Genomic DNA, 57,671 nt, shown 5'->3' with positions numbered 1-57,671 from the left:
CCGGTGTCGACGATCCGGTCCCGGTAGGCGTCCAGCAGCGACTGCCACATCGGCGGGTGCGTCCTCCTCGTCCGGGGTCCGATCCGGTCCGTGCCATCTGATGCCAGGTCAACGCCCGGACGGCGGTGCCGCACCGGCCCGGTGCGCCGAACAGGTGAGCCTTCCGGCACGGCGTCCCCCGGTCATCCGTACCCCGGGCCGTGCTTCCCGGCACGGGGTGGCGGCCCGTGCGATGCTGGGGCCGACTCCCCCGGACGACGCACCGTTCATTCCATCCGACGGACCGCACCTCCGGCCGGTGCCTTCCCCTTACTCCCTGGTGAACGGATGTGAGACATGGACGCCTTCTCCCGCAGGACGCTGCTGGCCGCCGGTGCGGCGACCGCCGCCACCCTCGCGGCCGGCTGCGCGAGCACCTCCGGGAGCGGGGGCGGATCCGACGGTCCGGCCCGGGCCGACGGCCTCGCCGCGAACGGGACCCCCAGCGCCGTCCCCAAGCCCCCCGCCACCCTGATCGGCGACGGCTCCACCTCCGACACCGGCCCCCAGCCGGGCCAGCCCACCCCCGAACCGCTGGAACCCGGCCAGAAGCCCCCGCAGTTCGTGGTGTTCTCCTGGGACGGCGCGGGCGAGCTCGACGACCGCCTGTTCAGCCGGTTCCGGCAGCTCGCCAAGGACCACGACGCCACCATGACGTTCTTCCTCTCCGGCATCTACACCCTGCCCGAGTCGAAGAAGTCCATGTACCACCCGCCGCAGCACCAGGTCGGCGCCTCCGACATCGGCTACCTGAGCGACGCCCACATCCGCGCCACCATCGAGCAGATCAGCGCGGCCTGGCTGGACGGACACGAGATCGGCACCCACTTCAACGGGCACTTCTGCGGCGCCAACGGCGGCGGCCGCTGGTCCCCCGAGGACTGGGACAGCGAGATCCAGCAGGCGATGGACTTCGTCATGAACTGGAGGACCAACACCGGCAACACCGATCTGCCCGCGCTGCCCTTCGACTACCGCAAGGAACTGATCGGCGGCCGCACCCCCTGTCTGGAGGGCCAGCGCGGCCTGCTGCCCACCGCCGTCAAGCGCGGCTGGAAGTACGACAGTTCCGGCCCCGGCGGGCTGCAGATGTGGCCGCAGAAGTTCGCCGGCGGCGCGCTGTGGGACATGCCGCTGCAGTCCATCCCGTTCCCCGGGCACACCTTCCAGGTGCTCTCGATGGACTACAACATCATGTACAACCAGTCCGGCGACAACACCAAGGGCGACCCCGGCCGCCGCGCCTTCTGGCAGACCCAGGCCCGCGACGCCTACCTGGCCGGCTTCGACCGCGCCTACCGCGGCAACCGGGCGCCGTTCATCATCGGCAACCACTTCGAGGGCTGGAACGGCGGCATCTACATGAACGCCGTCGAGGAGGTCCTGAAGGCGATCGCCGACAAGCCCGAGGTCCGGATGGTGTCCTTCCGGCAGCTGGTCGAGTGGCTGGAGGTGCAGGACCCGGCCGTGCTCAAGAAGCTCCAGGCCCTCACCCCCGGCCAGAGCCCCGAGGGCGGCTGGAGCAGCTACCTCGGCGGGGCGGGCACCCCCGGCACCGCCCGCCCGTCCGTGCCGCCGGTGGCCGGCGGCAAGTAGTCCGCCGTCAGGTCATCAGGCCTTCGGCCGGGCCGGCACGGCCCGGCCGGAGAGCGCCGCACCGGCCAGCGCCACCACCGGCATCGTCAGGAACACCGCGGCGAACGCCCCCGCCGGCAGCGCCGCGTCGCGGGCCACGGCGCTGACCGCCCCGCCGCCCAACGCCGCGAACAGCACACCCGCGAGACCGGTCAGCAGCACGTTGCCCAGCGCGTCGCTCAGCTGCAGCGCCGCCGAGTTCTCGCCGGTCTCCTCCGGCGCCGACAGCTTCATCATCAGCACGCTGATGCTGGCGATCGCCAGGCCCATGCCGGCGCCGCCGACCGCCCAGGCCGCCGCCGTCACCCAGACCGGCACCGACGAGAACAGCACCAGCGCCGCCGCGCCGATCGCCACCGCGGTCAGCACGAACCCGTACCGGATCATCGCCTCCCGGTGGCGCTCCGCACCCGGCCGGCCCTGCAGCCACGACCCCAGCGCCCAGGACAGTCCGCCCGGCGCCAGCGTCAGGCCCGCCATGGTCACCGACAGGCCGCGCTGGGTCTGCATCATCAGCGGGATGAACAGCTCGGACGCGAAGAACGCGCCCGCCGCCAGCCCGCGCAGCAGGATCACCGTCGGCAGACCGCGGGCCGCCCGCAGCGTCCCCTTCGGCAGCAGTCGCAGCACCGCCGGGCCGATCAGCGCCACCCCGGCGGCCGCCGGCAGCAGCGACCAGCCGTCCAGCCGCTGGCCCGCGTACTGCAGCAGCGCCGCGCCGACCGCGACCATCGCCGCGTCCCGGGTCCGCCGCCAGTCGTACGGCTGCACCTGCAGCGGCGGCTGGCGCCGCTCGGAACGGCGCAGCGCCGGGCCCATCACCGCGAGCGGCAGCAGCACCAGCACCGGCACCGCGAGGAACACCCAGCGCCAGCCCAGGTGCTGGGTGACCGCGCCGGAGATCACCGGGCCGAGGATCGACGGCAGCACCCAGGCCGCCGAGAACGCGGCGAACACCGCCGGGCGCAGCCGCTCCGGGAACGCCCGGCCGACCACCACGTACAGCGCCACGATCACCAGGCCGCCGCCCAGGCCCTGCACCGCCCGGCCCGCGACGAACATCCACATGTTCACGGCGGTGCCGGCGATCACCAGCCCGGCCGCGAACACCGCGATCCCGCTGAACAGCGGCGCCAGCGGCCCGCGCCGGTCGCACAGCTGCCCCGACACCACCATCGCCAGCAGCGTGGTGGTGAAGTACGCGGAGAACGCGAACGCGTACAGGCCGATGCCGTCGAGCTGCTGCGCCGCCGTCGGCATCGCGGTGTTCACCGCCGTCGCCTCGAACGCCAGCAGCAGCACCACCGAGACGATGCCCAGCGTCAGCGCCCGCCAGGGGCCGCTGAGCACACCTCCCGTGCCGTCGTCGTCGGGTATCTGCCGCGATGCTGCCGTTTCGGCCGGGGAGGTGGTGGTCACCACGACATGGTAAGTGCCGTCATCGCCTCTTGGTCCTGACCCTTCGGCCGACGGCGACCTCCGCCGCCGGTCCTGGGCCCCTGCCTCCGCCGGTTCCGCCGGTTCCGCTAGTGCAGCACCTTCAGCCCCACCACCCCGGCCAGGATCAGCACCAGGCAGGTGATCCGGGCCGCACTCACCGCGTCCCCCATCGCCACCATCCCGTACAGCGCCGTCCCCACCGCGCCGATGCCGACCCACACCGCGTACCCGGTCCCCAGCGGAATCGACCGCATCGCGTACGCCAGCCCGCCCATCGACAGGACCAGACCCACCGCGAACACCAGACTCGGCACCAGCCGCGAGAACCCCTTGCTGGCCTCCAGGGCCACCGCCCAGACGGTCTCCAGCACACCGGCGACGATCAGAACCACCCACGCCATGACGACGGACTCCTCGCAGTAGTCGAACCACCTACCGCGCCGTCTTGTCATACCGGGTACGACGCACCTCGTCCGGGACGGGCCACCAGCACCCGCCTCGCTCCCGACCGTAGCACAGCGCCGACCCGCGGAATTCATCGACGAATTACCGCTTTCCATTGACGCCGCCCCGATCCCGCCCGCTATAGTGAATTCACCGGAACGAACCGGAGCAGCCCACGACGGCAGGAGAAGGCGATGAACAGGAAGCTGGTGGCCCTCGCAGCGCCCCGCACCTGTGCCTCCTGTCCCGGCTGCCGGTGTTCCCTCTCCTGTTGCGCCTGACCGCAACTCCCCCGCGCCGACAGGCCTCTTGACGCCTGCGCGCACCCCTTCCCGACCGTGTGCCCGAGTGGTTCAGGGAACCGTCTGCAAAACGGTTTACACGGGTTCGATTCCCGTCACGGTCTCTTCCGGAATTCACCGGGCGCCATTCACGCACCACCGCGCCCGGTGAATTCCGCTGCCCTTTTCCTTTTCCTCGGCGAGTTTCCCGGCAAAATGCGGCGGGCGCCGGCGGTGATCCCCCAGGACCACCACCGGCGCCCGCCGCGCGCTGCCTACTGCCCGCCTGCTACTCGATGACCGGCGGGTTCGCCGTGCCACCGCGCCAGGTCTCCTCGTCCTCGATCAGGTAGTCGGGACGGTGGCCCTCGCCCTTCTTCTTCCGGTTGGCACTGCCGGACCCGGGCGCGCCGTGCATACCGGCCGCACCGCCCTGACCGGCGCCGCGGCCCTTGCCGATGCCCGAACCGCCCTCGGTGAACGCCCGGCCACCGGCACCGCCGGCCTTGGCGCCGCCGATCGTGCCGCCGGCCTTGCGCACCAGGCCGCTGCCCTTCCCGCCGGCACCGCCCTTCGCGCCACCGGCGCCACCCATGCCGCCGCCGTGCATACCGCCGCCCATGCCACCGGCGCCGGCCGCACCACGACCACCCGCAGCACCGGCGCCCGCAGCCCCGGCGCCACCGGCACCGCCGGCCTTGCCCGCACCACCGGCCCCGGCACCGCCGGCCCCGCCGACCTTGCCGCCGCCACTGCCGCCGGTCCCGAGGCCGCCGGTCCCGACGCCACCGGTACGACCGCCACCGGACCCGCCACCGGGGTACCCGCCGCCGCCGACCCCGGGCACGTAACCACCGCCACCGGGGAACCCGCCACCACCGGTACCACCACCACCCGTACCGGGCCCCGGCAGAGTCCCCACCCCACCGGGCAACCCACCCCCGGGCCCCGTGGGCAACCCGGGCCCCGTCTCAGGCGGAGTCCACCCGTCCAACCCGGTGGACGGCGGCTTCCACGGCTGCCCCGGAGTAATCGGCGGCACCCCGTGCGTCGGAGGCATCGGCTCCACCTGCCCGGGAGCCCACGGCGAAGGCTGCCCGGGATCCTTGGGCGGCACGTACCCGGGCGGGGGCTGGTCCTTGGGGTGCCCCTCGGGGTACTTCGGCATCGGCATGGTGGGCGGGGTGTGCCCGGGAGGCGGAGAGACCGCAGGCTGGGGCGGATAGGCCTCGTGAGTCCCGCCATCACCGGAATCCCGCTTCGGCGGCTCGTCGATGTAGCTGGCCGCCTCGGTGTATTGGGGACCGAGGTGCTCCATGACACCGATCGCGTACTGGTGGGCGACCTCGGTCGCCGACAGTTCATGGGCGTTCTTGTTCACCGCGTCGATGCGGTTCATCCCCGAGGCAAGGTCCCGCTTGAGGCCTTCGTCGGATGAGGCGAAGCCGTCGTTGAGAGTCTTGCCGACCCGGTCCCAGAAGCCGGGAACCTTGATCTGCGACATCGTCGACTTGGTCTGCTGTAGCGCGGTCGCTGCGTAGTCCATGGCGACCGAGGTGTTCGACGCATGTGCAGCGGTGTTGGTCAGGCTCTGCTGGATCTGACCGCCCTTCTGCGCGAAGCCCTGGGCCGCAGCACCCTGCCAGTTCGCGGTGGCGTGCTGCACGGCCTCCTGCAGCTTCGCGGCGACGTCGTTCAACTCCTGGTGAACGCTCTTCCAGTGCTCGCCGACCTGGCGGATCTGGTCCGGGCTGGAGTGCCCGACCATGTCCTTGAGCGGGATGAGGGCGTAGGAGTCGAACGGAGTCTTGTGTGACGCCATGTCAGACCGTCCTCGGAGTCAGCTGGTTCATCGTCGCCTGCTTGTCGAGCTCACCGCCGGTGTACCTGGCATGAGCGGTCTGGGTCTTGTCGCCGTACTCGTTGATCAGGGCGTCAAGATCCGCGATCGTCTGGGTCAGGAACGCCTGCATCTTGCCGTGCGCCTCGTACAGCGCCTGCGCCTCGACGAAGTTGCCGCCGAAGGCATCCCGAGAGATGTCGGTCTTGTACTTCGTGTTGGTGCCGCACGTACTGATGTTCTGTTGGAGGGCCCGCAGTCGCTTGACCACTGCCTCCAGCTCATCCGGGTTTACGCTGAATCCGTCGGACACGAGGCCCTCTCCCCCTGGAGTGTCGAAACTTCCCCGTGGTAGCGCTCTGGTGGGTGGGCTGACGTTTACTCAGAGCGTTCGATCGTATCGCGTTCAGGGCATGTCTTGACACGTCCTGAACGCGACTGGTTACTGCCCCTGGTAAGGGTTCTGATAGCCCGTCGGCGGCTGCTGCGGGTAGCCGGGCGGCGGCTGCTGGCCGTACTGCGGGGCCCCGGGCTGCTGACCGTACGGTGGCTGCTGAGCGGGCGGCCAGCCCTGCGGGGCACCGTACGGAACAGGACCACCCGGCTGACCAGGCACGCTCTGCGACCGGTTGCGCCTCCGGCTGTTCGCCACCACGATCGCGATGATCACGATGAGCAGCACCACCGCTCCGCCGATCGCACCGAGGATCAGCGGCATGGTCGAGGTGGACGACTGCTTCAGCTCCGGTGCCGCCCCAGGATCTCCCAGTCCGGACCCGGGATCAGTGGAACTCCCACCACCGGTGGTCGCCCCTTGGCTGGCCGCAGGACTTGAGCCGCCATCGTCCACGCCCTCCGGGAGCGCCAGCGGTCCCTGGGCGGAGCCGGCCGGAATGTTCATGGTCAGCGCCTCGTACGGGCTGACGATTCCGTAACCGTAGTGCTGGTCGGGAAGCTTGCTCACCCCATCAGGCCGTGCCGCCGACTTGACCAGCCGCTCCGCGACCTGTCCGGCCGTCAACTTCGGGAACTTCGCTCGTACCAGCGCCGCGGCAGCGGCGACATAGGGCGTCGCGAACGAGGTTCCGTCGTCCATGCAGTACTGGCTGGTGCCACAGTCACCCGCGGAGACGATTCGCACGCCCGGAGCCGAAAGGAGCACCTCAGGACCGAAGTTGGACTTCGGCCAGATCTTCAGGTCCTTGGCGACCGCGCCGACCGCGAGAACCCCTGGGGCCTTGGCGGGATAATCCACCCCAGCCCCGACATTGCCCGCTGCGGCCACGATCAGAACGTCGTGCTGATAGGCGTAGGCGATCGCGTCCTTCTCACGCGCGCTGAGGTCCGGACCGCCCTGCGAAATGTTGATCACCTTCGCGTCGTGGTCCACCGCCCACTTGATGCCTTCGCCAATCCCGCCCGCGCCCCCGGGGCCGAGCTTGTAGATAGGCAGGATCTTGACGCCGGGAGCCAGCCCCACCACACCGTCACCGCTGCCGTGGCCCTGGCCGGCGATCAGGCTCGCCACCCCGGTGCCGTGCGGATTGGCAGTTCCTACCTCGTTGCCGCCACCGCTCGGGTCGTACCCGGGCAGCACGTGCCCTGCGAGGTCCGGATGGTTGGGGTTCACTCCGCTGTCGATGACCGCGACGGTGACGCCCTCACCCCTGGTGATCGACCACACCTTGCTGAGGTTGAAGTACTGGTTCGCCCATTGCCCGTCGCGCACCTGGTCCGCGGACGCCGCCGGCAGGCCGGTCAGCAGGAACCCTGCGGTCAGCGTGGTCGCGCCGAGCACGCGTGTGAGTCTCGTCAGCCTCATCAGTACCCCGTCAGTCGAGTGACAGCCCGTTCGTTCTCGCAACGCCCCCGGAACGCAGGACCGTCCGATCGTATCGCCCGGCCCGGGCCCTGCGCAGACCTCCAGTGACGAGTTCGCTACGTTTCGCCTCACCGCGACCCCGACTGTCGGTCAGGTCCGGACGTGCGAACGGGATTCGATCGCCGAATCGGCCGGCCTACTGCCAACTGCCGCTCTGGTGGGGGCTGCTGCAGGTAGCCGGCGCCTGTCGGGATGTCCTTGGCCAGGGCCTCGGTCGGCGCGGGGATGTCACAGCCGTTTGCAGCGCCGGGCGTCCACGCCGGCACACCGGGGGCTCGTTCGCCCGGTGCCGGCGGTCCGGGTGGCCGGTCAGGCGAGGGTGGCGTCCTCCGGGAGGATCGGGAGGCGGCCTACCGGGAGGCCGGTGGCGGCGCGGACGGCGGCGGCCACGGCGGCGGGGGCGACGACGGCGGGGGCGGCGCTGACGGCCTTCGCGCCGAAGGGGGCGACGACGTCGCGTTCTTCGAGGAGGGCGGCGATCCGGATGTCGGGGGTGTCGAGGGCGGTGGGGAGGCGGTAGCCGGTGAGGGAGGCGTTGAGGGGGACGCCGTGTTCGGTGCGGAGGTTCTCCAGCAGGGCGAGTCCGACGCCCTGGGCGACGGCTCCCTCGATGCGGTTCTCGATCTGGCGGGGGTTCAGGGCGCGGCCGACGTCCTGGGCGACGGTCACGTCGACGACCCGGACGGCGCCGAGTTCGATGTCGACGTCGACGACGGCGCGCATCGCGCAGAAGGCGATGGAGACGAAGGCGTCGCCCTGCCCGGTCTCGGGGTCGAGGGGTTCGGTGGGGTGGGGGCGGCACTGGGCGGTGGCCCAGAGCTCGCGGCCTTCGAGGGCCTGGCTGACCGGCATGCCGAGCACGCCGTCGTACGAGGTGATCTTCCCGTCGCTGATGGTGAGCAGTTCGACGGACATCCCGAAGTCCGCGGCGATCGGCTGCAGCATCTGGTGGCGGACCATCAGCGCGGCGCGTTCGACCGCGCCGCCGGACACCCAGGTGTGCCGGCCGCGGGCGGCGGGGCCGGCCGCGGACTGGTCGGAGTCGACGGGCGCGATGTACACCTCGCTGACGCCGAGGACGGACTGGACGATCTGCCGGGCGAGGGTGGCGAAGCCCTGTCCGGAGTCGACGGCCGCGCAGATCACGGTGGCGTGGTCGCCGGAGACCCGGACGGTCGCGGTGGCGACCTCGTCCTCGCCCTCCGCGCCGAGCATGTGCACCATGCCGACCGCGTAGCCGATGCCGCGGCGCACCGCGGCGGGGTCGCCGGCGCCGCCCGGGCCGCCGGGCAGCAGCCAGTCGGCCTCGGGGTCGTCGAGCGGCAGGGCGGGCAGCGGGGAGTCGGCGAGCGCGTCGAGCAGCGCGGTGACGGGGGCGGGGCAGGTGACGGCCTGTCCGGTGGGCAGCGGGTCGCCGGTGGACATCGCGTTGCGGCGGCGGATCTCCAGCGGGTCGACGCCGAGCTGCTTGGCGAGCTGGTCGAGCTGCGACTCGTACGCGAAGCAGGTCTGCAGCGCGCCCTCGCCGCGCATCCGGCCGGCCGGCGGGTTGTTGGTGCGCACCGCCCAGGCGTCGACGAAGACGTTGGGGCAGGTGTAGGGGCCGACCGAGAACGCGACGGCGGCGGCCAGCGCCTCCGCGGAGACGTCGGCGTAGGCGCCGCCGTCCAGCAGGATCTGCGCCTCGACCTTGACCAGCGTGCCGTCGGCGTCGGCGTGGTGCCGGTAGCGCAGGAGCGCGGGGTGCCGGGTGGTGTGCGCCTGGAAGGACTCGGCGCGGGTGAGGGTCATCTTGACGGGGCGTCCGGTGCGCAGCGCGAGCAGCGCCAGGGTGACCTGGAAGGACAGGTCCTCGCGGTCGGCGGTGGCGCCGGGCACGCCGGTGACGACCAGCCGGACCCGGTCGGGGTCGAGGCCGAGGCAGGCGGCGGTGCGGTCGCGGTCGCCGTGCGGGTCGGTGGAGGACAGGTGCAGTTCGACGCCGCCGTCGGGGCGGGGCACGGCGAGGCCGGCCTCGGCGCCGATCGGGGCGGGGTCCTGCCGGCCGACCTGGTAGAGGCCCTCGACGACGATCTCGCCGACGGCGTCGGGGTCGCCGGCGCGCAGCGGCAGGTGGCGCAGCAGGTTGCCGTCGGGGTGCAGCGGCGGGGCGTGGAAGGCGGCCTCGGGGTCGGTGACGGGTTCCAGGACCTCGTACTCGACCAGGATCGCGGCGGCGGCGAGCCGGGCGGTGTCGGGGTGGTCGGCGGCGACGGCGGCGACGGGTTCGCCGTGGTGGCGCACCACGCCGGAGGCGAGCACCGGCCGGTCGGCGACGACGGGTCCGAGGGCCGCGCCGTCGGCGCCGCCGTCGCTGCCGCCGGGCAGGTCGGCGGCGGTGACCACGGCGTGCACGCCGGGGACGGCGAGTGCCGCGGAGGTGTCGACGGAGACGATCCGGGCGTGCGGGTGCGGGGAGCGCAGCACGGCGCCCCAGAGCAGCCCTTCGGCCCACAGGTCGGCGGCGTACGGGTAGATGCCGAGGGCCTTGGGGAGGGCGTCGGTGCGCAGCGGGGAGCTGCCGAGGCCGGTGGAGCCGGTCTCGTCGTCCGCGGGGGCGGCCGCCGGGAGCTCGGTGGCGGAGGTCATGCGTTCTCGTCCTCGGGGAGCCTGATGCCGTGGGCGGGGGTGGCGTCGTAGCCGGGGTACTGGTGTCCGTAGCCGTCGGTGGCGTAGACGGTGCCGTCGTAGCCGCCCGCGTCCTGCTGCGGGGCGCCGTGCGGCGGAGCGCCTTCGTAGACGCCCGGGTCCTGGTGCGGGGTGCCGTGCGGCGGGGTGGGCAGGTACGGGGTGCCGTGCGCGGGGGTGCCGTAGGCCGCGGCGTCGGCGGCGGTGCCGTGCGCGGGGGTGGGTTCCCAGCCGACGGGGACGGCGGTGCCGTGCGCGGGGGTGCCGGACCAGGCCGGCTCGACGGGCCGGGGCGGCTGGGCCTGCGCCTGCTGGGGGATCAACTGGTCGGCCTCGTGCCAGAGTTCGGAGTCGGCGTAGAGCGGGAGCTCGCCGGCCAGCGCGAGGTCGGCGAAGGACTGCTCGGTGGCCTGTGCCGGCACCACCGGTTCAGCGGTGGCCGCGGCCTGTTCGGCGGCGTCGAGTTCCGCTTCGAGGGCGGCTTCGCGGGCCTCGGCGACGGTCTGGACCGCGGCCAGCGCGCCCCGGTAGCCGGTGCAGCGGCACAGGTTGCCGCACAGCGCCTGGCGGGCCTCGATCTCGCTGGGGCGGTGGTTGCGCTGCAGCAGGTCGTGGACGGCCATCGCGAGGCCGGGGGTGCAGTAGCCGCACTGGACGGCGCCGGAGTCGGCGAGCGCCTGCTGGACGTCGCTGGCGCCGCCGGCGCCGGACAGGCCCTCGACGGTGTTGATCTCGCTGTCGGCGGCGAGCGCGGCGGGCACCAGGCAGCCGTTCACCAGCTGTCCGTCGACCTGCACCGAGCAGGCCCCGCACTCGCCCTGCTCGCAGCCGTCCTTGGCGCCGGCCAGGCCGAGGCGTTCGCGCAGCACGTACAGCAGGCTCTCGCCGATCCAGGCGTCGCTGACGGGTCGTTCGACGCCGTTGACGCGCAGCGTGTACGAGGCGGTGGGGCGCACGTCGCCGGTGAGCGCCCCGGGGTGGTTCAGCAGTTCGTCGGTCACTTCAGCGCCCTTCCCAACGCCCGGCGGGCCAGCACGGCTACGGTACGCCGCAGGCGGGCGCCCGCCGGGCCCGCCCCCTCGCCGCCGGCGGCGCCCTCGGGGACGCAGGCGGCGGCCACGTATTCGCCGAACGCGGCGAGCGCGGCGGGGTCGATCAGGACCGCGCCGTCCTGGCCGCGGGCGTCCCAGTCGATGCAGCCGGCCACCCAGCTCTCGGCCTCCAGCGGCCGCAGCGGGACGGGGGCGACGGCGCCGACGGCGCAGCGCACGCCGCGCCGGGCGGGGTCGAGGACCAGGGCGACGGAGGCGGCGGCGCGGGACGGGCCGCTGCGGCCGGTGGACTTCAGGAACACCTGCGGGGCGTGCAGCAGCGGGACCCGCACCCAGGTGAGCAGTTCGCCGGGTCGCAGCGGGTCGAGTCCGGTGAGCAGGTGGCTGATCGGCACCTCGCGGACGGTGCCGGGCCGGGCGAGGGTGGCGGTGGCTTCGAGGGCGGCGAGCACCGGGAGGGTGTCGCCGGCGGGGGCGCCGGTGGCGATGTTGCCGCCGAGGGTGCCGACGTTGCGCACCTGCGGGGGGCCCGCGGTGCGGGCGGCGTCGGCGAGGGCCGGGATCAGGGCGGCGAAGTCGGGGCGGTCCATCCGGGCGTGGGTGAGGCCGGCGCCGAGGACGGCGGTGCCGCCGTCCTCGTAGCGCCAGCCGCGCAGTTCGGTGATCCGGCCGAGTCCGATCAGGGCGGCGGGCCGCAGCCGCCCGCCGTTGACGGCCTCCATCAGGTCGGTGGCGCCCGCCACCGGCACCGCCCCGGGGGTGGCGGCCAGCGCTTCGACCGCCTCGTCCACCGAGGCCGGCATCATGATCGTCCGGTTCACCAGGTTCCCACCGTGCTCCATTTGCAGTGCGGCCTGCCGCCCGTAGGGTACGGGCGATCGGTGCGGGTTGGGCAACTCTGGCACACAAAGACCGCTGATCATTTCCGAGGTCGCGGACAGGTCCGAACAACTCGGGACAACTCCGGGCGCGAACGCGCACGAACGCGACCGGGCCGATGTCCAGGTGATCGGTTGTTCACTTGATCTTGACGAGGCGGCCGCGCCCGGAGTTCCGGCAGGTCCTACCCGACGGCCGGCCCGGCGCCGGGGCGCCCCTCGATCGGCCGGCCGACGATGCCGGGCTTGCGCTGCCACGGGCGCGGGCCCTCGGGGCGGCGGTACTCGATGCCGAGGGCGTCGAGGCGCGGGTAGTGGCCGGCCATCCGGGCCTCGAAACCGGCCCAGTCGCGCGCCTCGGGGTCGCGCGGCAGGTCGGACCAGGCGACCTCGGCGAACGCGGCGAGCCGCGGGAACACCTTGTAGTCGACGTCCCGGCCGTCGAACATGAACTCGGTCCAGATGTTCGCCTGGGTGCCGATGACGTGCCGGGCGGCCCGCTCGTCGAGCTGCGGCGGCACCGGCTCGAAGCGGTAGACGTCCTCCAGCGAGCGCACCCAGCCGACCGGGATCGGCTCGTCCTCGCCGCCGTCCTGCCGGTGGTCGAGGTAGACGTGCTGCTCGGGGCACATCACCACGTCGTGCCCGGCCTGCGCGGCGGCGATGCCGCCCTCGTAGCCGCGCCAGGAGGAGACCGCCGCGCCGGGGGCGAGGCCGCCCTCCAGGATCTCGTCCCAGCCGATCAGCCGGCGGCCGCGCTCGGCCAGCCAGCCGTCGAAGTGCCGGATGACGTGGCTCTGCAGCTCGAACTCGTCGCTCAGCCCGAGTTCGGCGATCCGGGCCTGCGCGGCGGGGCTGGTCTTCCACTGGTCCTTGGGGCACTCGTCGCCGCCGAGGTGGACGAAGGTGGAGGGGAAGATCTCCAGCACCTCCTCCAGCACGTGCTCGTAGAACCGCAGGGTGGCCTCGGAGGCGTTCAGGATGTTCTCGCTGACGCCCCAGTCGGTCCAGGTGCCGAGCGCGGCGGTGTCTACCACGTCGGTGTTGCCGAGCTCGGGGTAGGCGGCGATGGCGGCCTGGTTGTGGCCGGGCAGGTCGACCTCGGGGACGACGGTGATGTGCCGGGCGGCGGCGTAGGCGACGATCTCGCGCAGGTCGTCCTGGGTGTAGTAGCCGCCGTGCGGCTGGTCGTCGTGCCGCTTGCCGGCCCGGAAGCCGACCATCGACCGCTCCCGCCAGGCGGCGGTCCCGGTGAGCTCCGGGTAGCGCTTGACCTCGATCCGCCAGCCCTGATCGTCGGTCAGGTGGAAGTGGAGGACGTTCAGCTTGTGCGCGGCCAGCTGGTCGATGAACCGCAGCACCCCGGCCTTCGGCATGAAGTGCCGGGAGACGTCCAGCAGCGCGCCGCGCCAGCCGAACCGGGGCGCGTCGTGGATCTCCACCGCGGGAACCGTCCAGCGCGCGCCGGGCAGCGGGGCGGTGCGGTACACGGCGGGGCCGAGCAGCTGGCGCAGGGTCTGGGCGGCGTACGACAGGCCCGCGGCGGCGCCGCCGGTGAGCCGCACCGCGTCCGGGCCGACGGTCAGCCGGTACTCCTCGGCGGCGAGGGCGTCGTCCAGTGCGAGCACCAGGCCGCCGTCCTGCCCCGCCGGGGCCGGGTCCAGGTCGAAGCCGGTGGTGGCGGACAGCTCGGCGCGCAGCCGACGGGCCACGCCCTCGGCGCCGGGGGCGGCGGCGATCCGGGTGCCGGCGTGCAGCTCGAACGGGGCGGCGTCGACGGGGGTGTGGACGTGCAACGGGGCAGGGATGAGGTCCATGCGCCTCATCCTGCCCCGGTTCACCCCGATTGGCATAGACCACTCGGGGGCTTCGCTCCGGCCGGACGGTCAGTCCTTCTTGTCGTCCCCGCCCGGGTTGTTCAGCCCGTCGAAGATCTCCTTGCACATCGGGCAGACCGGGTACTTCTTCGGGTCGCGGCCGGGCACCCAGACCTTGCCGCACAGCGCCACCACGGGGGACCCGGAGAGCGCGCTCTCCATGATCTTGTCCTTCTGGACGTAGTGGGCGAAGCGCTCGTGGTCGCCGTCCCCGTGCGAAGTCTGCGGGACGGGCTCGACCAGGGTGCCGGTGCCGAGGCCGCGCTCGGGCTCAAGAGTGCTCATGGGTGCCAAGTCTATGGGGGCCGCCCGGAACCCGGCCACCATGCGGAACCGGCCCGCCGGTCAGTTCAGCGTCGGGTCGTCCGGGTAGGTGGCGAGCATCGCCAGCGGCCCGCGCTGGCGGCGCAGCACGGCCCGCCACATCCGGTCCGGCTCGACGCAGGAGACGTCGCCGGCCTCGCACTCCACCGGGTACCAGGCGCCCTCGGCGATCTCCTGCTCCAGCTGGCCGGGCGACCAGCCCGCGTAGCCGGCGAACACCCGCATGCCGCCGAGCACCCCGGCCAGCACCTCCGGCGGGGCCTCCAGGTCGACCAGGCCGATCGCCCCGTGCACCCGCCGCCAGCCGAGCGGCCCCGGGTGGGTCTCCTCGCCGGGCACCACGGCGATCGCCAGCGCCGAGTCCAGTCCGACCGGCCCGCCCTGGAACACCACCGCGGGGTCGCCGGCCAGCGCGGCCCAGCCGTCCAGCACGGCGGCCACGTCCACCGGGGTGGGCCGGTTGAGCACCACCCCGAGCGCCCCCTGGGAGTCGTGGTCGAGCAGCAGGACGACCGACCTGGCGAAGTTCGGGTCCGTCAGCACGGGCGTGGCCACGAGCAGTCGGCCGGTGAGCACGGGGGCCGCTTCCATGCCTGCCATGATGCCTCCCGACGGGCCCTGCGGGACACCCGGCAGGCCGTGCGCAGGGCCACCCGTCCGGCCCAATGGCGGTGCCGGTCGGCACACCTCACAGCATGATCACCAATAGGGCACACGGGAACCAATCGCCCACCCTCTACCATCTATGAGGTGGCGAAGGGCCGTTCCCTCAGCTCCGCAGCCGAAAACCTCCCCTGCGCACCCGGATTGCGAGAACGATGACCGACGACGTCCTGCTGGTCCACGGCGGAAACCCGCTCGAAGGCGAGATCCAGATCCGCGGCGCCAAGAACCTGGTCCCCAAGGCCATGGTCGCCGCGCTGCTCGGCCAGGGCCCCAGCAGACTGCGCAGCGTGCCGGACATCCGGGACGTCAAGGTCGTCCGCGGCCTGCTGCAGCTGCACGGGGTCACCGTCCGCACCGGCGACGAGGAGGGCGAGCTGATCCTCGACCCGTCGCACGTCGAGAGCGCCAACGTGGCGGACATCGACGCGCACGCCGGCTCCTCGCGGATCCCGATCCTGTTCTGCGGCCCGCTGCTGCACCGCCTCGGCCACGCCTTCATCCCGGGCCTGGGCGGCTGCGACATCGGCGGCCGGCCGGTGGACTTCCACTTCGAGGTGCTGCGCCAGTTCGGCGCCACCATCGAGAAGCACCCGCAGGGCACCTACCTGGTGGCCACCCAGCGGCTGCGCGGCACCAAGATCGAGCTGCCGTACCCGTCGGTCGGCGCCACCGAGCAGGTGCTGCTGACCGCGGTGCTCGCCGAGGGCGTCACCGAGCTGCGCAACGCCGCGATCGAGCCGGAGATCGTCGACCTGATCTGCGTGCTGCAGAAGATGGGCGCGATCATCTCGCTGGGCACCGACCGCACCATCCTGATCACCGGTGTGGACGAGCTGGACGGCTACACCCACCGGGCGCTGCCGGACCGCCTGGAGGCCGCCTCGTGGGCCTGCGCGGCGCTGGCCACCAAGGGCGACATCTACGTCCGCGGCGCCGAGCAGATCCCGATGATGACCTTCCTGAACACCTTCCGGAAGGTCGGCGGCGCCTACGAGATCGACGACGCGGGCATCCGGTTCTGGCACCCGGGCGGCGAGCTCAAGGCGATCGCCCTGGAGACCGACGTGCACCCGGGCTTCCAGACCGACTGGCAGCAGCCGCTGGTGGTGGCGCTGACCCAGGCCACCGGCCTGTCGATCGTGCACGAGACGGTGTACGAGTCCCGGCTGGGCTTCACCGGCGCGCTGAACCAGATGGGCGCCCACATCCAGCTGTACCGCGAGTGCCTGGGCGGCACCCCGTGCCGGTTCGGGGCCCGCAACTTCAAGCACTCCGCGGTGGTCTCCGGCCCGTCCAAGCTGATGGGCGGCGAGCTGGTCATCCCCGACCTGCGCGGCGGCTTCTCGTACCTGATCGCGGCGCTGGCCGCCGAGGGCACCTCCACGGTGCACGGCATCGACCTGATCAACCGCGGCTACGAGAACTTCATGGACAAGCTGCGCGACCTGGGCGCGCACATCGAGCTGCCGTCGGAGGTCGAGCCGGCCGAGGTCCAGCTGACCGCCTGACCGCGCAGGGCCCGCACAAGCCGGTGGCCGGCCTCCCCCGAGGGGAGACCGGCCACCGGTGCGTTCAGCGGAGGGTCACTTGCCCTTCGCGGCTTCCTTCAGCTTCGAGCCGGCGCTCACCTTGACGCTGAAGCCCTCGGCGATCTGGATCGGCTCGCCGGTCTGCGGGTTGCGGGCGGTGCGGGCGGCGCGCAGGGTGCGCTCGAAGGTCAGGAAACCGGGGATGGTGACCTTCTCGTCGCCCTTGGCGACGACCTCGCCGGTGATCTCGGCGAAGGCGGCCAGCACGGCGTCGGCGTCCTTGCGGGTCACCTCGGCGCGCTCGGCCAGCGCGGCCACCAGCTCACTGCGGTTCATGTGTACTCCTGTGGTCTGTTGCTCTGCCGTGCGCGGAGGCGTGGCCGGTCCGCGCGACGGTGCTCGTTCAGGCGAGGGGTGGTCAGGGGCCGGGCTCGCACCGCGAAGCGCCGCAAACTGCCCGCCTGGGTACGAATCCTGCCCCGACCGGCACTGAGAAAGCCAATCGGGCACCGGCGTGGTTGACCCGAACAGCGCCCACCGGACAGAGGTGTGACGCTCCGTCGGCTCCGGGGTGGCCGGGGCGGGCGGCGGCCGGGACGACACGCCGTTGCGCAACAAGGGACGTTCCGTACTTGTCGGACACGCCACCCCGTCGCAGGGCTACCGTACGCCCTGGCACCGACAAGCCCAAACACGCCCCTTTCCCTTGTGTCGCAAGGGATCCGGCACGTTCGCCGCAATCGGGGTGCGACGAACGCGCCGGGCGCTCGCCGACTCAGAGCTGAACGGCCGGGAACGCGGCGGTGTCGAGCGTTCCGACGATGCCCGGGGTGGGCTTCGACGGGGCCGTCTCCGCGTCGCCACGGGCCGCCACGGCGGCGTCCCGGACGGCCGAGGCGACGGTCTTGGCGACGCCCGGGTGGAAGACGCTGGGGATGATGTAGTTCGGGTTCAGCTCGTCGTCGGTGACGGTGGTGGCCAGCGCACGGGCGGCGGCCAGCATCATCTCGGTGTCGACGCTGCTGGACTGGGCGTCCAGCAGGCCGCGGAAGACACCCGGGAAGACCAGCACGTTGTTGATCTGGTTGGGGAAGTCGCTGCGGCCGGTGGCGACCACCGCGGCGGTCTGCCGGGCAACCGCCGGGTCGACCTCCGGGTCGGGGTTGGCCAGCGCGAAGACGATCGCGTCCTTGGCCATGGTGGCCAGGTCGTCGCCGTCCAGCACGTTCGGGGCGGAGACGCCGATGAACACGTCGGCGTCGGCCACCGCCTCCTTGAGGGTGCCGGTGCGGCCGGAGCGGTTGGTGTTCTCGGCGATCCAGCGCAGGTTGTCGTTCAGGTCCTCGCGGCCCAGGTGGACCACGCCCTGCACGTCCGCCACGGTGGCGTGCGAGACGCCCGCGGCCATCAGCAGCTTGAGGATCGCGGTGCCCGCGGCGCCGGCGCCGCTCATCACGACCCGGATCTCGCCGATCTCCTTGCCGACCACCTTCAGCGCGTTGGTCAGCGCGGCCAGCACCACGATCGCGGTGCCGTGCTGGTCGTCGTGGAAGACCGGGATGTCCAGCGCCTCGCGCAGCCGGGCCTCGATCTCGAAGCAGCGCGGCGCGGAGATGTCCTCCAGGTTGATGCCGGCGAAGCCCGGGGCGATGGCCTTGACGATCGCCACGATCTCGTCGGCGTCCTGGGTGTCCAGGCAGAGCGGCCACGCGTCGATGCCGGCGAAGCGCTTGAACAGCGCCGCCTTGCCCTCCATCACCGGCAGCGCGGCCTTCGGGCCGATGTTGCCCAGGCCCAGCACCGCCGAGCCGTCGGTGACCACCGCGACCGAGTTGCGCTTGATGGTCAGGCGGCGGGCGTCCTCCGGGTTCTCCGCGATCGCCATGCACACCCGGGCCACGCCCGGGGTGTAGATCATGCTGAGGTCGTCACGGTTGCGGATCGGCAGCTTGGAGGACATCTCGATCTTGCCGCCGAGGTGCATCAGGAACGTGCGGTCGGAGACCTTCCCGATGGTGACGCCGTCGATCGCGCGGAGCTTCTCGACGATCTCCTGGCCGTGCGCCACCGAGGACGCCGCCACGGTGACGTCGATGCGCAGCGCCTCCAGGCCGGAGGCGGTGACGTCGAGGCCGGTGACCGAGCCGCCGGAGGACTCGACCGCGGTGGTGATGGAGCTCACCGCGTTGCCGGTGGCCGGCACCTCCAACCGGACCGTGATCGAGTTCGAGACACTGGGCACCGTCGCCATCGACGTCCTTCTTCCTAGAATCAGCAGACCGTGTACGGCCTGGTAATCGCGCAGCATGCTAGGTATCGATCGTCGCACCTACCGGCGGTCAGCCAGAAATAACGTTCATTGAGTGTGCGGATCCGACAAACCGGCCCGGCCCCGACCGGCGGCCTCCTTGCCCGTGGGCCCGGATGCGTTACATTGGAACGGCACCGGCTCGATCCAAGCCCCCGGGCCCAACCTTCGTCCCTTCGAGGGACCACTTGCCGCGAGGCGAGCATGGCGGGTCGGTGTTCTGCTTGACGAAGGCCCCCCACCTCCAGGTGGGGGGCCTTCGCGCTTGCCCCTACTTCAGCAGGGCGGGGACTCCGGCGGCATCCGGCAGGTCGTCCGGGCCGGACAGCACCGTCAGCCGCTGGGTGGCGCGGGTCAGCGCCACGTACAGCACCCGCAGGCCCGCCTCCGACTCGCCCGCGATGCCGGTCGGGTCGGCGACCACGGTGGCGTCGTACTCCAGGCCCTTCGCCTCCAGGCTGCCCAGCGCCACCACCCGCTCGCCCAGGCCCTCGGCCCAGCCCGCGGCCTCCGCCCGGCGGTCCATCGGGACGACGATCGCGACGGTGCCGTCGACCTCGGCCAGCAGCCGCTCCAGCTCGGCCCGGGCGGCCTTGCCGAAGGACGCCGCGTCGGTGTCCCGGACCGCCGCGAACCGCGGGTGCGCGCCGGTCGCCCGGACCGCGCTCGGCGACGGGGTGCCGGGCGCGGCCAGCGCCAGCACCTTCGCCGCCACCTCGGCGATCTCCGCCGGGTTGCGGTAGTTGACCGTCAGCGTGTGCCGGCGGCGCGGCTTGCCCGCCAGCACCTCGTCCATCGCCGCCTGGGCCTCCTCGGGGAACGGCCAGGACGACTGCGCGGGGTCGCCGACGATCGTCCAGGTCGCCATCCGGGAGCGGCGGCCGATCATCCGCCACTGCATCGGCGTGAGGTCCTGCGCCTCGTCGACGATGACGTGCGCGTACTCGCGGCGCTCCTCCGGGACCCGCTCACGCTCGCGCCGCCCGTAGGCCCGCTCGCCGTAGGTGGTGACTTCGTCCAGGCCGGTCAGCAGGTCCATCGCGTCGACCTCGCGGACCTTCGGACGGGCCGGCTCGCCGAGCAGCACCTGCAGTTCGTCGACCAGCGCCACGTCGTGCGCCGACAGGTCGCCGGCGCCCCGGTCGTCCAGGTGCCGCCAGGACGCCGCGAGCAGCCGGGACTCCTCCGGGGTGACGGCCCGGCGGGCGATCCGGTTGGTGTGCCGGTGCTGGCGCAGCGTGGCCAGCACCCGGCGCGGGGTGACGGCCGGCCACCAGGCGTCCAGGAAGTCCAGGAACACCGCCTCGTCGGACACGTACTCGTCGAAGGACTCGCGCTCCTCCTGGCGCTGCTCGCGCTCGCCGTGGCTGACCGGCTTCGGCAGGTCGCGGACCGCCTCCGACCAGAGCGCGTCCAGCAGCAGGCGGCGGGCGCGCGGGCGCAGCAGGTTCAGCGGGGTGCCGCCGCCGCCGACCACGTTGCCGCGCACGGTCTTCAGCCGGCCGGCGTCCAGCCGCAGCGCCCGGCCGCGGGCGAACACCTTCAGCTCGGTCGGCGCGCCCAGTTCCAGGGCCGCGCGGGCGGCCCGGCGCAGCAGCTGCACCATCCGCGAGGAGCCCTTGATCCGGGCCGTCTCGGGGGTGTCGTAGCGGCCGGCCTCGATGCCGTCGACCAGGCTGCCGACCGCGCGGATCGCCACCTGGCCCTCCTCGCCCAGCGAGGGCAGCACGCCCTCGGTGTAGGAGACCAGCAGCGCCGTCGGGCTGACCACCAGGATGCCGCCCGCGTAGCGCCGGCGATCCTGGTAGAGCAGGAACGCGGCGCGGTGCAGGGCGACGGCGGTCTTGCCGGTGCCGGGGCCGCCGGTGACCAGGGTGGCGCCGGCCGCGGCGGCCCGGATCACCTCGTCCTGCTCCTTCTGGATGGACGAGACGATGTCCCGCATCGTGTGGCCGCGGGCCCGGCCCAGCGTCGCCATCAGCGCGCCGTCGCCGACCACGGCGAGTTCCTCGCCGTCCAGCGTCGGGGTCAGGTCGGGACGCAGCAGGTCGTCCTCGACGCCGATGACCTTGCGGCCCTTGGACCGGATCACCCGGCGGCGGATCACCCGGCCCGGCTCCAGCGGTGTGGCCCGGTAGAACGGCGCGGCCGCGGGGGCCCGCCAGTCGATCACCAGCGGGCCGAACTCTGCGTCGAGCACGCCGAGCCGGCCGATGTGCAGGCTCTCGGCGACCGCCGGGTCGGCCGGGTCCATCGGTGTCTGCGAGGGGATCCCGTGTTCCTCGGGCGCGTCGGCCTGCTGGAGGTCGATGCGCCCGAAGAGGAAGTCCTCGAACTCGTTGTTGAGTCGCTGCAGGTGCGCGCCGGCGCGGTACACCTGGGCGTCACGCTCGGCGAGCGCGCCGGGTGTGCCCACCTGCACGCGCTTCGCGGCGTCCTCCAGGATGTACTCCGCCTCGGCGAGCTTCTCCTCGAGCCGTTGGTAGACGGTGTCGAGATGCTGCTGCTCCCCCGCGATCTCGCGGTCGCGGACAGTGTCGGTGTGGTGCTCGGCAGAGCCGTGCGCGCCCAAGGAGCCCCCAGAGGTGCGGAGAAAAAGGCGGACGGACGATCTTAAGGGATGAACTGTTCCGCCGACGAGGTCCCCCGCCCCGGAACGTGCGGGCGGCCGGGGCCGGACCGCGCGTTCCGGAACGCACGAGAGCCGCCCTCCGGGCGGAGGACGGCTCTGCGATGCACATGGGGTGGTGGAGATGCCGGGAATCGAACCCGGGTCCAGTGGAGCGGATTCAGGACTTCTCCGAGCGCAGTCCGCTGTGAGTTTCTCGGCCCTGGCGGTCACGCGGACAAGCCGCCAACAGGCCCAGCCACTGTTTGGTTTCCCCGCCACCCCCGCGGCCGGGGTGGAAGGTTGAGTTCCCTAGATTATGCCAGGATCCGGGTCGGGAACGCCCCGGGCTGACACCCATTCACTTTCGCTGATCAGGCAGCGAGAGCGAACTGCTGGGAATCGCGCTTAGAGTTGGCGATTATTTTTTTGCGACAGATGGTTAACGAGATCATTGCCGCGTTCCTCGGCTCGCTTCTCCTGTTTCGACTACCACTGTCGAAACCGATCATCCCCATGTTGATTTGACAAACAGCACCGACGGGACGAGCCCTCCGGGTGATGCGCTGCCATAGTACTCGGGCAGCGCGTCAAGGGTCCAGCGCATTAACCGGCGGCGGCCGGCGGGTTCTTCCCGACCGTCCCCGGGGTGCCCAACTGCTGGGCCAGCCACGGCAGCTGGCGTTCGAACGCGCCCGCGGCGAACTGCCAGGCGTGGCGTCCGGGCTCGACGCTCAGGTGGGTGGCCAGCCCGGCCTTCCCGGCCGCCGCCTCCAGCTGCTTGGCGTGCGCGAGCTGCCCGCTCTCCTGGTCGCCGACGTCGAACATCCCGGTCACGCCCCGGTACTTGCCGCGGTGCGCGGCCAGCACGGTCTGCGGGTCGTAGGCGGCCCAGGCGGCGGCGTCGCCGCCGTACAGCTTCGCGATGGTCTGCTGCTTGTCGCCGATGTACGGGCCGAGGTCGCCGGAGATGTCCAGGAAGTGGCCGAACACCTCGGGGTGCGCGGCGGTCAGGGTGATCGCGCAGGTGCCGCCCATCGACCACCCGGCCATCGCCCACTTCTTCGGGTCGGCGGACGCGTTGAAGGTCTTCTCGACGTACTTCGGCAGGTCCTTGACCAGGTGGTCGGCGGCGTTCCCGGCGGGGCCGTCCACGCACTCGGTGTCGACCTTGAAGCCGCCGGTGGCGTCCGCGAACACCAGCACCGGGGAGAAGCCGTTGTGCTTGGCCGCGTACTGGTCGGCGGTCTTCACCGCGTTGCCGGCCCGCACCCAGTTGTCGGGGGCGGCGAACTCGCCGCCGACCATCTCCACCACCGGCAGCTTGGGCCGGGTCTTGCTGCGGAACCAGGCCGGCGGCAGGTACACCAGCTCCTGCCGGTGCGCGAAGCCGCTCGGGTCGGCGGGGACGTCCACCGCGACCACCCGGCCGGTGCCGGTGCGGCCGGTGGTGCGCAGGGCCTGGTCCAGGCTCATCTGGTCGGGCACCGGGGAGCCGGAGAGCTCGCCGACCGCGTCGCCCAGCGTCGGGTAGTAGCCGGTCTCCGCGTTCAGCGTGTTCGCGCCGGCCAGCACCGCCAGCAGCACCGCGACGGGCGCCGCCGCCCAGTGCCACCAGCGGGCCCCGCGGCGGCCCAGCGCCACGGCCAGGACGGCCAGCAGCGCCACGCCCAGCCAGATCCACAGCGCGGTCGGCAGCGGGTCGGTGATCCCGGACAGTTCCAGCACCCCGACCGCCAGCAGCGCCGCCGTGCCGGCCGCCGCGGCGACCGCCACCGGCAGCCGCCGCTGCCACCAGGTGCGCTCACGGCGGCCGATCACGGCCAGCAGCGCGGCGACGGCGAGCGCCCGCACCGTCCACGGGAACCAGCCGTCCAGAAGCGAGATGTCCACTCCGGGATGGTAGGCGTCCGGGCGGCCCCGGTGCGGACCGCCCGGCGGACGGTGACGAAGCTGCGACAGTGCCGCCGGTCAGCCGGTGACGCCCGGCAGGCCGAACTCCTTGGCCAGCCAGGGCAGCGACTCCTTGAAGGCCAGGGAGCCGAGCTGCCAGTCGTGCTTGCCGGGGCGGACCCGCACCTCGGTGGTCAGGCCGGCGGCCTTCGCGGCCTTGTCGAGGTTCTGCGCGGCCGTGAGGTGCTTCTCGGTCTCCTGGTCGCCGACCACGAACAGGCCGCTGGAGTTCTGGTAGACGCCCTTCTTGGCCTTGCCGAGCACCGTCGCCGGGTCGTGCGCCTCCCAGGCGGCCGTGTCGCCGCCGTACAGCTGGGCGATGGTGACCTGCTTGCTGCCGACGTTGGGGCCGTCGTCGCCGGAGATGTCGACGAACCGGCCGAACACGTCGGGGTGGACCACGGCCAGGTCGACGGCGCAGGTGCCGCCCATCGACCAGCCGATCACGCCCCAGGAACGCGGCCCGGTGGCGGTGTCGAAGGTCTTCTCCATGTACTGCGGGATGTCCTTGACCAGGTGGTCCTCGGCCTTGCCGTGGGCGCCGTTGACGCACTCGGTGTCGGTCTTGAAGCTTCCGGTGGCGTCGACCATCACCAGGATCGGGGCGAAGCCGTTGTGCGCGGCGGCGAACTCGTCGGCGGTCTTGATCGCCTCGCCGGCCCGGATCCAGTTGTCGGGGGCGGCGTACTGGCCGCCGATCATCTCCAGCACCGGCAGCTTGGGCCGCACCTTGCTGCGGAACCAGGCCGGCGGCAGGTAGACCAGCTCGCGGCGGTGCTTGAAGCCGCTCGGCTCGGCGGGGATGTCGACCTGGACGACCCGGCCCTCGGTCGCCTTGCCGACGGTGTTGCGGGCCTCGTCCAGGCTCATCTGCTGGGGCACCGGGGCGCCCGACAGGTCGCCCACGGCGGCGTCCACGCTCGGGTAGTAACCGGTGGAGATGTTCAGCGAGTTGGCGGCGCACAGCAGCGACAGCCCGGCCGCCACCGGCACCGCGGCCAGGTTCCACCAGCTGGAGTTGCGGATGCCCGCCGCCAGGCCGCCGAGCCCGAGCAGGGCGCAGCACAGCCAGAACCACAGGCCGAACGGCAGCGGGTCGTCGACGCCGCCGACCAGGGCGACCAGCAGCGCGGTCAGCGCCGTCAGGCCGATCGAACCGCCGACCACCCAGGGCAGTCTGCGGCGCAGCCAGAACGGGCTGATGCGGGCCAGCGCCGCCGCGACCGCCACCAGGGCCAGTATCCGCAAGGTCCAGGGCAACCAGCCGCTGAGCAGTGAGATCTCCACGCACAGATCGTACGGTCGCGCCAACTGTCCGCGTACAACCGGGAGGTACTGTTTACCTGACTCCGGTTCAGCCGTTCCCCGGCGGCGGGGTCAGCCCTGCCGCCGGCGGGCCGCGGCCACCGCGCGGTCGGACTCGCGGCGGTCCTGGCGCTCGCGCAGGGTCTGCCGCTTGTCGTAGAGCTTCTTGCCGACGGCGAGGGCGATTTCGAGCTTGGCGCGGCCGTCCTTGAAGTACAGGGACAGCGGGACCAGCGTGTGGCCGGTGTCCTTGGCCTTGGACTCGAGCTTGCGGATCTCCATCTTGTGCAGCAGCAGCTTTCGCTTGCGGCGGGCCGAGTGGTTGGTCCAGGTGCCCTGGGTGTACTCGGGGATGAAGACGTTGTCGATCCAGGCCTCGCCGCCCTGGATGTACGCGTAGCCGTCGACCAGGTTGGCCCGGCCCTCGCGGAGCGACTTGACCTCGGTTCCGGTGAGCACCATGCCGCACTCGTAGGTGTCGAGGATGGTGTACTCGTGCCGCGCCTTCTTGTTCTGCGCGACCAGCTTCTTGCCCGTTTCCTTTGCCATAGCTCCGTCATTCTCGCACCTCGGGGGCGGCCTCGGCAGCCCCTTTACGGCGCGCCGGTCGGACTCAGTCCCTCCAGCACCCTCAGCGCCAGGGCGTCCGTCCCGTCGTCGTCGCCGGCGGGGGCGGGAACGTCGGGCTGGACGCCGGTGCCGTCCGGGGAGCGGCCGGCCGGGGTCTGGTAGCGGCCGACGGTGAGCTCGACCACCGAACCGTCGGCGAGCCGGCTGGGCTGCTGGACGGTGCCCTTGCCGAAGGTGCGCCCGCCGACCAGGACGGCCCGGGAGCGGTCCTGCAGGGCGCCGGCCAGCAGCTCGGCGGCGCTCATGGTGCCGCCGTCGACGAGCACCACCAGCGGGACCGCGGTGTCGCCGCCCGGGGCGGCGGTCAGTTCGCGGCGCTCGCCGTGCGCCTGGTAGCTGGCCACCGGGCCGCCGTCGAGGAACGCCGAGGCGACGCCGACGGCCTCCTCGACCAGGCCGCCGGAGTTGCCGCGCAGGTCCAGCACCACGCCGCGGGCGCCGGCCGCGGCGGCGCGCACCTGGTCGGCCACGCCCTCGGTGAAGGCGTGCACGGCGATCCGGGCCACCCCGGGGCGGGGACGGTCGGACTCGACCTCACGGGCGGCCAGTTCGGCCCGGGTCAGGCTGAGTTCGCGGACCGGCCCGTCGCCGCCCTGCACGCCGACCGCGACCGCGCTGCCGGCCGGGCCGCCGCGCAGCCGGGACACCACCTCGGTCACGGGCAGCCGGTCGGCCGGGACGCCGTCCACGCTGACCAGCTTCTCGCCGGCGGTGATCCCGGCCCGGGCGGCGGGCGAGCCGGGCAGCACCTCGGCCACCTCGGTGGGGCCGTCGGCGGCGCGGTCCAGGGACAGGCCGATGCCCGGGTAGCGGCCGCCGGTGAAGTCCCGGTACTGCTGCGGGCTGAGGTAGGCCGCCCACCGGTCGCCGCTGGCGCCGACCAACTGCCGGGCCTCCTGCGGGCTCAGGTCGACCCCGGACAGGTCGGCGCCGCGGGCCCCGTCGGACGACGACGGGGCCCGGGGCGAACCGATCGGCTCGCCCCAGGCCCCGGAAGCGGCTCCGGCGAACAGCACGGCGCCGAACACCAGGCCGAGGGTCATCCCCTGGCGTACACGCGGTCCTGTCGGCATACCGGCGAGTGTAGGGCCACCCGCCGGGTCCGCCGACGGACCGTCAGACCTTCAGGTACTTGCGGAGGGTGAAGAACGCCGCGATGCCGGCCATCGCCATGCCGACCACCACCAGCAGCGGAATGACCGCCAACACCGAGGACAGGCCGATGAAGTTGATGAACAGCACCTTCTTCGCCAGCCACCCGTGGATGAAGAAGTGCCCGCCCACCAGCAGCAGCGAGGCCAGCCCCGCGCCGAGCAGCGCCGCGAACGCGGCCTCCGCGATGAACGGCATCTGCACGTAGAAGTTGGACGCGCCGACCAGTCGCATGATGCCGGTCTCACGCCGTCGGCTGAACGCCGAGACGCGGACGGTGTTGACGATCAGCAGCAGCGCCACGCAGAGCATCAGCGCCATGATCACGAACGCCGCGGTCTGCAGGCCGCGCAGCAGGCCGAACAGGTTCTCCAGGATCTTGCGCTGGTCCTCGACCGACTTCACGCCGGGCTTGCCGGCGAAGGCGCTCTGGATCACGTCGTACTTGGTCGGGTCGCTGAGCTTGACCCGCCAGGACGCCGGCAGCGCGTCCGCACCGACCGCCGCGAGCAGCGGGTTGTCCGGGTTGGACTGCTTGAAGTGCTGGTACGCCTCCTGCGGGCTCTCGAAGGTGGCGCTCTGCACCAGCGGCGTCAGCTTGTCCAGATCGGCCTTGACCTGCTTGATCTGGTCGTCGGTGGCCGCTCCGGCCGCGCACTGGGGCGAGTTGTGGTCCGCCTTCGCGCAGAAGTAGATGCTGACCTCGACCTTGTCGTACCAGTAGTCCTTCATGGAGTTGACCTGGTCGCGGACCAACAGCGAGGCACCGGCGAGGGCGAGCGAGAGCGCGACGCTGACCACGACGGCGATCGTCATGGTCAGGTTGCGGCGGAGACCGACGCCGATCTCCGACAGAACGAACTGGGCGCGCATGCTTCTCTCTTCTAGCTCTGGTAGCCGTAGACGCCGCGGGCCTGGTCGCGAACCAGCAGGCCCTTGTCGAGCTCGATGACGCGCTTGCGCATCTGGTCGACGATCGCCTGGTCGTGAGTGGCCATCAGCACGGTGGTGCCGGTCCGGTTGATCCGGTCCAGCAGCTTCATGATGCCGACCGAGTTCTGCGGGTCGAGGTTGCCGGTCGGCTCGTCGGCGATCAGCAGCATCGGCCGGTTCACGAACGCGCGGGCGATCGCCACGCGCTGCTGCTCACCGCCGGACAGCTCGCCGGGCATCCGCTCCTCCTTGCCGCCGAGGCCGACCAGGTCGAGCACCTCGGGCACCACCTTGTTGATGGCGCTCTTCGGCTTGCCGATGACCTCCAGGGCGAACGCCACGTTCTGCCCCACGGTCTTGTTCGGCAGCAGGCGGAAGTCCTGGAAGACCGTGCCCAGTTGGCGCCGCATGTGCGGCACCTTCCAGTTGGAGAGCTTGCCCAGGTCCTTGCCGAGCACGTGCACCGCGCCGGTGGACGGGCGCTCCTCGCGCAGGCACAGGCGCAGGAACGTCGACTTGCCCGAACCGGACGAGCCGACCAGGAAGACGAACTCGCCCTTCTCGATCTCCAGCGAGACGTTGTCCAGGGCCGGACGGTTCTGCTTGGGATAGGTCTTGGAGACGTTGTCGAATCTGATCACGGCTGCATCACGGGGGCCATCCTAGGTGGATCGGAGCCAGTGACCTTACGCGACGTCCTCGCGTACCCGCAGTAACCGCACGGCTACCGATCGGGATTCCGTGTGCTTCGGTTCCGGTTCGGACCCGGAATTGCGAGCTACGTCACAGCCCGCCGACCCTTCCCCTCCGGGGGCCCAGGTGTCCGGAACCTGGCAGAGTGGTAGGAGAGTCGGAACCGAAGCCGCCTCCGGCACGTTGGCTCTGCAGCAAGGAGGACACGCATGACCTGCGACCAACTGGTGTGCGCCAACTGCAACGGCCGCGTCATCGACGGCCGCTGCCCGGTGTGTCGCGCCAACCGCGCCCGGCTCCAGCAGGAGCAGCACGGGCCGTTCGCCACCCTCAACCCGACGGTGCTGCTGGCCGTCCTGTGCGCCGCGGTGCTCGCGCTGGCACTGCTGATGCGCTGACCCCCGGGACCGTTCGACGGGAAGGGCCCCACCGCCGAGGCGGTGGGGCCCTTCTTCGTGCCGGTGACTACCGGCTTCGGCTCACTACTGCCGGTTTCAGCTCTCGCGCTGCTTGCGCCAGCGGATGCCCGCTTCGATGAAGCCGTCGATGTCGCCGTCCAGCACGCCCTGCGGGTTGCCGACCTCGTGCTCGGTGCGCAGGTCCTTGACCATCTGGTACGGGTGCAGGACGTAGGAGCGCATCTGGTTGCCCCAGGAGCTTCCGCTGTCCTTGAGCGCGTCCATCGCGGCGCGCTCCTCCTGGCGGCGCCGCTCCAGCAGCTTGGCCTGGAGGACGTTCATCGCCGAGGCCTTGTTCTGGATCTGCGAGCGCTCGTTCTGGCAGGAGACCACCACGCCGGTGGGGATGTGGGTGATGCGGACCGCCGAGTCGGTGGTGTTGACGCCCTGGCCACCGGGGCCGGAGGCGCGGTACACGTCGATGCGCAGGTCGCCCTCGTCGATGTCGACGTGGTCGGACTGCTCGACGACGGGGAGCACCTCGACGCCGGCGAAGGAGGTCTGCCGGCGGCCCTGGTTGTCGAACGGGGAGATGCGCACCAGGCGGTGGGTGCCCTGCTCGACGGAGAGGGTGCCGTAGGCGTAGGGGGCCTTGACGGTGAAGGTCGCGGACTTGATGCCGGCCTCTTCGGCGTACGAGGTGTCGTAGACCTCGGTCGGGTAGCCGTGCCGCTCGGCCCAGCGCAGGTACATGCGCATCAGCTGCTCGGCGAAGTCGGCGGCGTCCACGCCGCCCGCCTCGGCACGGATGTTGACGAGGGCCTCACGGGCGTCGTACTCGCCGGAGAGCAGCGTGCGCACCTCCAGCTCCTCGACGGCCTTCTTGACGGCCTCCAGTTCGTGCTCGGCCTCGACGCGGGTGTCCGCGTCGTCCTCGGCCTCGGCGAGCTCGAACAGGACGCCCAGGTCTTCGACCCGGCCGCGCAGGGACTCCACCTTGCGCAGTTCGCCCTGCAGGAAGGAGAGCCGACTGGTGATCTTCTGCGCGTTCGCGACGTCGTCCCACAGGCTGGGGGCGGCTGCCTCCTCCTCCAGGGTCGCGATGTCGGCCCGGATCTTGTCCAGGTCGAGGACGGCCTCGATCGACGCCATGGTCGAATCGAGGTTCTTGAGCTCTTCGGAAGGATCGACGGCTGCCACGCCCACAAGGGTAATGGTTCGCCGGGGGGGCTCGGCTACAACCGGGGGTGCCAGGCGCCGGACAGGGCGCCCGCGGCGTGCGCGGGGGGCTCGGCGGCGAACGCCGTCCAGGCGGCGGCGGCCCCCGCGAGCAGCAGGATCACGGCGATCAGCACGGCCAGCGTGCGGCGCCGGCGGATCTGCTGCGCCCGGGTGCGCCGGTGGGCGCCGGGCGCGGGCTGGGTGCGCTGGGCGCGGGACTCCTCAGCGTAGGAGGCGAGCTCCCCGGCGGACGGGCGGCGCAGGCTGGTGTGGGTGTCGCGGGTGGAGTCGGGGGTGGGCCCGGGCACCAGCGGGACGGCGGGGCCGCGTCGGCGGCGGTGGGTGCCGCGGCCGGCGTCCGCCTCGGCGTAGACGGCCTCGCCGGGGGTGGGCGCCTCCTCGGTGGCGGTCCGCTGGGCGGGCACCGCGAGCGGGCCGACGCCGGCCAGTTCGGGCAGCAGCAGGCGCAGCCGGGAGGCCAGCTCGGAGGCCCGCAGCCGGGAGGCGGGGGCCTTGGCCAGGCATTCGGAGATGATCCGCCACAGGCCGTCCGGCATCCCCTCGACCGGGGGGACGTTCTCGGTGACGTGCCGGCGCAGCACCGCGCCGGTGTGGCCGCCGCCGAACGGGGTGGTGCCGGTGAGCAGCTCGTACAGCACGGTGGCGAGGGCGTAGATGTCGACGGCGGCCCGCGGCTCCAGGCCCTCGATGATCTCGGGGGCGAGGTAGTCGGGAGTGCCGATGATCCGGGTGGCCCGGGTGCGGCGGGGGGCGTCGACCAGGCGGGCGATGCCGAAGTCGGTGAGCTTGGCCCGCGGGGCGCCGCCGGGTCCGGGCGGGGCGGCCAGGTCGAGCAGCACGTTCTCCGGCTTGACGTCGCGGTGCACGATGCCGGCGGCGTGCGCGGCGGCCAGGCCGTCGGCGACGTCGGCGATCACCGAGGCGGCGACCAGCGGGGCGAGCACGCCGTCGTGCTCCAGCCGGGTGCGCAGGTCGGTGCCCTGCACCAGGTCCATCACCAGGGCGAGGTCGCTGCCGTCCACCACCATGTCGTGCACCCCGACCACCCGCGGGTGGTCGAGGCAGGTCAGGGCGGTGCGCTCCTGGACGAAGCGGCCGACCAGGACCTGGTCGGCGGCCAGGTCCTCGCGCAGCAGCTTCACGGCCACCGGCCCGTCCGGGCCCTCGCCGAGCCACACCGTGCCGGCCGAGCCGCGGCCGATCACCTGGTGGACCGTGTACCGGCTGCCGATCTTGCGTGCCAATGCTGCTCCGTGGGCTCGTGAGGTCGGTGCTCGACGAACAACCTACGCGTCCGAGCGGCTTCCGGGGGCCGTGGAGGGCCCCCGGAGAGGTTCCGATCCGATGGAATTTCGCGGCATTGTCGACAAAGCGTCAATCCTAGTTGCCGGTATGGCTGCTGACCCAGTCCCGCGCCGAGTCGAACCAGCCGACCACGTTGTCCCAGTAGTGCGGCAGCGGCGTGAAGTTCCACAGCGCCAGGCAGCCGAGCGCCAGCACCACCAGCACCAGCAGGCAGCCCTTCGCGCAGCCCAGGCCCGGGATCCACATCCGGTTGCGGCTGCGCCGGCGCGGCTCGCGCTCCCGCTCGCGGGACGGCTCCGGCTCCCGGTACGGCGGCTCCTGGCGGCGCGGCGGGGCCGGCTCGGCCCGGCGCTGCGGCGCCCCGTGGCCCTGCGGCCGGCCGTCGTAGCCGGGCGGCGGGCCCGCGGGCTGCTGCTGCGCCTGGTACGGCGGCGGCGCGACCGGCGGACGCCCGCCGCGGCCCTGCGGGTACTGGCCGCCCTGCTGGCCGCCGCCCTGCTGCGGGTGCTGACCGCCCTGCTGCGGGTACTGGCCGCCCTGCTGCGGGTGCCGGCCGGGCTGCGGCTGGTACGGGCCCTGCTGCGGGGCGTACCGGCCGCCGCCGGGCTGCTGCGGGTGCGGGGCCCGGTACGGCGGCGGGGCGACCGGCGGGCGCTGCCCGGGCGGCGGGTACTGGCCGGCCTGGTACGGGCGGGGCGCGACCTGCGGGTCGGCCAGGTCCTCCGGCTCGAAGTAGCCGATCCGGGTCTGCTCGTTGCGGTCCCGGGCGGCCTGCATCTGGGTCTGCCACGGGTGCGGCCCGTCCGGCTGCTGCTCGGGCGGCGCCGGCGGCACCGAGGGCATCACCGCGGTCCGGTCGGCGGGCGGCGCGGGCGGCTGCGGGCTCATCAGCTGGGTGCGGTCCTCGGCGCCCGGGACGGCCTGACGGTGCGTCATGACCTGGGTGGCGGCCGCCGGGTCGTACCCGTTGCCGCCGAGCGCGGGCTCGTGGGCGGGCGCCGGCGGGGCCGACGCCGGGTCGGGCACCAGCAGCGCGCCGACCGAGAGGGCGGCGTCCACGGCGGCCGGGGAGGAGTGCACCCCGATGCCGGCCGCCACCACCCGCAGCGCCTCGGCCAGCGAGACGGCGGTGGGCCGCTCGGCCGGGTCCTTGCGCAGGCAGCGCTCGACCACCGTCCACAGCGGCTCGGGCATGGTGCGCGGGCGCTGCGGCTCCTGCGCGAGGTGGGCCTGCAGGATCGCCAGCGGGTTGTCGCCCTGGAACGGCGGGCGGCCGGTGACCAGTTCGTACAGCATGATGCCGGCGCCGTAGACGTCCACCGCGGCGGTCTGCGGGCGGCCGTCGGCGGACTCCGGGGCGACGTACACGGGGGTGCCGACGAACTCGTGGGTGCGGGTGATGCCCGGGGAGTCGGCGAGGCGGGCGATGCCGAAGTCGGTGAGCATCGGGTACATCTGCTCGCCGCCGTCCACGGTCAGGGTGGCCAGCAGCACGTTGGCGGGCTTCAGGTCCCGGTGCACCACGCCGTCGGCGTGGCTGGCGGCCAGCGCGTCGGCGATCTGCGCCATCAGCAGCGCGCCGGCGATCGGCGACAGCGGGCCGGACTGGCGCAGGTAGCGGAACAGGTCGGGGCCGTCGATCAGGTCCATCACCAGGGCGAGCAGCTCGCCCTCGACCACCAGGTCGCGGGTGCGCACGATGTTGGGGTGGGTCAGCCGCAGCAGGACGGAGCGCTCGCGCAGGAAGCGCATCACCACGTCCGGGTCGGCGGCGAGCTCCTCGCGCAGCACCTTCACCGCGACCGCCTGGCCGGGCTGCAGGCCCGGCACGGCGACGTCCTCGCGCACCCGGCCGCGCCAGACCGTGCCGGTCGCTCCGCGTCCGAGGCTCTCCTCGAGCAAGTACTTGCTTCCGACAGGCCGCACCTGTGCACTCCGTTCGGTCACCCCGCGCCCGCTGCGGGGCCGCGTTCCGGCACTCCCCCGTTCCCGTGAACGGCGCCGGGGCCTCCGGTGAACCGCCCGCGCGCGAGGGCTCCCGGTTTTCCGGCAACTCTAACGGTGCCCGCGCGGGTTTCCGAGGTGTTGCCGAGGTCGGACGCGCACTGTCGGCCACCTGGGGTGTCCGGGCATCCTTGACCTGACTCGGCGTCGGATTCACCATGTCGATGATCGCAAGATCGTCAAATCCGGTACCGTGCGCGGACTGTCCGTCCCGAGTGGCAGGATGGCAGGCACCACACGTGTGCAGAAGGGACCCCGGGCGTGATGCAGATCCGGCTCACCGTCCTTCGACCGCGCAGCGGCCCGACCGGCCCCGGGAGCTCTGCCGACGTCCTGGTCACCGCACCGGCCGGCACCACGCTCGGCGCCGTCGCCACCGCGCTGGCCGGAGCGGTCGGCGTCCGCGGCCCGCGCTCCGCCACCCACGTCCACCTGTACGCCGGTGAGGAACGGCTGGACGAGCAGCTCCCGCTCGGCCACCCCCCGCTGGTCGACGGCGCCGTCCTCGCCCTCGGCGAACCCGACCCGGACACCGAGGACACCGCCGGCCGGCCCGCCGCCGAACTGCGCGTCGTCGGCGGCCCCGACGCCGGCGGCGTCCACCGCCTGCACGGCGAACGCATCCGGATCGGCCGCTCCACCGAGGCCGACGTGCCGCTCGACGACCCCGACGTGTCCCGGCTGCACCTCGCCCTGCACCTGACCGCCGACGGCCACGCCACCGTCCAGGACCTCGGCTCCACCAACGGCACCCTGCTGGACGAGCGCTACCTGCGCGAGGAGAGCGCCGAGCTCGCGCCCGGCGCACTGCTGCGGATCGGCGAGTCCACCCTCCAGCTCGCCCACCCCGCCGACATAGCGGCCCGCACCGCCACCCCCGACGGCGAGGGCCGGCTCCGGCTCGCCCCCCGCCCCACCGCCCGCACCGCGCCCGCCCGCCCGGCCGGCCCCGCACCCGCCGCCGAACCCGTCGCCGAGACCGGCGAGCGCCGCGGCCGCTGGCTGCGCCGCACCCGCCCCGAGCCGCCCGCCGTCGACACCGACCGGCAGCACGCCACCGCCCGCCTGCGGCAGGCCGCCAACCAGCGCGAACGCTGGCCCGACCCGGCCGCCCTGCTGCTCGCCGCCCTCGGCGCCGGCCCCCGGCTGTGGGAACGCGGCCCCGACCACCCCGACGCGCTCACCCTGCGCCTCGGCACCGCCGACCTCCCCGGCGGCCCCGGCACCGCCCCCGGCACCCTGCTGCCCGCCGTCCCCGCCACCGTCGACCTGCAGACCGCCGGCAGCCTCGGCCTGGCCGGCCCGCGCCACCGCCTCACCGGCCTGGCCCGCGCCGCGCTCGCCCAACTCGCCGCGCTGCACCCGCCCAGCGGCCTCGCCCTGGTGGTGATCGCCCCCGAGCAGCACGCCGAGGACTGGGCCTGGGCCCAGTGGCTGCCCCACCTGCGGCCCGCCCACAACCAGGCCTGCCGACTGCTGTACGGCCTCGGGCCCGACCAGGCCGAGGCCCGGCTCACCGAACTCGCCTCCGCCACCGCCGCCGTGCCCGCCACCGTCGTCCTGATCGACGGCGACCCCGGCACCGAGGCCGGTCGGCGCGCCCTCGGCCTGCTGCTCCGACAGGGCCCCGCGGCCGGCGTGTTCGTCCTCTGCCTCGCCGAAGCCCCCGAGGACCTCCCCACCGGGCTCGGCGCGTTCGGCCTGATCACCGGCGAGGTCGCCACCCGCCTCACCCTCGACCGCCCGGCCGGCGGCGCCCGCGAACGCCTCACCGACATCGCCCTCGACGCGGTCTCCCCCGCCTGGGCCGAACGCCTCGCCCGCACCCTCGCCCCGCTGCGCGAGGCCGCCACCGACACCGAGGCCGCCCGCGGACCGCTCCCCGAGGCGCTGCGCCTGCTCGACCTGCTGCGCTCCGAATCGCTCTCCCCCGCCCGGCTCGCCGAGAACTGGAACGCGCTGCCCGCCGGCGCGGGCGCCGCCGCCGCCCTGCTCGGCACCGCCCGCGGCCCGGCCGGCGAGGAGACCTGCGCCGTCGACCTCGCCGAGGACGGCGACCACCTGCTGATCGGCGGCGGCCCCGGCTCCGGCAAGTCCGAACTGCTGCGCAGCCTGGCCGCCTCGCTCGCCGTCTCCGAACGCCCCGACCGGTTGTCGCTGCTGATGATCGACGGCGACCGCGCCGAGGACGGCGGCCTGGCCGGCTGCACCGACCTGCCGCACGTCACCGACCACGTCAACGCCGCCGAGGACCCGCGCGGCGCCCTCCTCGCCGCCGAACGCCTGCTCGACGAGCTCGCCCACCGCGAAGCCCTGTTCGACGGCCTCAGCTTCACCGAGTGGCACACCCGGCGGATCTTCGACAAGACCCCCGCACTGGTCGGCGGCCCCGCCGCCGACCCCGGCGACCGGCGCCGCGTGGTCGAACCCCGCCGCTCCCCCGACGCCCCGGCCGCCGACACCGCCCCCGCCCGCCTGGTCGTCGTCGTCGACGACCTCGACGCACTGCTCGGCCCGGCCTCCCCCGGCGGCCGGCCGCTCGCCCGCGCCCTGGCCGCCGCCGCCACCCGCGGCGCCCGCCTCGGCGTGCACGTGGTCGCCGCGACCGGCTCGCCCGAGACCACCGTCGGCACCGAACTCGACGACGCCGCACAGCTGCGGATCGCCCTGCGCACCGACCGGCCCGGCGACTCCGACCTCCTGATCGACCTGCCCGACGCCGCCGCCCTCCCCGGCACCACCCCCGGCCGCGGCTACCTGCGCCGCCCCGACGGCGCCGTCACCGCCTTCCAGGGCGCCCGGGTCAGCGGCCGCATCCCGCGCACCGCGACGCTCCGGCCCACCGTCGTCGCCCAGCGCCTGGAGGACCACGGCGCCGCCCCGTCCCCCCGCCCCGTCCGCGAACTCGGCAACGGCCCCACCGACCTCGCCCTGCTCGCCTCCGCCCTGCGCCGCGCCACCGAGAGCTGACCGCTCCGGGCTTCCGGACGGCGCCGCTCACCCGGCGGCGTCCGGAAGCTGCGCCGGGCAACGGCCGCCCGGCGTCGTCAGCAGCTCGAAGTGCCACATCTCGTTGGCGTACACCTGGCACAGCCCGTACCTGGCGCCCTTCCGGTTCAGCCAGTCGTCGGCGTCGGTCGGCCCGACGTCCACCGCCTTGCCCGACACGTGCGCGGACTTCTCCGGCGTGTTCACGAACCGCCGTGCCAGCTCCAGGCTGCCGTGCTTCTGCACCGCGGCGTCCAGCAGCCGCTGCTGATAGCTCCGGCTGCGCCACCCCGAGGTGACCCGCAGCTCGATCCCCTGCGCCTTCGCGTCGGTGGCCGCCGCCCGCAACGCGGCCAGCAGCGCCGGATCGAGCCTGCTCACCGCCGCCGAACCGTCGTCGAACGGGCTGGCCGAGACACCGGCGGCCAGCTCGCCGTCGGCGGCCCGCACCCGCTCCGGTCCCCCCACGGCGAACGCCGCCACCGCTCCGAGCACCGCCACCGCCCCGACTGCGGTGATCGTCCGCCGTGTGGTCTTCCGCATATCCGTCTCCTGCTCCGTGCGCTCGTTTCCGGGCTCCATTGCAGGGCGGGCGGTGTTGCGAGGGCGTCTGCGTTTCCGCATACGTTTTCGAGATGCGGCGTCGGGTTCAATGGATGTCCGATCGTCGAGGAGTGGAGCTGTCGCGTGCGGGTGCTGGTGGTGGAGGACGAGGAGTACCTCGCCGAGGCGGTGCAGGCGGGGTTGCGCTTGGCGGCGATCGCCTGCGACGTCGCGGGGGACGGGGAGGCGGCGTGGGAACGGCTGGGGGTGCACCGGTACGACGTGGTGGTGCTGGACCGGGACCTGCCGGGGATGTCGGGGGACGAGGTGTGCCGGCGGATCGTCGCCGCGGGGCTGGGCTGCCGGGTGCTGATGCTGACGGCGGCGGCGCGGTTGGACCAGAAGGTGGCGGGGTTCGAGCTGGGGGCGGACGACTACCTGACCAAGCCGTTCGATCTGGCCGAACTGGTGGTGCGGCTGCGCTCGTTGGCCCGTCGGCCGGAGCAGTCCGCGCCGCCGGTGCTGGAGTTCGCGGGGCTGCGGGTGGATCCGTTCCGGCGCGAGGTGTTCCGGGACGGGCGGTACGTCGCGCTGGCGCGCAAGCAGTTCGCGGTGCTGGAGGTGCTGATGGCGGCGCGCGGCGGGGTGGTGAGCGCGGAGGACCTGCTGGAGCGGGCCTGGGACGAGCACGCGGACCCGTTCACGAACGCGGTGCGGATCACCATCTCGGGTCTGCGCAAGCGGCTCGGTGAGCCGTGGGTGATCCACACCGTGCCGGGTGTCGGCTACCGCCTGGACGCGGTGTGAGCCGCCCGCGCCGGTTGACCGCCCGGCTGCGGCTGACGCTGAGCTACACGCTGTTCACCGTGACCACCGGCGTGCTGTGTCTGGGCGTGGTGTACGTCGGCATGAAGTACGTCCCCAACTACCCGTTGACGTCGGCGAATCCGCGCTACCGCTCGGACGCCCCGTCGCGGCAGGAGATCCTGAACTCGCTGCTGACCGCCTCGGGGTACGCGCTGGCGCTGCTGACGGTGGTGGGGATGGCGGGCGGCTGGCTGGTGGCGGGGCGGGTGCTGCGGCCGTTGCAGGAGGTGACGGCGGCGGCCCGGCGGGCGTCCGGCGGGGATCTGGGGCACCGGATCGCGCTGGCGGGGCCGAGGGACGAGTTCACCGAACTCGCGGACGCCTTCGACGAGATGCTGGCCCGGTTGGAGCGCTCGTTCGAGGCGCAGCAGCGTTTCGCGGCGAACGCCTCGCACGAGCTGCGCACGCCGTTGGCGATCAACCGGACGATGCTGCAGGTGGCGGCGGCCGACCCGGCGGGGCAGAACTGGCCGCGGCTGGTGGAGCGGCTGCTGGACACCAACCGGCGCGGCATCGAGGTCACCGAGGCGCTGCTGCAGCTCGCCGAACTCTCGCACGGCGCGCCGGAGTCGGCGCCGCTGGAGTTGTCCGCGCCGGTCCGCGAGGCGCTGGCGGCGGTGGCCGCCGAGGCCGCCGAGCTGGGTGTCGCCGTCGACGCGGAGCTGTCCGCCGCCCCGGCCGTCGGCAACGAGGTGCTGCTGCGGCAGGCGGCGGTGAACCTGCTGCAGAACGCCGTCCGGCACAATCTGTCGGCCGGCGGCCGGGTGGAGCTGACCACCGGGCCGGACCCGGAGCATCCGGGCCGGGTGCGGCTGACGGTGCGCAACTCCGGCCCGGTGCTGGAGGGTCCGCTGGTCGCCACGCTCACCGAGCCGTTCCTGCGCGGTGGCGGCCGGACGGCCCAGCGCGGTCCGGTGCGGCGCGGGCACGGCCTGGGGCTGGCGATCGTCGCGGCGGTGACGGAGGCGCACGGCGGGCGGCTGCGGCTGGCGGGCAACCCGGACGGGGGGCTGACGGCGGTGCTCAGTCTGCCCGGTACGGCCGGTAGCGGGGCTGCGGGCGCGGCCAGGTGAGGTCGAGGAACAGCGGGTAGTCCCGGCGTTCCAGGCAGCGCAGCAGGAACTCGGGGAAGGCGCCGCGGGTGGCGTACCACTGGCCGGTGTCGCTGACCGCGGCGATCGGCCAGCGGTCCGGGTCGGGGCCCTGGGCGAGGAAGAACCAGGCGCCGCCGTACCGGTCGGCGCCCCAGCCGATCAGTCCGCCGGGCTCGGGGTGGTACGGGAACGGGTCGAAGTCGAGGTTGCGCTGCTGGCCCGGCTTCCGGCCGTACCAGAGGCCCCACAGGTCGCGGGCCTCCTCCGCGCTGCCGTCGACCGGTCCGACGACGCTGAGGAAGTCGTCCAGGGTGCCGGCGCCCCAGCGGTCCACGAAGGTCTTGTAGCCGGTCGGCAGCCGGACCCCGAGGTACGTCTCGGCGGCGTCCCAACTGCCGTGCGCGGCCTGCCGGTCGGGCTCGCCGAGCAGTTCCGTGAGCCGGTCGAACACGGGATCGGTCATGCCCGCCATTGTGCCGGAAACGCCCGAAGGGGCCCCGGGCACAGTGCCCGGGGCCCCTTCGGTGCGGTCAGCGACCGGCGCGCAGCAGGGTGCGGATGACCCGCATGGCGACCGAGAGGCTGGACAGCTCGTAGTTGTCCGAACCCCTTATGTCGTCGAGGGTGGTGCGGGCCCGGCTGAGCAGGTTGCCGTTGAGGTCGGCCCACTCGGTGTAGCGCTCCTCGGGGCTGGCCCCGGCGGGGCGGACGGCCAGCACGTCTGCGGTGAGCGCGGCGTGCGCGGCGTACAGGTCCTCGCGGATCGCGGCGCGGGCCATCGAGGACCACCGGTCGGTGCGCGGCAGTTCGATGATCCGGTCGAGCAGGTGGCTGATCTCCAGGCGGTCGCCGAGGTCGTAGTACAGCTCGGCGACGTCCATCACGTCGGCGTCCGAGCGGTCCGCGACACCGACGATGTCCAGCGTCGGGAACGCGGAGGACAGCCCGGCCATCCGGCCGGCCAGCTCGTCGGGGACGCCGGCCGAGGACAGCTTCTGGTGGACCGACTCGTACCAGGCGAGGTCCTCGCCGCGCAGCGGCTTGGGCAGCGAGTCCCAGACCTGGTTGACCCGGTCGTGGAAGAACTCGATGGTGCCGGCGATGTCGAGCGGCTGGCGGCGGTTGCCCAGCATCCAGCGGGTGGCGCGCTCGACCAGGCGGCGGGCGTGCAGCCGCATGGTGGTCTGGATCTTGGCGCCGACCTGGTTGTCGAGGCCCTCGACCCGGTCCCAGAGCTGCTCCAGGCCGAACACCGCGCGGGCCGCGGCGTGGGTGCGGGCGATCTCCTCCATCGTCGCGCCGGTCTCCTCGCGGAGCCGGAACGCGAAGGTGCAGCCACCGCGGTTGATCGTGTCGTTGACGATCAGGGTGGTGACGATCTCGCGGCGGAGCGGGTGGTTGTCGATCTGCTCGGCGAACCGGGCCCGCAGCGCGGACGGGAAGTACTGGTGCAGCACGTCCCGGAAGTACGGGTCGTCGGGCAGGTCGGTGGCGAGGAGCTCGTCCGCCAGGGTGATCTTGGTGTAGGCGAGCAGCACCGACAGCTCGGGCTGGGACAGCCCGCGGCCGGCCTGCTGGCGCTCCCGGATCTGCTTCTCGGTGGGCAGGAACTCCAGCGCCCGGTCGAGCTGGCCGTTGGACTCCAGCCGGTTGATCATGCGCGAGTGCACGTTGACCATGCTGGCGGCCTGCGCGACGGCGTTGGCCAGCACCACGTTCTGCGCGTAGTTGTTGCGCAGCACCAGGCGGCCGACCTCGTCGGTCATCTCGGCGAGCAGGGCGTTGCGCTGCTTGACCGTCATGTCGCCGTCGGCGACCACCTGGTTGAGCAGGATCTTGATGTTCACCTCGTGGTCCGAGGTGTCCACGCCGGCCGAGTTGTCGATGGCGTCGGTGTTGATCCAGCCGCCGCTGGACTGCGGGCCGCCCTGCGAGGCGTACTCGATCCGGCCGAGCTGGGTGCAGCCGAGGTTGCCGCCCTCGCCGACCACCCGGGCGCGGATGTCGCTGCCGTTGACCCGGATCGAGTCGTTGGCCTTGTCGCCGACCTCCGCGTTGGTCTCGGTGGAGGCCTTGACGTAGGTGCCGATGCCGCCGTTCCAGAACAGGTCCACGGGGGCCTGCAGGATGGCCTTCATCAGCTCGGCGGGGGTGAGCTTGGCGGCCTCGATGCCGAGCCGCTCGCGGACCTGGGCGGACAGCGCGATCGACTTGGCGGAGCGCGGGAAGACGCCGCCGCCGGCCGAGATCAGCGACTTGTCGTAGTCGTCCCAGGAGCTGCGCGGCAGGTCGAACAGGCGGCGGCGCTCGGCGTGCGAGGCGGCCGCGTCCGGGTTCGGGTCGAGGAAGATGTGCCGGTGGTCGAACGCGGCGACCAGGCGGATGTGCTCGGACAGCAGCATGCCGTTGCCGAACACGTCGCCGGACATGTCGCCGATGCCGATGACGGTGAAGTCCTCGGACTGGGTGTCGACGCCGAGCTCGCGGAAGTTGCGCTTGACGGACTCCCAGGCGCCGCGGGCGGTGATGCCCATGCCCTTGTGGTCGTAGCCGGCCGAGCCGCCGGAGGCGAACGCGTCGCCCAGCCAGAAGCCGTACGACTCGGCCACGCCGTTGGCGATGTCGGAGAACGTCGCGGTGCCCTTGTCGGCGGCGACCACCAGGTAGGTGTCGTCCTCGTCGTGGCGGACCACGTCGACCGGGTGCACGACCTCGCCCGCGACCAGGTTGTCGGTGATGTCGAGCAGCGCCGAGATGAAGGTCTTGTACGAGGCGATGCCCTCGGCGAGCCACGCGTCGCGGTCGACCGCCGGGTCCGGCAGCTGCTTGGCGACGAAGCCGCCCTTGGCGCCGACCGGCACGATGACGGTGTTCTTGACCATCTGGGCCTTGACCAGGCCGAGGATCTCGGTGCGGAAGTCCTCACGCCGGTCGGACCAGCGCAGACCGCCGCGGGCGACCTTGCCGAAGCGCAGGTGGACGCCCTCGACCCGGGGCGAGTACACCCAGATCTCGAAGGCGGGGCGCGGCGCGGGCAGGTCCGGGATGGCCTTGGGGTCGAACTTCATCGACACGTACGAGTGCCAGTCGCCCTCGGCGTCGTGCTGGAAGAAGTTGGTCCGCAGGGTGGCCCTGATCAGGTGCAGGAAGGAGCGCAGGATGCGGTCCTCGTCCAGCGACACGACCTCGTCGAGGGCGCCGGCCAGCTCTTCCAGGATGGCGTCGGTCAGCTCGTCGCCGCCGGAGCGGTGGCTCGGCGACAGCCGGGCCTCGAACAGGTTGACCAGCAGCCGGGTGGTGTGGGTGTTGTTGCGGAGCGCGTCCTCCATGTAGTCCTGGGAGAACGTGGAGCCCGCCTGCCGCAGGTACTTGGCGTACGCGCGCAGCACCACGGCCTGGCGCCAGGTCAGCTTGGCGGTGAGGACCAGCTCGTTGAAGCCGTCGTTCTCGGCCTGGCCGCGCCAGGTCGCCGAGAAGGTGTCCTGGAAGCGCTCGCGGTCCTCGTCGGTGAGCTCGGTGCCCTCGCGCAGCCGCAGGCCGAAGTCGACCACCCACGCGGTGGTGCCGTCGGTGCGGCGCAGCGCGTACGGGTGCTCGTCGAGCACCTCGACGCCCAGTCGTTGCAGGACCGGCAGGACCTCGGTGAGCGAGATCGGGCCGCCCACCCGGTAGATCTTGAAGCGGCGCTCGTCGTCGCCGGCGCCGACCGGCTGGTACAGGTTCAGGCGGAAGTCGCCCTCGCCGGCCAGCGACTCGATCTGCTTGAGGTCGGCGACGGCGGTGCGCGGCGGGAAGTCGGCGCGGTAGCCGTCGGGGAAGGCGGTGGCGTACTTGTGGCCCAGCTCGGCGGCCTTCTCCTCGCCGAACTCGGTCTGCAGCTGGTCGTTGAAGCCGTCCATCCAGAACCGGGCGGCGTCGGCGAGCCGGTTCTCGATCCGCTCGATGTCGGAGTCGGACAGCTGCGGCAGCTCGGTGCCGGGGGCGACCCGGACCACGAAGTGCAGGCGGGTCAGCACCGACTCGGTGGCGTACACCGTGTAGTCGATGGTGTCGCCGTCCAGCTCCTCCTTGAGGATGCTCATCAGGGCGAGCCGGATGCGGGTGGTGTAGCGGTCGCGCGGCAGGTACACGTACGCCGAGAAGTAGCGGCCGTACTCGTCCTGGCGGAGGAACAGCCGCAGCCGGCGGCGCTCCTGCAGGTACAGCACGCTGGTGGCGACGGACTGCAGCTCGGCGACGGCGGTCTGGAACATCTCGTCGCGCGGGAAGGTCTCCATGATCTGGAGCAGGTCGCGGCCGTCGTGGCTGTCGCCGGAGAAGCCGGCGCCCTCCATGACCTCCTGCACCTTGCGGCGCACCACCGGGATCCGGGTGACCGACTCGGTGTAGGCGGCGGAGGAGAACAGGCCGAGGAAGCGGCGCTCGCCGGTCGGCTCGCCGGCCGCGTTGAACTTCTTCACGCCGACGTAGTCGAGGTACGCGGGGCGGTGCACGGTGGCGCGGCTGTTGGCCTTGGTGAGGATCAGCAGCTTCTTCTCGTGCGCCTTGGCGCGCACCGGGGCGGAGAGCCGGCCGAAGGCCTCGGAGACCGGGTGGTGGTCGGTGTCGTGGCTGAGCGGGTCGGCGCGCAGGATGCCCAGGCCGGTGCCGGCGACCGCCTTGAGCACCTCCTCGCCCTCGTGCTCGACCAGGTCGTACTCGCGGTAGCCGAGGAAGGTGAAGTGGTCGTCGGCCAGCCAGCGCATCAGCTCCCAGGCCTCGCCGACCTCCTGCTCGGGCAGGTGCGCGGGGGGCTGCTCGGCGAGCTCGTCGGCCAGTCGGAGCGCGGAGTCGCGCATCTTCGACCAGTCCTCGACCACCTCGCGGACGTCGCCCAGCACGCGGCGCAGGCCCGACTCGATGTCGCGCAGGTCCTCGCGGGCGGTCTCGCGGTCGATCTCGATGTGCATCCAGGACTCGACGACGGCGTCCGCGGGCCACTCGGCGCCGGCGGCCCGCGCGCGGTTGCACGCGTCGATGTCGAGGATCTCCAGCAGCTTGCCGGTGAGGTCGCGGCGGACCGCCAGCTGCGGGTGCACGACCAGGTGGATGGCGCGGTTCAGGCGGGTCAGCTCGTTGGTGACCGAGTCGACCAGGAACGGCATGTCGTCGGTGACGACCTCGACCACGGTGTGGCCGCAGGACCAGCCGTTCTCCTCCACGGTCGGGGTGGAGACCCGGACCTCGGCGGTGCCCTGGGGCCGCTTGAGGCCCAGCCGGTAGTGGGAGGCGGCGGCACCGTAGACGTCCACCGGGTCCCGGCTGATCAGGTCCTCGGGGGCCGTGTGGAGGTAGTAGTGGTGCAGGTAGGCGGCCAGAGCGCCGTTGCTCAGCCCCTCCCCGGGCGCCGCTCCCCCCACCTGGCTGTTCTCAGCGGCTGCTGCTGCCTTCTTGAGCAGTTCGGCCTTGGCTGCGTCCAGCTTGGTCTGCATGGCTGTTTGGCTCCTGTCGCGCGCCGTTGCGTGACTCGGTGATGACTGGTGGGTGCACCGCCGGGCCCCGTCCGCAATCCTCCCGCACGCACTGGACGGAAAAGCACTCATGGCACGCATGAGTCGCGTTCCGCCCGGGTACGACAAGTCGTTTGGCCTGCGTGACCGAAACCGGCGACGCCAGCCAGCCTAACGTGGCGCAACCAGGGTGTCAGGGGACACGAAGGCGCAAACCTGCAGGAAGATCGTTCCTTCCTGGACACCTTGTCCAAAGCCCTCCGAGCACCGTGTACGTCACTCGGGTGACCACTCCATGTACGGGTGGACGTAGTCGGTCGGCGGGGTGAACGTCTCCTTGATCGACCTGGTGGACGTCCAGCGCAGCAGGTTCTGCGCCGCGCCCGCCTTGTCGTTGGTGCCGGAGGCCCGGCCGCCGCCGAACGGCTGCTGTCCGACCACCGCTCCGGTCGGCTTGTCGTTGACGTACAGATTTCCGGCGGTGAACCGCAGCCGGTCCACGGCCCGCGCGATGGCCCGCCGGTCCTGCGCGATCACCGCGCCGGTCAGCCCGTACGGGGCGGCCTCGTCGACCCGGTCCAGCGCGTCCTCCCAGCGGGTGTCCTCGTACACCTGGACGGCCAGGATCGGCCCGAAGTACTCGGTGGAGAAGATCTCGCCGCGCCGGTCGCCGCCGAGCAGCACGGTGGGCCGGACGAACCACCCGATGGCGTCGTCCAGCTGGCCGCCCGCCAGCAGCTGCACCTGCGGGTCGGCCGTGGCCCGGGCGAGGGCGTCCCGGTTGCGGGCGAAGGCGCGGGCGTCGATCAGCGCGCCCATGAAGTTGCTCAGGTCGGTGACGTCGCCGACGGTCAGCGCGTCCACCTCGCCGAGGAAGTCGTCCTTGATCCGCCGCCACAGGCTGCGCGGCAGGTACGCCCGGGACAGCGCCGAGCACTTCTGGCCCTGGTACTCGAACGCGCCGCGCAGCATCGCGGTGCGCAGCACCGCCGGGTCGGCCGAGGGGTGGGCGATCAGGAAGTCCTTGCCGCCGGTCTCGCCGACGATCCGCGGGTAGCCGCGGTAGCGGCCGATGTTCCGGCCGATCTCCTGCCACAGGTGCTGGAAGGTGGCGGTGGAGCCGGTGAAGTGCAGTCCGGCCAGCGCCGGGTCCCGCAGCGCCACCTCGGTCACCGCCTGCCCGTCGCCGGTGACCAGGTTGACCACGCCGGGCGGCAGGCCGGCCGCCTCCAGCAGCCGCATCAGGAAGTGCGCGGCCAGCGTCTGGGTCGGCGCGGGCTTCCACACCACGGTGTTGCCCATCAGCGCGGGCGCGGTCGGCAGGTTGCCGGCCACCGCGGTGAAGTTGAACGGGGTGATCGCGCAGACGAAGCCCTCCAGCGGGCGGTGGTCGGCGCGGTTCCACACCCCCGGCGCGGAGATCGGCTGCTCGGCCAGGATCTGCCGGGCGAAGTGCACGTTGAACCGCCAGAAGTCGACCAGTTCGCAGATGTCGAGCTCGGCCTGCTGCACGGTCTTCGACTGCCCCAGCACGGTGGCGGCGACCAGCGTCCCGCGCCACGGCCCGGCCAGCAGGTCGGCGGCCCGCAGGAACACCGCCGCCCGGTCGTCGAACGACAGCCCCCGCCACTCCGGCCCCGTCGCCAGCGCCGCGTCCACCGCGTCCCGCACGTCGGCGGCGGTCGCGTTGCCCATCACGCCGAGCTTCGCGGCGTGGTGGTGCGGCTGCACCACCTCGATCCGCTCCCCGCCGCCGAGCCGCTGCTCGCCGCCGACGGTCATCGGCAGCGCGGTGTGCTGCCCCGCCAGGTCGTCCGCCCGCCGCAGCAGCCGGGCCCGCTCGGGGCTGCCCGGCGCGTACGCCAGCGGCGGCTCGTTGACGGGCGTGGGGACGGTGGTGACCGCGTCGATCGGCATGCTGTTCAACTGCTCCGTACGGTGGTGCGGGTACTTCCCCTCCCAGGGTGAACGCACCCGCCCGTGTTGACGCGCTGTGACACGCCTAGCGGGCCAGCTCCTCCGCCACCGCGACGGCCTCCGCCAGCGAGTCCACCACCGGCACGCCCACGTGCACCAGCTTCTCCCGGGTGTGCGAGCCGCCCGTCCACAGCACCGACTTGATGCCCTGCGACAGCGCCGCCCGCGCGTCGTCCGCCGCGTCCCCGATCAGCACGGTGCGCTGCCGGTCGATGCCGTCGCCCAGCGCCGCCAGGTGCCCCGCCAGCTCCTCCGCCTTGCGCCCGCCGGACGCTCCGCGCCGGCCGTCCACCCGCACGAAGTGCCTGGTCAGCCCGAAGCCGTCCACCACCGGCACCAGCTGCTCGTGCTCGTACATCGACAGCAGCGACTGGCTGCGCCCGCCCGCCGTCCACCCGGTCAGCAGTTCCTCGGCGCCCGGCGTCAGCCCGCAGCCCGGGAACAGCTCCGTGTACTTGACGTGGAACGCGTCGTCCAGCTCCAGCCACTCGTCCCGGCTCGGCATCCGCCCCAGCAGCCGGTGGTAGAAGTTCGGGATCGGGATCTCGTACTGCGCCCGGTACTCGTCCAGCGTCATCGGCGCGACGCCGACCAGCGAGAGCGCCGCGTTGCTGGCCCCCAGCACGGCCGGCATGTCCGACAGCAGGGTGCCGTTCCAGTCCCAGACTATGTGTGTACGCACCCGCCAAGGGTACGGCCGGGGCCCGGAACCCCGTTCGGGAATTCCGGGCCCCGGCCGCGGGGCGGATCAGGCGGCGTTGAACTCGTCCGGGTCCGGGCCGGTGCGCAGGCCGCGGTCGGTGGCGGCGACGGCGGCCATCTCGTCGTCGGTGAGGGTGAAGTCGAAGACGTCGAGGTTCTGGCGGATCCGGGCCGGGGTGACGGACTTCGGGATCACCAGGTTGCCGAGCTGGAGGTGCCAGCGCAGCACCACCTGGGCGGCGGACTTGCCGGTGCGCTCGGCGATCGCGGTGATCGCCGGGTCGTTCAGGACGGCGCCCTGGGCGAGCGGGCTCCAGGCCTCGGTGGCGATGCCGTGCGCGGCGTGGAAGGCCCGCAGCTCGGACTGCTGGAGGCCCGGGTGCAGCTCGACCTGGTTGACGGCGGGGACGAGGCCGCCGTTGTCGATCAGCCGGGTCAGGTGCGCGGGCTGGAAGTTGGAGACGCCCGCGGCGCGGATCCGGCCGTCGGCGGCGAGGCGCTCGACGGCCCGCCAGGAGTCGAGGTACAGGTCGCGGGCCGGGGTCGGCCAGTGGATCAGGTACAGGTCGACGGTCTCCAGGCCGAGCTTGTCGAGGCTGGCGTCGAAGGCCCGCAGCGTCGCGTCGTAGCCCTGGTCGGCGTTCCACAGCTTGGTGGTGACGAACAGCTCCTCGCGGGGCAGCCCGGACGCGGCCAGCGCCTTGCCGACGCCGCGCTCGTTGCCGTAGATCGCGGCGGTGTCGATGCTGCGGTAGCCGGACTCCAGTGCGGTGGCGACGGCGGCGGTGGTCTCCTCGTCCGGGACCTGGAAGACGCCGAAGCCGAGCTGCGGCATCTCGACGCCGTTGTTGAGGGTGACGGTGGGGACGGTGGGGGCGGTCATGGGAATCAAGCCTTCTCGGTGAGGGTGTAGGTGAGGGTCTGGGCGCGGATCAGGCCGTCCCGGAAGACGAACGTGTCGACTCCGTCGGTCACCTGCCGGGTGGCGGTGGCGGCGCTCCAGCGGAGGAACAGCACGTCCCCGGCGAACAGCGGGGTGAGCTGCCACTCGGCGTCGGGCAGCTCGGCGAGCAGCCGGCCGATGACCTGCTCGACGCCGTCGCGGCCGGTGCGGACGCCGTCGGGCGTCAGGAACACCGCGTCCTCGGTGTAGCTCCCGGCGATCAGGTCGAGGTCGCCGGTGGCGAGGCGCCGGCCGTGTTCGGCGAACACCTCCTGCGGGGTGCGGGCGCTCATCGGGCGAGCTCCCGCAGCGCGGCGGCGGCGAACGCGTGGTCCTGCTCGGGGGCGCCGCCGCCGACGCCGACGGCGCCGACCGGCCGACCGTCGCGGTGCACCGGGAGGCCGCCGGCGATGAACAGCAGCGGCCGGTCCAGTGCGGTCGGCAGCGAGTGGAACGGGCCGTCCGGCTTGACCAGCTCGACCAGGTCCGCGGTCGGGGCGTTCAGCTGGAGCGCGGTGTACGCCTTGCGGGTGCTGGTCTCGCCGGAGATCAGCACGGCCCGGTCGTCGCGGCGGAAGGCCAGCAGGTGGCCGCCCGCGTCGAGGACGGTGACGCTGACCGCGACCCCGGCCGCCTCGGCGGCGGCGCGGGCGGCGGCGACCAGGGTCTCGGCGTCGGCGGTGGACAGCGGGGCGGTGGTGGCGGTGGTGGTGCTCATGGTGCTTCTCCGGTACGGGGAGTGACGGTGGTTCAGTGGTTCAGGGCCGGGGCGCGGACCGCCGCGGGGGCCGCCGCGTCGCGGCGCTCCAGGGCGGCCGAGACGAAGGCCAGCAGCAGGGCGGCGGCGGCCAGCGCCGCGCCCACCCAGTTGGGTGCGGTCCAGCCGAGGCCGGCCGCGATGACGGCGCCGCCGAGCCACGCGGCGAGCGCGTTGCCCAGGTTGAATGCTCCGATGTTGACGGCCGAGGCCAGCGTCGGCGCGCCGTGCGCCTGGTCGAGGACCCGCTTCTGGAGCGGCGGCACGGTGGCGAAGCCGAGGGCGCCGATCACCAGCAGGGTGATCGCGGCGGTGATCTCGTTGTGGGCGGTGACGGTGAACAGCGCGAGCGCGACGGCCAGTCCGCCGAGGGTGGTGAACAGCATCGGCATCAGCCGGCGGTCGGCGAACCGGCCGCCCAGCAGGTTGCCGAGGAACATGCCGACGCCGAGCAGCACCAGCAGCCAGGTCACCGCGCCGTCCGAGAAGCCCGCGACCTCGGTCATCATCGGCGCGATGTAGGTGATCGCGGCGAACACGCCGCCGAAGCCGAGGACGGTCATCGCCATCGCCAGCACCACCTGCACGTTGCGGAACGCGGCCAGCTCGCGGCGCAGGTGCGCGCCCTCCGGCCGGGGCAGGTCCGGCACCAGCCGGGCGACGCCCAGCAGTCCGACCACGCCGAGCACGGCGACGATCGCGAAGGTGGCCCGCCAGCCGACGCTCTGGCCGACGAAGGTGCCGAGCGGGACGCCGACGATGTTGGCCACGGTCAGGCCGGTGAACATGGTGGCGATCGCCCCGGCCTTCTTCTCGGGTGCGACCAGCTCGGCCGCCACCACCGACCCGATGCCGAAGAACGCGCCGTGGGCGAGCGAGGCGACGATCCGCCCGGCGAGCATCGCCCCGAAGCTCGGCGCGACGGCCGAGAGCAGGTTCCCGACGGTGAACAGGACCATCAGCAGCATCAGCATCCGCTTGCGGCTGATCCGGGTGCCGAGCACGGTCATCAGCGGTGCGCCGACGACCACGCCGATCGCGTAGCCCGTGACCAGCAGGCCTGCGGTGGGGATCGTCACCCCGAAGTCCGAGGCGACCTCGGGCAGCAGGCCCATGATCACGAACTCGGTGGTTCCGATGCCGAACGCCCCGATGGCCAGGGCGAGGAGCGCGAGCGGCATGATGCCGACCTCCAAGCGATTGCGAATGCGCCTTACGAGCTTCGACAATAATTGCAGACGCATCTTCTTGCAAACGCAACGATCGGCGAAGGCGCTCCTCCCGCACGGCCCCGGCAAACGCGAGGACCCCGCCCCGGCCGGGTGGCCGTGACGGGGTCCTGCGGTGAGCTCTCGAGGATCAGGCGATCAGACCGGGGATCTCCTGCGTCGCGAACCAGAGCAGCTCGTGGTCGTCCGCCCCGTCCACCGTGAACTGCGCGTCCTGGTCGCCCCGGTCCGCGGCGACGATCGCCTCGGCCGCGGCCGCCACGTCGGCCGCCACGTCCGGGTCCGCGTCGTCGGCGTGCACGGACGCGGCCTTGGCCAGCCGGATCGGGCCGGCCAGCACCACGCGGCCCAGTGAGGCCTGGTCCTGGTACTCGTCCCCGGGGAACGGCGTCACCGCGGAGTCGGAGACCTCGACGGCGACCACCACGCGTCGGCGCGGCGCCTTCGGGTCGGCGGCCAGCAGCCGGACGGAGGACAGCGCGGCGCGGTTGAGCGCCGCGTACTCCAGTTCCTCCAGGTCGTCGCTGACGTACCACTCGCGCAGCGCCGGAGTCACGGCGTAGGCGACGCTCTGCTCCAGGACCCCCTCGGGGTGCGCCACCGCCAGGTCGTTCAACGTGGTGGGCACGTACACGCGCATGGGGGCACCCTTCATAGGTCACTGTGCGACGGTCCAAGAATACGCAGGCCCGCGGCCCCCGGTCCGCGCTGGGCCGGTCAGGGGACGGGCGGTGTCCCCCTTGGTGCCGCTCGGCCGCCGACCGTGCGTCAACCCGGTGACCGGCCGGGGCCGCCGGATCCCGTCCGCCGCCGCGCACGCCACCCGCACGGGTGGACTTCCCGGGCCTTCCGCGCGGGCGGGACGCCGCTTGGGTCGGCCGCCGTGGGCCCGATAACAAGGTCGGGCACTCCCCGCCGCTCCCCCACCCCGAGAAGGCCCCGATGACCGAGCAGCTCACCCGGACCCCCTGCCCCCGTATCCGTCCGCTGGTCCATCCGGTGCACTCCGCCCGCCGCCCGGTCCGGCATCCGCACCCGGTCGGGGAGGCGGCGCGGACGGTCCGCAGCCCGCGGGCGGCCTGCGACGGGGGCGAGCGCCCGGCCCGGCCGCGCAGCCCCGCGCCGTCCCGGACGGGGCACAGCGACCTGGCGACCCGGTTCGCGCGCCGGCTGGTGGAGGTGCTGTGCGGGGTGCGCCCGGTGCACCAGTTGCAGCGGCACACCACGCTGCCGGGGTTCCATCAGCTCGCGGCGCTCACCCGCAGCGGCCCGCTGCGCCCGCGCGGGCGGTCCTGGCAGCCGCGGCTGGGCCACGTGCACGACTCGGCGCCCGCGCCGGGCGCGGTGGAGGCCTGTGTCCGGGTCGAACTCGGGCCCCGTCACCACATGTTGGCGTTCCGGCTGGAGCAGCACACCCGCACCGGGCAGTGGCAGTGCGCCGCCGTGGAGACCCGCTGACCCCGCGGAGAAAAAGGCGGGGCGCCACCCCCGGGAGGGAGGTGGCGCCCCGTCGATCCGCTGCTGCGGGTCAGCCCTTGCGGCGCCGGCCCTTCGCGGCCTTGGCCGCCTTGCGGCGCTCGGCGCGGGTCAGGCCGTCGCCGTCGGACACCAGGCCGTCGTCGTCGAAGTCGCCCTCGACCACGCCGCCGCCGACCTCGTCGGACGGGGCGGTGTAGTGCAGCTTCTTGCGCTCGGGGGCCTCCAGGCCCTTGGCGCGGATCTCCGGGCGGGCGGCCGGGATGGCGTCCTTCTCCAGCTTGTCGAGCAGCACCTGCTCGTCGTCCGGGACCGGGACCTCCTCGACCTGCTGCTCGACCTGGACCTCCAGGTTGAACAGGTAGCCGACGGACTCCTCCTTGATGCCCTCCATCATCGCGGAGAACAGGTCGAAGCCCTCGCGCTGGTACTCGACCAGCGGGTCGCGCTGGGCGTAGGCGCGCAGCGCGATGCCCTCCTGGAGGTAGTCCATCTCGTAGAGGTGCTCGCGCCAGCGGCGGTCCAGCACCGAGAGGACGACGCGGCGCTCCAGCTCGCGCATGATCTGCTCGCCGAGCTGGTCCTCGCGCCGGCCGTAGGAGGCCGCGATGTCCTCCTGGATGACCTTGGTGAGGTACTCGGGGGTGAGGCCGCCGTTCTCCGCGGCGTCCTCCTCCAGCTCGTCGAGGTCGAGGGAGACCGGGTAGAGCTGCTTGAGCGCCGTCCACAGCTTGTCGAGGTCCCAGTCGTCCTCGAAGCCCTCGCCGGTGGCGGCGTTGACGTACGCGGCGACGGTGTCGTCCATGAAGTGGCCGACCTGCTCCTGCAGGTCCTCGCCCTCCAGGACGCGGCGGCGCTCGCCGTAGATGACCTCGCGCTGGCGGTTGAGGACCTCGTCGTACTTGAGGACGTTCTTGCGGATCTCGAAGTTCTGCTGCTCGACCTGGGTCTGCGCGGAGGCGATGGCGCGGGTGACCATCTTCGACTCGATCGGCACGTCCTCGGGGACGTTCGCCATGGAGAGCACGCGCTCGACCATGCCGGCCTTGAACAGCCGCATCAGGTCGTCGCCCAGCGACAGGTAGAACCGGGACTCGCCCGGGTCGCCCTGACGGCCGGAGCGGCCGCGCAGCTGGTTGTCGATCCGGCGGGACTCGTGGCGCTCGGTGCCGAGGACGTACAGGCCGCCGATCTCCTGCACCTCCTCCTGCTCCGCCTTGACCGCGGCCTTGGCCTTCTCCATCGCGGCCGGCAGCGCGCCCTCGTACTCCTCCGGGGTGTCCTCGGGAGTGATGCCGCGCTGGGCGAGCTCGGCGGCGGCCAGGTGCTCGGGGTTGCCGCCGAGCATGATGTCGGTGCCGCGGCCGGCCATGTTGGTGGCCACGGTGACGGCGCCCTTGCGGCCGGCCTGCGCGACGATCTGCGCCTCGCGCTCGTGGTGCTTGGCGTTCAGCACCTCGTGCGGGATGCCGCGCTTGCGCAGCTCCTGCGACAGGTACTCGGACTTCTCGACCGACACGGTGCCGACCAGCACCGGCTGGCCCTTCTCGTGGCGCTCGGCGATGTCCTCGACCACGGCGGCGAACTTGGCCGGCTCGGACTTGTAGATCAGGTCCGGCTGGTCGATCCGCTTGGGGGTCTTGTTGGTCGGGATCGGGACCACGCCGAGCTTGTAGATCTGGTGGAACTCGGCCGCCTCGGTGGTGCCGGTACCGGTCATGCCGGACAGCTTGTCGTACAGGCGGAAGAAGTTCTGCAGGGTGATGGTGGCCAGCGTCTGGTTCTCGTTCTGGACCTCGACGCCTTCCTTGGCCTCGATCGCCTGGTGCATGCCCTCGTTGTAGCGGCGGCCGGCCAGGATACGGCCGGTGTGCTCGTCGACGATCATGACCTCGCCGTTGATCACGACGTAGTCCTTGTCCCGCTTGTACAGCTCCTTCGCCTTGATGGCGTTGTTCAGGAAGCCGACCAGCGGGGTGTTCACCGACTCGTAGAGGTTGTCGATGCCCAGGTAGTCCTCGACCCGGGTGACACCGTCCTCCAGGATGCCGACGGTGCGCTTCTTCTCGTCGACCTCGTAGTCGCGCTCGATCTTCAGCCGCTGGACCAGCTTGGCGAAGTCGCTGTACCACTTGGTGGCCTGGTCGGCCGGGCCGGAGATGATCAGCGGGGTACGGGCCTCGTCGATCAGGATCGAGTCGACCTCGTCGACGATCGCGAAGTTGTGGCCGCGCTGCACCAGTTCGTCCTGCGACCAAGCCATGTTGTCGCGCAGGTAGTCGAAGCCGAACTCGTTGTTGGTGCCGTACGTGATGTCCATCGCGTACTGCTTCTTGCGCTCGGCGGGCGTCATGTTGCCCAGGATCACGCCGACCTCGAGGCCCAGGAAGCGGTGCACCCGGCCCATCCACTCCGAGTCGCGCTCGGCGAGGTAGTCGTTGACGGTGATCAGGTGGACGCCCTTGCCGGTCAGCGCGTTCAGGTACGCCGGCAGGGTGCCGACCAGGGTCTTGCCCTCGCCGGTGCGCATCTCGGCGACGTGGCCGTGGTGCAGCGCGGCGCCGCCCATGATCTGCACGTCGTAATGGCGTTGGCCCAGGACGCGCTTCGCGGCCTCCCGGACGGTCGCGAAGGCCTCGGGGAGGAGATCGTCCAAGCTCTCCCCGTCGGCGAGCCGGGCCTTGTACTCGTCGGTCAGTGCGCGCAGCTCGTCGTCGGTGAGGTTGACGAAGTCCTCTTCGATCGAGTTGACCTGGGCGGCAATCCGCTGCAGCTTGCGGAGGATCTTGCCCTCGCCTGCGCGCAGGATCTTGTCGAAGACGGACACGTGAGCGGGCTCCTTGCCTGGATCGGCTCTGGATTACTGACGGTGGGGAGTCCACCCCACCGTACGGGTCATCGTATGCGAGGAGGCCGAGCCCCCGGGAGGTCCGTCAGCACGCTATTCCTGTGTCACCCCTGGGGGCACATCGGCCGAAGCAGGGTGCAAACGGTCAAAGCGCTCGGGCGTGGCCGCTCTGTCAGTGCCTTGCCCTAGCCTCGCCCCATGGCCGCGACCCCTGCCCCGACCGCCCGGATTTCCGCCGACCACGCCCGCCGGCTCGCGCTGCGCGCCCAGGGCCTGCTCGGCTCCCCCGACCGCCGCGCGGGTGCCCGCGGCGTGCTGCGTCTGCTCGGCGCCGTCCAGTTGGACACCATCTCGGTGCTCGCCCGCTCGCACGAACTGGTGCCCTACGCCCGGCTCGGCGCGGTCGGCCGCCGCCCGGTGGAGGAGGCGTACTGGGGGCGCGGCACGGCCTTCGAGTTCTGGTCGCACGCCGCCTGCATCCTGCCGATCGAGGAGTGGCCGCTGTTCGCGTTCCGCCGCCGCGCCAACCGCGCCAAGGGCCGGGTCTGGGGCCACCGGATCGACGAGGGCGTGTACGCGCAGGTGATCGACCAGCTGCGCGCCGAGGGCCCGCTGACCTCCACCGGCCTCGGCGGGGCGAAGAAGACCGCCGAGTGGTGGGACTGGTCCGACACCAAGATCGCGGTGGAGCGGGCGCTGGCCTTCGGCGACGTGGTGGTCACCGAGCGGCGCAGCTGGAAGCGGGTCTACGACCTCGCCGAACGGGCGGTCCCCGGCGATTTGTTCGAGCAGGACCTGACGGACGCCGAGTGCCTGGAGCGGCTGGTGGCGCAGGCCGGCGCGGCGCTCGGGGTGGCCACCCGGGCCGACCTGATGGACTACCACCGCCTCAAGGGCGCCCAGGTGGACGCGGCGCTGCCCGCCTCCGGCCTGGTCCCGGTCGAGGTGGAGGGCTGGTCCGCCCCGGCCTGGGCCGACCCGGCGGCGCTGGAAACGGAGCCGCGCGGCCGGCACCGCACCGCGCTGCTGTCCCCGTTCGACTCGCTGATCTGGGACCGCCCCCGCACCGAGCGGATCTTCGGCATGAGCCACCGCCTGGAGGCGTACACCCCCAAGCACAAGCGGGTGCACGGCTACTTCGCGATGCCGCTGCTGGCCGGCGGCCGCCTCGTCGGCCGGGTCGACCCGGCCCGCGAGGGCGCCACCCTGGTGGCCCGGCAGGTCTCGCTGGACGGCCCGCGGTCGGTGCCGGCCCTCGCCGAGGCGCTCCGCGAGGCCGCCGCCTGGGTGGGCTGCTCGGACGTCCGGGTCGAGCGGCTGGACGACGAGGCGCTGCGGCCGGCCCTGGAGAAGCTGCTGGCCTGAGCGGCCCGCAGCGTTCACTCAGCCTATTTCGAGGATCTTTTCACGCATCGCGTAGACCACGGCCTCCATCCTGGAGTGCAGCTGGAGCTTCTCCAGGATGTTGCGCACGTGGTTCTTCACGGTGTTCTCACTGATGAACAGCTCCTTGGCGATCTCCCGGTTGTTCATCCCGGTGGCCACCAGCTTGAGCACCTCCAGCTCCCGGTCGGTCAGCCGGGGCGCGGGCACCAGCTCCCGGTCGTCGGAGCGGCGCTGGATCATCGACTTGAACTCGGTCAGCAGCTTGGCCGCCATCGACGGGCTGATCTGCGACTGGCCGTCGGCCACCGCGCGGATCGCGGTGGCCACCTCGTCGGTGGAGATCTCCTTCAGCAGGTAGCCGGTCGCCCCCGCCTTGATCGCCTCGTAGAGGTCGGCCTCCTCGTCGCTGATCGTCAGCATGATGATCTTGGCGCTGGGCACCACGTCCTTGATCGCGGTGCACGCCTCGATGCCGCTGCGCCGGGGCATCCGGACGTCCATCAGGATGATGTCGGGCAGCAGGTCGGCGGCCTTCAGCACGGCCTCCGCGCCGTCCCCGGCCTCGCCGATGACCCGGATGTCCTCCTCCTCGGCGAGCACGATCTCCAGGCCGCGGCGGAACAGCGCGTGGTCGTCCACCACCAGCACCCGGATCGGCTCCGCACGACGCGGCGGGTAGCCGGCGTCCTCCGCGCCCAGGCTCTCCCCCATCCGCTCCTCCCCCGCCCTCCGGTCACGTGACGCGCCCATCATTCCACGCCCGGGACGGCCTGGGATCACCCTGCGCCGCCGAACCGCCCGGCTGGGTGACCCCCCGAACGCCGGTGACCCCGGCGGCCGTTCACGGCCACCGGGGTCACCACTTCCTCCGATCGACGGACGCGGCCGTCGCTACTCCTCGTCGGGGCCGTTGATCGCGCCCCCGGCCCCGGCGAAGTCGGCCGCCGCGGCCTGGTCCTCCTTCAGGTGGATCACGCCGTAGTGGTAGCCGTGCCGGCGGTAGACCACGCTCGGCAGGCCGCTGTCCTTCTCCTGGAACAGGTAGAAGTCGTGGCCCACCAGCTCCATCGCGTACAGCGCCTGGTCCAGCGACATCGGCGCCGCGGAGTGGGTCTTCTCGCGGACCACCAGCGGGCCGTCGCCCTCCACCTCCAGGCTGCCCGCCATGGTCTTGCGCGGCGTGCCGTCGACGCCTTCGGCGGCCTCCGTCGACGGCAGTGCCGCCAGCGCGGCGGTGGCCGCGGCGACGCTCAGCGGGCCCCGCCCGTTGGTGCCGCCCTTCTGCACCCGGCGGCGGTCGGCGGACTTGCGCAGCTGCGCCTCCAACTTCGCCGAGGCCAGGTCGAGCGCGGCCCACGCGTCGTTGGCGGACGCCTCGGCCCGGATCACCGGGCCCCGGCTGCGGAGGGTGATCTCCACCCGATCGGAGCGGTCGGCCTGCCGCGGGTTGTGCTCCTTGGACACCTCGACATCCAGGCTGATCGCCTTGGTGTCGAACTTCTGGACCTTCTCCAGCTTCTCGGCCACGTGCTCGCGGAACCTCTTGGGCACCTCGGTCTTGCGGCCCTTGACGACGATGTCCACGCAGAACTCCGATCCCTTGTGCTGACCGGCCCGGAGTGCGTCCCGGACCGGCGTGAGACCCAGCCGGACCAGCCGGTCACCGCCCGTCCCCGGAACACCGCCCGGGAGACCCGCGAGAACCGCCGGCCCCTTACCTCACTTCCTCCCCACCAGGAGCGTTCGAAACCCCTGGAGCCCTTATGCAACACCTCACCCGGGGATCTCGCCTCCCCAGTCGAACGAACGTACCGACGGGCGCCCGACGGTCCGGCTGTTCTCCCCTGTTTACCCTCCTACGGGTGAAACAGTGGTGAACAACTGGACAACACGCCTGACACCGCCCACCGTATGGCTGAAGTCGCCGCCCGGCGAGCGTTCCGGAGGGGTTTTCCGTGACGAGCCGCAGCACCGCCCACCGGCCCGGATCCGGCCCCGCACCGGTCCTCGCCGCCCTGCTCGACCTGCTGGTCCCCGCCCGCTGCGCCGGCTGCGGCGACGGCCGCACCGGCCTGTGCCCGCCCTGCCGGGCCCTGCTCGACGGCACCGCCGCCGGGCCCGCCGGGCCGCTGCGCCCACCGCCCGGCCTGCCGCCGGTGCACGCCGCCGCCCCCTACGCCGGGCCGGTGCGCCAGCTGCTGCTCGCCCACAAGGAACGCGGCGCGCTGCGGCGATCGCCTCGTGAAAGCGTACGGACGGCCGGCCGTACATGCACAGCGTCCGCTTG

General features: G+C 72.7%; 45 protein-coding genes, 1 tRNA gene, 1 other RNA gene, 1 pseudogene and 1 riboswitch (1 of these 49 running past the window's edge). Of the genes and pseudogenes, 10 read left to right on the top strand and 38 right to left on the bottom strand.

Going from position 1 to position 57,671, the window contains the following annotated elements; all coding sequences use genetic code 11:
* On the bottom strand, window positions 1–50 hold the 5' end (the start) of the coding sequence (locus CG736_RS25885) for a phosphatidylglycerol lysyltransferase domain-containing protein (RefSeq protein ID WP_100588591.1). The gene continues 2,482 nt to the left of window position 1, outside the view; only the first 50 of its 2,532 coding nucleotides appear in the window; the start codon lies at window positions 48–50; its stop codon lies beyond the left edge, outside the window.
* Window positions 51–336: 286 nt separating this feature from the next.
* On the opposite strand from CG736_RS25885, the gene CG736_RS25880 reads away from it, so the two are divergent.
* Complete coding sequence (locus tag CG736_RS25880; RefSeq protein WP_100588590.1) at window positions 337–1,635, top strand: hypothetical protein; 1,299 nt, start codon at window positions 337–339, stop codon at window positions 1,633–1,635.
* Window positions 1,636–1,650: 15 nt separating this feature from the next.
* Here the strand turns inward: CG736_RS25880 and CG736_RS25875 are convergent, their stop codons facing one another.
* Window positions 1,651–3,093 carry an MFS transporter gene (locus CG736_RS25875; RefSeq protein ID WP_100588715.1) on the bottom strand — a complete coding sequence of 481 codons (1,443 nt, stop codon included), beginning with the start codon at window positions 3,091–3,093 and terminating at the stop codon, window positions 1,651–1,653.
* 107 nt (window positions 3,094–3,200) lie between these two features.
* A complete protein-coding gene (locus CG736_RS25870) occupies window positions 3,201–3,515 on the bottom strand; it encodes a multidrug efflux SMR transporter (protein ID WP_100588589.1) in 315 nt (104 codons plus the stop codon).
* A gap of 33 nt (window positions 3,516–3,548) precedes the next feature.
* Window positions 3,549–3,615: riboswitch (guanidine-III (ykkC-III) riboswitch) on the bottom strand.
* 277 nt (window positions 3,616–3,892) lie between these two features.
* Between CG736_RS25870 and CG736_RS25865 the strand changes: the two genes are divergently transcribed.
* A tRNA-Cys gene (locus CG736_RS25865) sits at window positions 3,893–3,964 on the top strand.
* Between the two features lie 164 nt (window positions 3,965–4,128).
* Here CG736_RS25865 and CG736_RS36540 read toward each other — a convergent pair.
* The 9 genes from CG736_RS36540 to CG736_RS25820 form a co-directional block, all read right to left on the bottom strand.
* On the bottom strand, window positions 4,129–5,661 hold the full coding sequence (locus tag CG736_RS36540) for a WXG100 family type VII secretion target (RefSeq protein ID WP_157815743.1): 1,533 nt from the start codon (window positions 5,659–5,661) through the stop codon (window positions 4,129–4,131).
* A 1-nt stretch (window position 5,662) separates the two neighbouring features.
* Window positions 5,663–5,992: a hypothetical protein gene (locus CG736_RS25855; RefSeq protein ID WP_100588588.1), complete on the bottom strand. Its 330-nt coding sequence runs from the start codon at window positions 5,990–5,992 to the stop codon at window positions 5,663–5,665.
* A 129-nt stretch (window positions 5,993–6,121) separates the two neighbouring features.
* The gene (locus tag CG736_RS25850) at window positions 6,122–7,477 is read right to left on the bottom strand and encodes a S8 family serine peptidase (protein ID WP_232734182.1); all 1,356 of its coding nucleotides are present in this window, start codon (window positions 7,475–7,477) and stop codon (window positions 6,122–6,124) included.
* Window positions 7,478–7,870: 393 nt separating this feature from the next.
* Window positions 7,871–10,189: a xanthine dehydrogenase family protein molybdopterin-binding subunit gene (locus tag CG736_RS25845; RefSeq protein WP_100588586.1), complete on the bottom strand. Its 2,319-nt coding sequence runs from the start codon at window positions 10,187–10,189 to the stop codon at window positions 7,871–7,873.
* A complete protein-coding gene (locus tag CG736_RS38020; protein WP_369880486.1) occupies window positions 10,186–11,229 on the bottom strand; it encodes a (2Fe-2S)-binding protein in 1,044 nt (347 codons plus the stop codon). The genes CG736_RS25845 and CG736_RS38020 overlap by 4 nt, the downstream gene beginning before the upstream one ends.
* Window positions 11,226–12,122: a xanthine dehydrogenase family protein subunit M gene (locus tag CG736_RS38015; protein WP_100588585.1), complete on the bottom strand. Its 897-nt coding sequence runs from the start codon at window positions 12,120–12,122 to the stop codon at window positions 11,226–11,228. The genes CG736_RS38020 and CG736_RS38015 overlap by 4 nt, the downstream gene beginning before the upstream one ends.
* 221 nt (window positions 12,123–12,343) lie before the next feature.
* Window positions 12,344–13,975: a beta-N-acetylhexosaminidase gene (locus tag CG736_RS25830; RefSeq protein ID WP_100588584.1), complete on the bottom strand. Its 1,632-nt coding sequence runs from the start codon at window positions 13,973–13,975 to the stop codon at window positions 12,344–12,346.
* 69 nt (window positions 13,976–14,044) lie between these two features.
* On the bottom strand, window positions 14,045–14,320 hold the full coding sequence (locus tag CG736_RS25825) for a DUF3039 domain-containing protein (RefSeq protein WP_030459614.1): 276 nt from the start codon (window positions 14,318–14,320) through the stop codon (window positions 14,045–14,047).
* Window positions 14,321–14,380: 60 nt separating this feature from the next.
* Window positions 14,381–14,959 carry a YqgE/AlgH family protein gene (locus CG736_RS25820; RefSeq protein ID WP_043914190.1) on the bottom strand — a complete coding sequence of 193 codons (579 nt, stop codon included), beginning with the start codon at window positions 14,957–14,959 and terminating at the stop codon, window positions 14,381–14,383.
* A gap of 218 nt (window positions 14,960–15,177) precedes the next feature.
* Between CG736_RS25820 and murA the strand changes: the two genes are divergently transcribed.
* Window positions 15,178–16,533: a UDP-N-acetylglucosamine 1-carboxyvinyltransferase gene (gene murA, locus CG736_RS25815; protein ID WP_100588582.1), complete on the top strand. Its 1,356-nt coding sequence runs from the start codon at window positions 15,178–15,180 to the stop codon at window positions 16,531–16,533.
* A gap of 75 nt (window positions 16,534–16,608) precedes the next feature.
* Here murA and CG736_RS25810 read toward each other — a convergent pair whose 3' ends face one another.
* The 10 genes from CG736_RS25810 to ftsE all read right to left on the bottom strand — a co-directional run bounded on the left by CG736_RS25810 (window position 16,609) and on the right by ftsE (window position 28,084).
* Window positions 16,609–16,890 carry an HU family DNA-binding protein gene (locus CG736_RS25810; RefSeq protein WP_014136004.1) on the bottom strand — a complete coding sequence of 94 codons (282 nt, stop codon included), beginning with the start codon at window positions 16,888–16,890 and terminating at the stop codon, window positions 16,609–16,611.
* Window positions 16,891–17,329: 439 nt separating this feature from the next.
* On the bottom strand, window positions 17,330–18,805 hold the full coding sequence (locus tag CG736_RS25805) for an NAD-dependent malic enzyme (RefSeq protein ID WP_100588581.1): 1,476 nt from the start codon (window positions 18,803–18,805) through the stop codon (window positions 17,330–17,332).
* 328 nt (window positions 18,806–19,133) lie between these two features.
* Complete coding sequence (locus CG736_RS25800) at window positions 19,134–21,434, bottom strand: UvrD-helicase domain-containing protein (RefSeq protein WP_100588580.1); 2,301 nt, start codon at window positions 21,432–21,434, stop codon at window positions 19,134–19,136.
* A 173-nt stretch (window positions 21,435–21,607) separates the two neighbouring features.
* Window positions 21,608–21,986, bottom strand: a transfer-messenger RNA (tmRNA) gene (gene ssrA, locus CG736_RS25795).
* 90 nt (window positions 21,987–22,076) lie between these two features.
* Window positions 22,077–23,363 carry an alpha/beta hydrolase family protein gene (locus CG736_RS25790; protein WP_198520615.1) on the bottom strand — a complete coding sequence of 429 codons (1,287 nt, stop codon included), beginning with the start codon at window positions 23,361–23,363 and terminating at the stop codon, window positions 22,077–22,079.
* Window positions 23,364–23,441: 78 nt separating this feature from the next.
* On the bottom strand, window positions 23,442–24,710 hold the full coding sequence (locus CG736_RS25785; protein ID WP_100588579.1) for an alpha/beta hydrolase family protein: 1,269 nt from the start codon (window positions 24,708–24,710) through the stop codon (window positions 23,442–23,444).
* A 90-nt stretch (window positions 24,711–24,800) separates the two neighbouring features.
* Window positions 24,801–25,277 (bottom strand): SsrA-binding protein SmpB, encoded by a 477-nt coding sequence (gene smpB, locus CG736_RS25780; protein ID WP_043914198.1) that lies wholly within the window; start codon window positions 25,275–25,277, stop codon window positions 24,801–24,803.
* A 44-nt stretch (window positions 25,278–25,321) separates the two neighbouring features.
* A complete protein-coding gene (locus CG736_RS25775) occupies window positions 25,322–26,431 on the bottom strand; it encodes a S41 family peptidase (protein ID WP_198520614.1) in 1,110 nt (369 codons plus the stop codon).
* Window positions 26,432–26,474: 43 nt separating this feature from the next.
* Window positions 26,475–27,383 (bottom strand): permease-like cell division protein FtsX, encoded by a 909-nt coding sequence (gene ftsX / locus CG736_RS25770; protein ID WP_100588577.1) that lies wholly within the window; start codon window positions 27,381–27,383, stop codon window positions 26,475–26,477.
* Window positions 27,384–27,394: 11 nt separating this feature from the next.
* The gene (gene ftsE, locus CG736_RS25765) at window positions 27,395–28,084 is read right to left on the bottom strand and encodes a cell division ATP-binding protein FtsE (RefSeq protein WP_033253741.1); all 690 of its coding nucleotides are present in this window, start codon (window positions 28,082–28,084) and stop codon (window positions 27,395–27,397) included.
* Window positions 28,085–28,345: 261 nt separating this feature from the next.
* On the opposite strand from ftsE, the gene CG736_RS25760 reads away from it, so the two are divergent.
* Window positions 28,346–28,534 (top strand): hypothetical protein, encoded by a 189-nt coding sequence (locus CG736_RS25760; protein WP_043914202.1) that lies wholly within the window; start codon window positions 28,346–28,348, stop codon window positions 28,532–28,534.
* Window positions 28,535–28,630: 96 nt separating this feature from the next.
* Here CG736_RS25760 and prfB read toward each other — a convergent pair whose 3' ends face one another.
* The 3 genes from prfB to CG736_RS25745 form a co-directional block, all read right to left on the bottom strand.
* Window positions 28,631–29,734, bottom strand: a complete 1,104-nt coding sequence (gene prfB, locus CG736_RS25755; protein ID WP_100588712.1) for a peptide chain release factor 2 — start codon at window positions 29,732–29,734, stop codon at window positions 28,631–28,633.
* Between the two features lie 35 nt (window positions 29,735–29,769).
* Window positions 29,770–31,020 carry a serine/threonine-protein kinase gene (locus CG736_RS25750; RefSeq protein ID WP_100588576.1) on the bottom strand — a complete coding sequence of 417 codons (1,251 nt, stop codon included), beginning with the start codon at window positions 31,018–31,020 and terminating at the stop codon, window positions 29,770–29,772.
* 136 nt (window positions 31,021–31,156) lie between these two features.
* Window positions 31,157–33,007, bottom strand: a complete 1,851-nt coding sequence (locus CG736_RS25745; protein WP_100588575.1) for a serine/threonine-protein kinase — start codon at window positions 33,005–33,007, stop codon at window positions 31,157–31,159.
* Between the two features lie 342 nt (window positions 33,008–33,349).
* On the opposite strand from CG736_RS25745, the gene CG736_RS25740 reads away from it, so the two are divergent.
* Entirely contained in the window at window positions 33,350–36,055 is a 2,706-nt protein-coding gene (locus CG736_RS25740; protein ID WP_100588574.1) for an FtsK/SpoIIIE domain-containing protein, read from the top strand.
* 27 nt (window positions 36,056–36,082) lie between these two features.
* On the opposite strand, the gene CG736_RS25735 is transcribed toward CG736_RS25740, so the two are convergent.
* Complete coding sequence (locus CG736_RS25735; protein ID WP_100588573.1) at window positions 36,083–36,616, bottom strand: M15 family metallopeptidase; 534 nt, start codon at window positions 36,614–36,616, stop codon at window positions 36,083–36,085.
* 144 nt (window positions 36,617–36,760) lie between these two features.
* Here CG736_RS25735 and CG736_RS25730 point away from each other — a divergent pair, with 144 nt between their 5' ends.
* Entirely contained in the window at window positions 36,761–37,423 is a 663-nt protein-coding gene (locus tag CG736_RS25730) for a response regulator transcription factor (RefSeq protein ID WP_100588572.1), read from the top strand.
* Window positions 37,420–38,556 (top strand): HAMP domain-containing sensor histidine kinase, encoded by a 1,137-nt coding sequence (locus tag CG736_RS25725; RefSeq protein WP_100588571.1) that lies wholly within the window; start codon window positions 37,420–37,422, stop codon window positions 38,554–38,556. The genes CG736_RS25730 and CG736_RS25725 overlap by 4 nt, the downstream gene beginning before the upstream one ends.
* Here CG736_RS25725 and CG736_RS25720 read toward each other — a convergent pair.
* The 9 genes from CG736_RS25720 to CG736_RS25680 form a co-directional block, all read right to left on the bottom strand.
* Window positions 38,507–39,040 carry a hypothetical protein gene (locus CG736_RS25720; protein ID WP_157815742.1) on the bottom strand — a complete coding sequence of 178 codons (534 nt, stop codon included), beginning with the start codon at window positions 39,038–39,040 and terminating at the stop codon, window positions 38,507–38,509. The genes CG736_RS25725 and CG736_RS25720 overlap by 50 nt on opposite strands.
* A 67-nt stretch (window positions 39,041–39,107) precedes the next feature.
* Entirely contained in the window at window positions 39,108–44,048 is a 4,941-nt protein-coding gene (locus CG736_RS25715; RefSeq protein WP_100588569.1) for an NAD-glutamate dehydrogenase, read from the bottom strand.
* 294 nt (window positions 44,049–44,342) lie between these two features.
* Window positions 44,343–45,977, bottom strand: coding sequence for an L-glutamate gamma-semialdehyde dehydrogenase (pruA, locus tag CG736_RS25710; RefSeq protein WP_100588711.1), 1,635 nt, complete (start codon window positions 45,975–45,977; stop codon window positions 44,343–44,345).
* A 91-nt stretch (window positions 45,978–46,068) separates the two neighbouring features.
* Window positions 46,069–46,725, bottom strand: coding sequence for an HAD family hydrolase (locus tag CG736_RS25705; RefSeq protein WP_100588568.1), 657 nt, complete (start codon window positions 46,723–46,725; stop codon window positions 46,069–46,071).
* A 66-nt stretch (window positions 46,726–46,791) separates the two neighbouring features.
* Complete coding sequence (locus CG736_RS25700) at window positions 46,792–47,628, bottom strand: aldo/keto reductase (protein ID WP_100588567.1); 837 nt, start codon at window positions 47,626–47,628, stop codon at window positions 46,792–46,794.
* 5 nt (window positions 47,629–47,633) lie between these two features.
* The gene (locus CG736_RS25695; RefSeq protein WP_100588566.1) at window positions 47,634–47,981 is read right to left on the bottom strand and encodes a nuclear transport factor 2 family protein; all 348 of its coding nucleotides are present in this window, start codon (window positions 47,979–47,981) and stop codon (window positions 47,634–47,636) included.
* The gene (locus tag CG736_RS25690; RefSeq protein WP_100588565.1) at window positions 47,978–48,406 is read right to left on the bottom strand and encodes a heme-binding protein; all 429 of its coding nucleotides are present in this window, start codon (window positions 48,404–48,406) and stop codon (window positions 47,978–47,980) included. Before CG736_RS25690 ends, CG736_RS25695 begins: the two co-directional genes overlap by 4 nt.
* Before the next feature lie 32 nt (window positions 48,407–48,438).
* Window positions 48,439–49,626: an MFS transporter gene (locus CG736_RS25685; RefSeq protein WP_100588710.1), complete on the bottom strand. Its 1,188-nt coding sequence runs from the start codon at window positions 49,624–49,626 to the stop codon at window positions 48,439–48,441.
* A 178-nt stretch (window positions 49,627–49,804) separates the two neighbouring features.
* Entirely contained in the window at window positions 49,805–50,314 is a 510-nt protein-coding gene (locus CG736_RS25680; RefSeq protein ID WP_100588564.1) for a hypothetical protein, read from the bottom strand.
* A 302-nt stretch (window positions 50,315–50,616) separates the two neighbouring features.
* Here CG736_RS25680 and CG736_RS25675 point away from each other — a divergent pair, with 302 nt between their 5' ends.
* Entirely contained in the window at window positions 50,617–51,132 is a 516-nt protein-coding gene (locus CG736_RS25675; RefSeq protein WP_100588563.1) for an Rv3235 family protein, read from the top strand.
* Window positions 51,133–51,202: 70 nt separating this feature from the next.
* Here the strand turns inward: CG736_RS25675 and secA are convergent, their stop codons facing one another.
* Window positions 51,203–53,977, bottom strand: a complete 2,775-nt coding sequence (secA, locus tag CG736_RS25670; RefSeq protein WP_100588562.1) for a preprotein translocase subunit SecA — start codon at window positions 53,975–53,977, stop codon at window positions 51,203–51,205.
* A 219-nt stretch (window positions 53,978–54,196) separates the two neighbouring features.
* On the opposite strand from secA, the gene CG736_RS25665 reads away from it, so the two are divergent.
* Window positions 54,197–55,363, top strand: a complete 1,167-nt coding sequence (locus CG736_RS25665; RefSeq protein ID WP_100588561.1) for a winged helix-turn-helix domain-containing protein — start codon at window positions 54,197–54,199, stop codon at window positions 55,361–55,363.
* Between the two features lie 18 nt (window positions 55,364–55,381).
* On the opposite strand, the gene CG736_RS25660 is transcribed toward CG736_RS25665, so the two are convergent.
* Both CG736_RS25660 and hpf read right to left on the bottom strand, forming a co-directional pair.
* The gene (locus CG736_RS25660; protein WP_043914218.1) at window positions 55,382–56,095 is read right to left on the bottom strand and encodes a response regulator transcription factor; all 714 of its coding nucleotides are present in this window, start codon (window positions 56,093–56,095) and stop codon (window positions 55,382–55,384) included.
* 180 nt (window positions 56,096–56,275) lie between these two features.
* Window positions 56,276–56,968, bottom strand: a complete 693-nt coding sequence (gene hpf / locus CG736_RS25655) for a ribosome hibernation-promoting factor, HPF/YfiA family (RefSeq protein WP_100588560.1) — start codon at window positions 56,966–56,968, stop codon at window positions 56,276–56,278.
* Window positions 56,969–57,339: 371 nt separating this feature from the next.
* On the opposite strand from hpf, the pseudogene CG736_RS25650 reads away from it, so the two are divergent.
* A pseudogene (locus tag CG736_RS25650) lies at window positions 57,340–57,671 on the top strand (hypothetical protein); the annotation flags it as partial.

Source organism: Kitasatospora sp. CB02891, assembly GCF_002803145.1.
GTDB lineage: Bacteria > Actinomycetota > Actinomycetes > Streptomycetales > Streptomycetaceae > Kitasatospora > Kitasatospora griseola.
This window is presented reverse-complemented; position numbering and strand designations above follow the sequence as displayed.

Coding starts and splice junctions, on each gene's coding strand:
- CG736_RS25880 (WP_100588590.1), top strand. CDS start 337: ATGGACGCCTTCTCCCGCAGGACGCTGCTGGCCGCCGGTGCGGCGACC.
- CG736_RS25870 (WP_100588589.1), bottom strand. CDS start 3,515: ATGGCGTGGGTGGTTCTGATCGTCGCCGGTGTGCTGGAGACCGTCTGG.
- CG736_RS36540 (WP_157815743.1), bottom strand. CDS start 5,661: ATGGCGTCACACAAGACTCCGTTCGACTCCTACGCCCTCATCCCGCTC.
- CG736_RS25845 (WP_100588586.1), bottom strand. CDS start 10,189: ATGACCTCCGCCACCGAGCTCCCGGCGGCCGCCCCCGCGGACGACGAG.
- CG736_RS38015 (WP_100588585.1), bottom strand. CDS start 12,122: ATGGAGCACGGTGGGAACCTGGTGAACCGGACGATCATGATGCCGGCC.
- CG736_RS25830 (WP_100588584.1), bottom strand. CDS start 13,975: ATGGACCTCATCCCTGCCCCGTTGCACGTCCACACCCCCGTCGACGCC.
- CG736_RS25825 (WP_030459614.1), bottom strand. CDS start 14,320: ATGAGCACTCTTGAGCCCGAGCGCGGCCTCGGCACCGGCACCCTGGTC.
- CG736_RS25820 (WP_043914190.1), bottom strand. CDS start 14,959: ATGGCAGGCATGGAAGCGGCCCCCGTGCTCACCGGCCGACTGCTCGTG.
- murA (WP_100588582.1), top strand. CDS start 15,178: ATGACCGACGACGTCCTGCTGGTCCACGGCGGAAACCCGCTCGAAGGC.
- CG736_RS25810 (WP_014136004.1), bottom strand. CDS start 16,890: ATGAACCGCAGTGAGCTGGTGGCCGCGCTGGCCGAGCGCGCCGAGGTG.
- CG736_RS25805 (WP_100588581.1), bottom strand. CDS start 18,805: ATGGCGACGGTGCCCAGTGTCTCGAACTCGATCACGGTCCGGTTGGAG.
- smpB (WP_043914198.1), bottom strand. CDS start 25,277: ATGGCAAAGGAAACGGGCAAGAAGCTGGTCGCGCAGAACAAGAAGGCG.
- CG736_RS25775 (WP_198520614.1), bottom strand. CDS start 26,431: ATGCCGACAGGACCGCGTGTACGCCAGGGGATGACCCTCGGCCTGGTG.
- ftsX (WP_100588577.1), bottom strand. CDS start 27,383: ATGCGCGCCCAGTTCGTTCTGTCGGAGATCGGCGTCGGTCTCCGCCGC.
- CG736_RS25760 (WP_043914202.1), top strand. CDS start 28,346: ATGACCTGCGACCAACTGGTGTGCGCCAACTGCAACGGCCGCGTCATC.
- CG736_RS25740 (WP_100588574.1), top strand. CDS start 33,350: ATGCAGATCCGGCTCACCGTCCTTCGACCGCGCAGCGGCCCGACCGGC.
- CG736_RS25735 (WP_100588573.1), bottom strand. CDS start 36,616: ATGCGGAAGACCACACGGCGGACGATCACCGCAGTCGGGGCGGTGGCG.
- CG736_RS25720 (WP_157815742.1), bottom strand. CDS start 39,040: ATGACCGATCCCGTGTTCGACCGGCTCACGGAACTGCTCGGCGAGCCC.
- CG736_RS25715 (WP_100588569.1), bottom strand. CDS start 44,048: ATGCAGACCAAGCTGGACGCAGCCAAGGCCGAACTGCTCAAGAAGGCA.
- CG736_RS25700 (WP_100588567.1), bottom strand. CDS start 47,628: ATGACCGCCCCCACCGTCCCCACCGTCACCCTCAACAACGGCGTCGAG.
- CG736_RS25695 (WP_100588566.1), bottom strand. CDS start 47,981: ATGAGCGCCCGCACCCCGCAGGAGGTGTTCGCCGAACACGGCCGGCGC.
- CG736_RS25690 (WP_100588565.1), bottom strand. CDS start 48,406: ATGAGCACCACCACCGCCACCACCGCCCCGCTGTCCACCGCCGACGCC.
- CG736_RS25685 (WP_100588710.1), bottom strand. CDS start 49,626: ATGCCGCTCGCGCTCCTCGCCCTGGCCATCGGGGCGTTCGGCATCGGA.
- CG736_RS25680 (WP_100588564.1), bottom strand. CDS start 50,314: ATGCGCGTGTACGTGCCCACCACGTTGAACGACCTGGCGGTGGCGCAC.
- CG736_RS25675 (WP_100588563.1), top strand. CDS start 50,617: ATGACCGAGCAGCTCACCCGGACCCCCTGCCCCCGTATCCGTCCGCTG.
- CG736_RS25665 (WP_100588561.1), top strand. CDS start 54,197: ATGGCCGCGACCCCTGCCCCGACCGCCCGGATTTCCGCCGACCACGCC.
- CG736_RS25660 (WP_043914218.1), bottom strand. CDS start 56,095: ATGGGGGAGAGCCTGGGCGCGGAGGACGCCGGCTACCCGCCGCGTCGT.